Raw genomic sequence first — 54417 nt, forward strand, 5'->3', positions numbered from 1 at the left:
CTCCACAAGCACCCACACGAATTGCTTGATTCAGTTGTTAAAGAGCGGTTGGTTAAGATCTTTCGTCTCAACCGAGGTGCGCATTCTACAGCACCCTTTTCAAATTGCAACCTAAAAAGTTTCTGATTTTACTAGCCAAATCAACTACTTACGCTGGAACAAACATCGATATGCTCGTTAGCGGGAGGCGAATAGTACAGCATTGAAATACGTGGTCAACCCCCTCTTCCAAAAATTCTGCTTTTCTTCATCAAGCGAGCGGCAATCGAGATCTCAGAGACCCATTTGATCTGTCATGCGCCAACAGACGCACCATTGCAGTGCGATTCACTGGCGCAAAGCCGTTTCCTCGACTAGGGTTTCTACCGAATCGAGTGACCCTGATACCCCAGCGGGCGCGTGATCAAGGAGGATAAATGACGTCTATTCACAAAACCGAGAAAACCTATCGCACCTGGTCCACACCCATCCTCCTTGAACTCAAGGAGAGAGAGCACCAGCTGGACGCTGACGCCCGCCAGGCACTTCATAACATCCTGACAGAGCGAAGGCTGATAAACACCGGCAACCCTTCTGGCGTCGATCGCCGTCGCTCCAGTTCCTGATGACTTCCCTGCCAGCAACCGCTCAGCAGACCGGCCTCTTCATCGGATACTTCAAATGCTCCCTTGCGGTAGTGGCTAGTAGCCGCTATCCATTAAGGTGAATTCAGAAGGAGTACGCGAGGATGATTCCAAGATTCGTTGTGGTTCCCGCCATTCCCACGGAAACGGGGTCAACGCGCAACGGAACGCGCTTCTACTGCAAAACCGCCCCCATAGGGTTCAACCTCTATGACAATGAAGAAAAGCGCAGGCTGCCCACAACCTTTCCGACACGGACAGAAGCCGAGGAAGAATGTTTGCAGCTCAATAACGAATGTCTTCAATGTACGCTGTCTGAGCGCTCCCCCCGCGTCAACGTGCCCTGAGCACGCGCAAGACTGAATGAGGGCAAAACAATGCTCATTTATTGAAGCAGACAAAAGTCCGAAAACAGAAGGAACTGGCACTACGCCATTAATGTCGTAGTGGCAGCACCTGGAGATTCGGATGACCCGCCCTCGATATTTTCAAATCACGTATGGCTTCAAGAAGACTCGGCATATTTTTATTCAACCCGACTCCCATATGTCTGAGGCAGACGCTTGGTACTACGCCTGCCTGCATTCGGGGATCGGGCTTTCGTATGGGGACAATCACGATCAACAAGACTTTGATGCGCTACGAAGCCACGCACAGGAAAATGGCTTGAGGCAGGTGAGTTGGGAGGAGTTACCGTAAATGACCGTGTGCGGCCGCTGAGGTGCCGCCGTCCACGCCCTCTGTTGCCGTTGCAAATGCAGTGCTCGCCTCTTTCACCAACTTGCGCCATTCCACGCCGCTGATCAGCCCGGTACGTTCCATCTCGTCGGCGGCCTTGAGCAACTCGTCGTACTGTTCTTCAACATCCATGTGAATTTCCGGTTCTTTCAGAAGCTTGTACCAAGCCGCCAGGGCTTGCTTCTTTTGATCATCATTCATCGCCAAACTCCCAGGGACAGTTTTCACTTGGATGTTATCCAGCGAATGACCGTTCCTCAGTTCCGACATACGGCGCTTACAACCGAAACTCACATGCATTGAGTCTTACAAGCAGCTACGAACCGCCTTGCGCATCGCGCCCGACTTGGCCCATGGAGGGCCCTGATACAGCGAGACTCGACTGCCGTCCTTGTATTTCACGATGTCCAGAATCTCGTCAGCCGTAATAATGCTGGGCGCGTTGATCCGGTAGCCATTGGAAATACCGGTCTGAGTCGTCTTGGGGACTTCCTGCTGCCATAGTGGCAAAAGACACGCGGCGTATTCTTTGGGCGCCTTGTTACTGTACTTGCTGACGTTAGGCTCACCTGGAACCAGGGATGCCGGCAATGAACAACCCGCCAGCATCGCCATCGCTATTCCCCCAATCAACATCCGCATGACGCTTCCTTATCCTGAAAAACGGGAAATGTAGCGCGTAGCGAACCAGACATCCATCTATAGAATCAGCCCTCAGGGCGTTACGTTGTGATCGGGATAAGACCGTTTGTTCAAATACGTCATCCATCGCTCATACGCTTCATGCTGCCATTGAGTGACCCGCTCCCACTCCGGCCCACTTAACTGATGGGCCGAAATCAGCTTCATCATCTCCGCAGTTGCTGCGTCCAGGTCAACCATCAGCTCATGCGCATGGAATCTGAAATCGTCGGTGCTGGTCATTTGAAGTTGCCTCGCCCTAGCGAACATTCGCCACTTCAGTACGACATCACGCGGGTTCGTTCGCGCTCACTCTCCCGACAAGCGGCGCACCTTCCATCCCCTGAGCAGCAGGCGAGCAAACGCCCCGCCCGTTAATTGGGACTACTCTTTTGTAGCGGGGTATCAGCAGGAGGTCATCATGTGGCTCAACGAAAATGAAAACGAACTTCGGCGTGATCTGCAAGGAGTTGCGTCGGACCTGAGGTGGTCGGCAGTGGAGCTCTTGCGCATCGCAGAGCAGCTACGCCTGGCCGGCAATGATGTCGATGCGCAAGCAACTAAAAGGCTGTGCGAGTTATTTCAGGGTGATGAACAGCGACTGATGGGCTATGCCGATGAAGTGAAAGCCAAAATCATCAGCCGGGCGAAAGCCCAATAACGGGAGCGTTGTCATGAACACGCCTCTATTCGCGCTAGATGTCATGCTGGCAGCGACGGGTGGCTGCAGCATTGATTCATACGTTTATCGGGACCAGCCGCTGGTCGCCAAGCATGGTTACTAGCCAACATGGGGTGGCAAGCTAGCTGGAAGCGGGTTTATTACAAGTGTCCCGCCATTTATCCGCGAACCTGTTAATGGCTTGGCTTTTGAGTTCTGGAGAATCGAGGACGGGCTGGTTGTACGCTTCGTTGATCAACATGGCACCCAACTTGTCATGATCAGGATTGCCCGACTTCACGGCCAGCAGGCTTTCTTTCGTTTCGTTATTTTGCCGAGACTGCATGATCGATCCGGCCAATGTACGAAAAACATCGCAGACCTTTTGGTTGGTGTGGATTTCGCCTTGCGTCTGGGCTAGAACCTGACCAACACCAGCAAGGTAAACAGCAGATAACAATGCCAGAGCAGTGCAGCGACCTTTCAACATGCTTTCTTCCTTGAATTAAAAGCGGCCACCCTATCATCCAAATGTCACGTTTAAAATCTTCCAACTCCTGATTTCAAGACAAAAAAAGCCCCGGCATCCCAGGGCTTCAAACTCGCGCTCATTCTGATTTCTGGCTTGGCGTCGATCGAACCGCTCTTGCTCTGTAGGCAGGAAGCGCTGCCGCAAACGCCAGTGCCTCCTCTTTGCTGCCAAAAGCCCCGAGACGGTCGCCTTTGGTGCACACCCGCCAGGGGCCGTTGTTTACGCTGAGTACGTCATAACCGTTCATGTGCATTTTATTCAGCATCGGAACGCTCATAGTCACCTCCTTTTCGGCAGTGATAAGCCACGATTGACTCGGTTACCTTACACCCGCCCTTTGCCCAAGTGCCGACCAGACGTCGTGTCAGGTTTTCGACATTCCTTTGCACTTTCTACCGCTTCCCTCACTCCAACCCTTTGAAACAGAGGCATGGGCCTGAATATTGCATTTTCATGACTGTTTTATGACAAGCGGCGGTTTAGTAACACATGAAAGTACGGGCAACAGTCATTTGCGAGCAGGATCGGCATGTTCTCCTGGTGCGCAAACTCAGGTGTCGCTGGACCTTGCCCGGAGGAAAAGTCGAGCGCGGCGAAACCACTGCGGACGCCGCCATGCGCGAGCTCCAGGAAGAAACCGGGCTTGGAGTCGACGGCTTGTTGTACTTGATGGAACTGGAAACGAGCAGCACCCGCCACCATGTGTTCGAGGCATCGGTGCTCAACTCGGACGAAGCGCGGCCCCAAAATGAAATCTTCGATTGCATGTGGTTTCCGCTGGACTCAGTCCAGAACCTGAACACAAGCGACGCCACGCTCAAGATCGTCAAAGCCTTCCAGCGTCGCTTGTAAGTTTGCGCAGCCGCCTTAGCCCTGGTCGCCGCCGCCCACCGGCATGACCATGCCGGTGATGTACGATGCCTCGTCGCTGGCCAGAAACAGAATAGCGCCAGCCTGCTCATCCAGCGTGCCGTAGCGCTTCATCAAACTGCTGTCGAGCGTCTGGCCGACAAGTTGCTGATACCAGACTTTCTCTTCGGCGCTCTGCTCTGCGCTGTTTCGCGGGATGACCCGCGGCGGTGCTTCGGTGCCGCCCGGCGCGGTGGCATTGACCCGGACTCCGCGACCGGCGGTTTCAAACGCCAGGCAAGCAGTCAGCGCATTGACACCGCCCTTCGCCGCGCCATACGGCACACGATTGATGCTGCGGGTGGCGATGGACGAAACATTGACGATCGCGCCGCTGCCCTGTTCAAGCATGAACGGCAGCGCGGCGTGGCAGCACCACAAGGTCGGAAACAACGAACGACGGACTTCGGCTTCGATCTGCTGCTCTTCGTAGTGTTCGAAAGGCTTCGCCCAGATCGTGCCGCCCACGTTGTTGACCAGCACATCCAGACGCCCAAAGCGCTCGACGGCGGTGCGCATCACGCGGCTGCATTCGCTGTATTGCTCAAGGTCGGCGGTCAGGGCAAGCACCTGGCTGCCCTGCCCCAATTGTTGCTGCACCTCGAACACCAGGTCCGAGCGATCAACCAGAATCAATCGCGCACCCTCAGCGGCCATGCGCTCCGCCACCCGCCGACCAATGCCTTGCGCCGCGCCGGTGATCAGCGCGACTTTTTCGTGAAATCTGTTCATGTGGACCTCGTGACGAAGGATGCCATGCAGTGAAAACGTCCCAGACAAAACACTGACCTGTGGAATCAGTGATCACGCACGGCTGGACTCAAGCCGCGCTGGCAGCGAATTTCTCGTAATAGAAGTTCGCAGGCGCGACGCCTTGCTCGCGAATGAATTGACTGACCGCTTCGACCATCGGCGGCGGGCCGCACAGGTAGATGTCGACGTCGCCCTCATTCAAATGTCGTGGCTCGATGTGCTGGGTCACGTAGCCTTTGAGCGGATGCTGGCTGTCGGGGTTGGCGACGCAGGCACTGAAGCTGAAATTCGGGATGCGCGCGGCAAACGCTTCGAGCCGGTCCATTTCCACCAAGTCAAAATCGTTGGTCACGCCATAGATCAGATGCAGCGGATGCTCGCTGCCCTGCTCGGCTATTTTCTCCAGCATCGCGGTGAACGGCGCCAGACCGGTTCCACCCGCCAGCAGCAACAACGGCCGGCGAATGTCGCGCAGATAAAAGCTGCCCAACGGCCCGGCCAGACACATGCTATCGCCGGCCTTGGCCATGCCGGTGAGGAAGCTGCTCATCAAGCCGCCGGGCACGTTGCGGATCAGGAAACTCACTTCGCCGTCACGCTGCAACGAGCTGAAGGAGTAAGCGCGGGTCTGCTCGCTGCCGGGAACTCCCAGGTTCACATACTGACCCGGCAGAAACGCCAGTTTGCTCAGCGCTTCGCCCTTGATAGACAGCGCGATGGTGCTGTCGGACAACTGCCGCACGGCGCTGATGGTGGCGTCGTAACTGGCCTGATGGGTACGGCAAACCTGCGATGAAGTCGGCACGCGCACCACGCAATCGCTCTGGGCGCGCATCTGGCAGGTCAGGACAAAACCCTGCTGCGCTTCATCGGCGCTGAGCGCGTCTTCGATGTATTCCTCGCCCAAGTCATAACGACCGGCCTCGGCGAAACACTTGCAGGTGCCGCACGCGCCGTCGCGGCAATCGAGCGGAATATTGATGCCTTGACGGTACGCGGCATCGGCCACGGTTTCGCCCACGTTGGCGTCGATGAACCGGGTGACGCCGTCTTCGAAATTGAATGCAATGGAATAAGTCATGACGGCCGCCTCAGAGGTGGTAGACATCGATGACCTGGCGAACGTAATCGTTCTTCAGGATCACTTTCTTGGCCTTGATCAGCAGGTTTTCACCGCGCCCGTCAAGGGTGTAGAAACTGCTGCCGAAATAGCTGTCGACGGTCTTGTAGCGAAAGCTCAGGGTGTGCCAGTTGAAGCGCACCTTGCACAGGCCGTCGGCCTGCTCAAGCAGTTCGATGTTGCTGATGTTGTGCGACGTACGGGTGTCCGGAACACTGGCGCTGGAGCGCTCGGTCTTGATGCGGAAGATGCGGTCTTCCAGGCCGGTGCGGTTGCCGTACCAGATCAGCGAGATTTCCCGCTGCGGGTCTTCGGTCAACTCGTCGTTGTCGTCCCAGGAAGGCATCCAGAACGAGGCATCGGCGGCGTACAGCTCCAGCCAGTCGTCCCATTGCTTGTCGTCGAGGTAGCGTGCTTCGCGGTAGAGGAAATCGCGCACTGCATCATAAGTGAGGGTCATTGCACGGCCTCCACAGCAATCAATTCGGGCTGTTCGGCAGCCAGAGCCTTGAGCATGGTTTGCTGCCAGTACTTGTGTTGCAGCACGAACAAGCCTTCGTCTTCGGTGCGCACGCCGCTGAGCAAGGGATGCAGGTCGATTTCCCTGGCCGCCTCATCGGCGCCCTCGACCCAGTGTTCGGCACCGCGGGACATGTCATTCCACGTCGTGACGCTGCCCTGATAGCTGGTCTGGCACGAGCGAAACTCTTCCAGATCATCCGGGGTGGCCATGCCGCTGACGTTGAAGAAATCCTCGTACTGACGAATCCGGCTCGAACGGGCGTGGTCGCTTTCGCCTTTGGGGGCGATGCAATAGATGGTGATTTCCGTGCGGTCGACCGAGATCGGGCGGGCGATGCGGATCTGCGAGCTGAACTGGTCCATCAGGTAGACGTTCGGGTACAGGCACAGGTTGCGCGAATTCTCGATCATCCAGTCGGCACGGGCCTGGCCGAAGTCCCGGGACAGCTCGTCGCGGCGTTCGTAGAGCGGGCGATCCTCGGGGTTGGACCAGCGGGTCCAGAGCAGCATGTGGCCCTTGTCGAACGAGTAGAAACCCCCGCCCTGCTTGGCCCAGGTCCCGGCGCTCATGGTCGGGTTGCTGTCACCGGCTTCACGCTGTTTGCGCTGGTTCTGGGTAGCGGCGTAGTTCCAGTGCACGGAGCTGACATGGTAGCCGTCGGCGCCGTTTTCGGCGGTGAGTTTCCAGTTGCCTTCATAGATATAACTTGAGGAACCGCGCAGCACTTCGAGGCCATCGGCGGACTGGTCGACGATCATGTCGATGATCTTTGCCGACTCGCCCAGGTGCTCGACCAGCGGCACCACATCGGCGTTGAGGCTGCCGAACAGGAAGCCGCGGTACGACTCGAATCTCGCGACTTTGGTCAGGTCGTGGGAGCCTTCGCAGTTGAAGCTCGCCGGGTAACCCGCAGCCGCCGGGTCTTTGACCTTGAGCAGTTTGCCGGAGTTGTTGAAGGTCCAGCCGTGGAATGGGCAGGTGTAGGAGCTCTTGTTGCCGGTCTTGTGCCGGCACAGCGTCGCGCCGCGATGGCTGCAGGCGTTGATGAACGCGTTGAGCACACCTTCCTTGTTGCGCGCGATGAAGATCGACTGGCGCCCCATGGTGGTGGTGTAGAAATCGTTGATGTTGGGGATCTGGCTTTCGTGCGCCAGGTACAGCCAGTTGCCTTCGAAGATGTGTTTCATCTCCAGGTCGAACAGCCGTGGATCAGTGAACATCTCGCGCTTGCAGCGGTAGATGCCCTGTTCTTTGTCATCTTCAAGCAGGGAGTGAAGGTATTCGGGTCGCAGGGACATGGCCGCCGCCTCCATTGTTTTTATTCAGGCAGGGCCATGCTAGGACGGGGGGATGCGAGGGACTATCCGATGGGTGCAGACGTGTATCCGTTTACTGCAACGTGCGGTGAATCATTGATGCCCACCCATCAGGACCGACAGGAACCTGTGGCGAGGGAGCTTGCTCCCGCCGGGCTGCGAAGCAGCCCCAAAACCTGCGACCGCGATTATTCTGCAAAACCGGGGGTCACAGGTTTGCGACTGCTGCGCAGTGGAGCGGGAGCAAGCTCCCTCGCCACAAGTTGCATGTCGCCTGGGGTCAGTGCCGGCGCTTGAGGGTGTCGGACGGTAACTCGCCGAACTGTTTGCGGTAGTTGTCGGAGAACCGCCCCAGGTGCAGGAAGCCGTAATCCATAGCCACTTCCGTGACGTTTCGCACGTTGCAGGTCGGGTCGCTCAGGCACTGGTTGATGCGTTCGAGTTTCTTCTGCCGGATGTAGTTTTGCGGCGAAGTCCCGGCGTTGCGTTCGAACAAACCATACAGCGAACGCAGGCTCATCCGAGCCTGACGCGCCAGTTCTTCACTGTCGATGTCCTGCTTGAGGTTGCGCGCGATGTAATCGGCAATCCCCTCGAACGTCGTCGCCGGCGAGCCAAGGCTGCTGCGGATGACGTTGGTTTTCATCAGACTGAGCATCTTGCTGACGATGATCTGCGCGTAGTGTTCCTGAACCCGGGGAATCTGCTGGGTGGCCTCGGCTTCCTGGCAAATCATCGCCAGCAGGCCGACGAAACCTTCCAGCTCATCAAGCTGATAACGATTCTCCAGAAACCGCACGCCCTGCCCCGGATAGCGCCAGCGCTGCTCCTCGCACACCGACTCGAACAGCCGGGTAGGTACTTTGAGGATAAATTTTTCGCAATCGTCGGAGTACGTCAAGTCCACCGGGTCGTCGGGGTTGATCAGCAGCAATTCACCTGGCGCAAAGTAATGCTCCTGACCGTAACCGCGCCACAGGCAGTTGCCGCGCAGTAGCACTTGCAGGTGATAGATCGTTTCCAGTGCGCCCGAGGTCACCCGCACGCTGGCGCCGTAGCTGATGCGGCACAGGTCAAGGCTGGCGAATTTGCGATGATCGAGGCTGGCCAGAGGACGGCCGGCCCTGGGCATGAGGATGCAATGATTGCCGACATGCTGATTGACGTAACCCGACACCGCGTAAGGGTCGGCGTGGTCGAATACTCTGCTGCGCGGACTCAACAGTTGCGCCTGCATCATCGGGTTACTCTCGTTGTTGTTATTGATTGCGTCGGGTCATTCTAAGGCCATATTTGCAGCGGTGTGTCAGTGGGCTGACCTGTGGAAGGTTCTGGCCCTATCGCGAGCTGGCTCGCTCCCACAGTTGACCGCGTTCGCCCTGATGTAACTTGGTCAATGTGGGAGCGAACCTGTTCGCGATAGGGCCATCAGTCTCAACATCAACGTTGACGGACACCCCGCATTCGCAAGCAGGCTCGTTCCCACAAAGATTCGACGATCGAGGCAATCAATCCTCGAGCGCGCGAACCCGTTCGTGGCGCTGCTGCTCGTCAGGTTGCGCGGAGGTCTGCAAGGTAAAATCGAAGTCAATCTCGGCAAACCGGCCGCTGACACCATGGGCCGCCGCGCGCTGCGGGTCGTCGCTGAAGGTGATGTGGGCGATCAGCTCGTCGCGGGTGGCGTAGGCAAAATCGTCATGCAGGTACTGATCGCCATCGAGGTTGATCTGGGTGGTCAGGTGACGATGGTCCGGCGCGGAGATAAAGAAGTGAATGTGCGCCGGACGCTGGCCATGACGGCCCAGTTGATCGAGCAATTGCTGGGTCGGACCGTCCGGCGGGCAACCGTAGCCCGACGGCACGATGCTGCGGAAACGGTAGCGGCCCTCGGCATCGGTGACGATGCGGCGGCGCAGGTTGAATTCCGATTGCGTGGTATCGAAGTAGGAATAAGTGCCGCCCGTGTTGGCGTGCCAGACATCCACCACTGCGCCGGCCAAAGGTTCGCCAGCGGTGTTGCGTACCTGGCCCTGCATGAACAGAACCACGCCCGGATCGACGCCATCGTCCAGTCGTGCCTCAGCCTCGGACAACGGCGCGCCCGCCACATACAACGGGCCTTCGATGGTCCGCGGCGTACCGCCCGCCTTCCCCGCCTGCTCGTCTTCGGCATCCATCAGCAAGTCCAGGTAGTGTTCCAGGCCGAGGCCGGCCACCAGCAAACCGGCCTCCTGGCGCGCGCCCAGCACGTTGAGGTAATTGACCGCTTTCCAGAACTCTTCCGGGGTCACGGCGAGGTCTTCGATGATGTTTACCGAATCACGCAAAATACGGTAAACCAAGGCTTTGACCCGCGGGTCGCCAGCGTCGTTGAGCAAGCCGCTGGCGTCTTCGAGAAACTTCTGGGCACTGGCAGTGTGGGAAATCTTGACGTTCATTTTTTGGGGTTCCTCATCTTGTAATTATGGGCGTAGCGAACTGAACAGGCTGGGTTCAGCGGTCATCCTCGCGAATGGAAGAAGGATGCCGGCACATTGCATCGACCTCGATCGCCATGTACGGAAACAGCGGCAATTGCATCAGCAGGTCGTGCAGTTCCTGAACGCTGTCGACGTCGAAAACGCTGTAATTGGCATAGTGCCCGGCGATGCGCCACAGGTGACGCCATTTGCCTTGCTCTTGCAGGCGCTGGGCCAGGGCTTTTTCATCGGACTTGAGCTGGGTGGCGAGATCCGGGTTGATGTCGACCGGTAGATTCACGGTCATTTTTACGTGAAATAGCATGATGCTCTCCTCAGGCTTGATGAACGGAAGTGGATGTTTTGTCGCGCCGGAAAAACGCCAGGCGTTCCTCATCCAGGCTCAGGCCAAGGCCTGGTGTTTGCGGCACGTGCAGCGCAAAGTCGCGATAGACCAGCGGCTCGCTGAGCACGTCTTCCGTCAGCAGCAACGGGCCGAACAGCTCGGTGTCCCAAGCCAGTTTATTCAGGGTGATAAAGGCATGGGCCGAGGCCAGCGTGCCGATCCCTCCTTCAAGCATAGTGCCGCCGTACAGACCGATACCGGCAGCTTCGGCGATGGCGGCAGTCCGCAGCACGGCCCGTGGCCCCCCGTTCTTGGCGATTTTCAGGGCGAACACCGAAGCGGCCCCTTCGCGCGCCAGATTGAAAGCGTCTTCCACGCACTCGATGGATTCATCGGCCATGATCGGCGCCGGGCTCATGGCGTTCAGTCGCACCATGCCGGCGCGGTTGTTGCGTGAGATCGGCTGTTCGATCAGGTCGATGCCGTTGCTGCCCAGTATCCGGCAGGCGCGCAGCGCGACCGCCTCGTCCCAGGCCTGATTGACATCGACCCGCACGCTGGCGCGATCGCCCAGGGCTTTCTTGATGGCAATAACGTGGGCCAAGTCACGATTGACTTCTCCGGCACCGATTTTCAGTTTGAAGATCCGGTGGCGCCGCAGGTCGAGCATTTTTTCCGCTTCGGCGATGTCCTTGTCGGTGTCGCCGCTGGCCAGGGTCCAGGCCACCGGCAGCGCATCACGAACGCGACCGCCCAGCAACTCACTGACCGGCAGGCCAAGGCGTTTGCCCTGGGCGTCGAGCAAGGCGGTTTCGATACCTGATTTGGCAAACGTGTTACCTCGAATGCTGCGCTCCAGGCGCAACATCGCCGCATTGATGTTGCCGCTGTTCTCACCGATCAGCAGTGGCGCGAAGTGTTTGTCGATATTGGTCTTGATGCTGTCCGGGCTTTCATTGCCATAGGCCAGGCCACCGATGGTGGTGGACTCACCAATGCCTTCGATGCCATCGGCGCAGCGCACGCGGATGATCACCAGAGTCTGGTTCTGCATGGTGTGCATGGCCAGTTTGTGCGGGCGAATGGTCGGCAGATCGACGATGATCGTCTCGATCGATTCAATGGCAGTTGCACGCATGTCGATACCCGTCAGGTTCTTTAAGTTCTGAAATGGATTCTCATACGGCTTTTTGCCGACGGCCAATATAGAATTGGTCTGGATCGATACCTTAAAGGTATTCAGCCGCTCAATGCCTGGAGGCACCATGGAATTGCGTCACCTGCGGTATTTTCAGGTGTTGGCTCAAACCCTCAATTTCACCCGCGCCGCCGAACTGCTGCACATTGCCCAGCCCCCGTTGAGCCGACAGATCCAGCAACTGGAAGATGAACTCGGGGTGTTATTGCTCGAGCGTGGCCGTCCGCTGAAGCTGACCGACGCCGGGCGCTTCTTCCATGAACACTCCACCGCCTTGCTCGAACAGCTGGCCAAGGTCTGCGACAACACCAAGCGCATCGGCCTGGGGGAAAAGACCTGGCTGGGCATCGGTTTTGCGCCATCGACGCTGTATGGCGTGCTGCCGGAACTGATTCGTCGCTTGCGCAGTGGCGAGCCTCTGGAGCTTGAGCTCGGGCTTTCGGAAATGACCACGCTGCAACAGGTGCAGGCGCTCAAGGCCGGGCGCATAGACATCGGTTTCGGGCGGATCCGCATCGACGACCCGGCGATCATCCAGACGGTATTGACCGAAGACCGGCTGGTCGCCGCCCTGCCTGCCGGCCACCCGCTGCTGGCCGGGCCGATCAGTCTGCGCCAACTGGCGAAAGAGCCTTTTGTGCTGTACCCCGGCAATCCACGCCCCAGCTACGCCGACCACGTTATTGCGCTGTTCGAATCCTACGGCGTGAGCATCCACGTGGCGCAATGGACCAACGAACTGCAAACAGCAATCGGTCTGGTAGGGGCCGGTATCGGGGTCACACTGGTGCCCGCGTCGGTGCAGTTGCTGCACCGCGACGACATTGGTTTCACCCCGTTGCTGGAAGACAACGCGACGTCACCGATCATTCTCAGTCGGCGCGTGGGCGATGTGACGCCGGGGTTGAATCATTGCTTGAAGATAATTGATGAACTGCTGCCCCGCTAACCGGCAAAGGCCCGGCGCCCGGCACGCAGTTCGGTGCGTAATTCGCCAATAAGGTCGGAGATCGCGCGAACGGTGGTCAGCCTGGCCGGCGTTACACAGGGAATCAGCAAATCGATGCGCCCGGTGGCCCGGTCGTACACCTTGATTCGCAACAATCCATTGGGATTCACTGTGCACTCGCAGGAAAGCGGCTTAAAACCGGACTCTACAATGTTGCAAAGGACTGAAATAGAAACCATGACTGACGCCTCCTTGGCGGCTCATCGGATTCGACCCGCTGAGCATAGATCCATTTTCGCCCGTCTGCGCCCGCCGGCCTCACATTAAGTGTTAGCTGTTTCTCATTTTGTTGAAGTTCTAATGAGAATCCCCGTCCCACAACCAATTCCAGATTCCCGGCAACTTCACTGCCTCTGAACCGCTTCTGACAGTGCGCGCCAAAGCCGCCCGTTGCAGCGCCGCCCTGTCGTCGTAAAACGGCTTCTGCGCCACCGTCACCCCCGTGGCACGGGCGCTGTCGAGGAGGATTTGCAGGTATTCGCGGGCATGCCGGGCGGTGTAGCGATTAAGGTCGTGGAAGGTCACCACCACCGGAATCACACCGTCCACCGTCGGCAATTCGCCCAGTGCAATGCGTTCACGCACTTCGGACAGTTGCCGCAACATGTTGGCCCGTCGCCGCGGGCTGGCGTTGAAGCCCCAGATCTTGCCGTCGTTGGCGCTCAGGTCGGTCAGCAACAGGTGCAGGCCATGTCGCTGATAGGCGGCGAACACACGTGTGTCGTAGTTCCAGAACGGCGGACGCACCAGGGTGGGCGGTGCGCCGGTGATTGCGGCAATGTCGGCACTGCCCTTGCTCAATGATTGCTCCAGCTCTTGCGGACTCAGCGAGCGGTGATTGGTGTGCGAATGGGTCGCCGTGTGGAAACCCAGCACATGCCCTTCAGCCTGCTCCCGGTGCATGACCCCGCGCCCGATGTCGCTGTCGCCGGCCCGTGGCGCGCCGGTCTGCACGAAGAACACCGCTTTGATCCCCGGTTGCACCGGGTTCTGCGCGAGGCTGTCGAGCACCGTCATGCTCGGGTTCCAGAAACTTGATGCGCTGGGGCCGTCGTCGAAGGTCAGCACAAAGCGGATCGGTGGCTGCGCGCGCAGACGCTGTTCGGTCTGCGGGGTCAGCTCGATCGGTGAAGCGATGCAGCCAGCGAGCCCGACAGCGATGGCTAGCGTAGTGAGAGCCTTGAACAACTGTTTCATGGTTTGCCTTGGGCCAGACCGTAATGGTCATCACGTTAAAACGGCAAAAACCCTTCGCCCATTGATCCCTTGTCAGCCCGCAGGTCGCTGCAGGCCGAGGTTGGATCAGGGTACACAGTGTTTGGTTCCAGCGCTCACCCTCGTGGCTTACCGCGCCAACGACTGCTGGAACCATCGCCAGAGCTACATTCGTCAGGAATTGGCCGTTCAACCACAGCATCCTCGCGAAGGACGGTACCCGTGCTCCTACACTAAAAGCTCAAGCCTGAGGATTAACCGATGTGCGGACGACTCTCGCAGTACCGTGGCATTCACGACTTTGTCGCGGTGCTGAGCATTCCCGACGCGCTGATCAACCATGTCGGTGATGAACCGCTGGCCCGCTACAACGCCGCGCCCACCACTCAACTCGCCCTGCTGCACCTTGAGCCTGACGGGTTGCACGCCGATTCGGTGCGCTGGGGATGGCGGCCGCACTGGGCGAAGGACCGGTCGGCGCCAATCAATGCCCGGGTCGAGAAAGTCGCTCATGGCCCGTTCTTCCGGGCGATCTGGCCGCACCGTGCGATTGTGCCGATCGACAACTGGTTCGAATGGGTGGATGCCGGCGACACGACGCGGCAGCCGTGGCTGATTCGTCGACGGGATCGGGCGCCGATCTACTGCGCGGCGATCGGCCAGTTCCCCCACGGTGGCAGCGAGCCGCGCGGCGACGACGGTTTCGTCATCATCACGGCGGACAGCGCTGGCGGCATGCTCGACATTCATGACCGACGGCCAGTGGTGTTGTCTGTGCAACTGGCACATGAATGGCTGGACCCGGCTACGCCTAAAGAGCGTGCCGAGCAGATGGTGCTCATGCAAGGTGAAGTCAGTGAAGTGTTCGAGTGGTACAGAGTCGATAAGGCAGTGGGAAATGTCAGGAACCAGAGTGCAATGTTGATTGATAAGCTGACTTGAATTGGATCCATTTCCGGTTTCTGAATAGCCGAACGGCATAAACGTTACACGGACTGTTTCATCCAAGAAACACTAAAAGGAATGCGGCAAAACGATGCATTAACCGCTTGTCTGACAATTGAATTGTTGTACATACATTTAGTAGTGCTACAGATAGCATGCGCGCCGCATTTCCCCTGGCAGTACCTAATTGACCAAAGAGTCAATAAACAAGGAAATCCCTAAATCCAACGAGCCTGCAGAGAACTAAGTTGCGCGAAGATCTTGTCATTAATCAAGTCGGCGGTCTGGAGTGCGTGTACCTGTCGCTGACAGAACGCTATCAACTTGACTGCTTTATCGGGCAATACATAAAGACCCGAAACCTGCGTTCCATCCCTAATATCAACGACATCCTGCGCTCAACCCTCGCAGCCTACTCCGGCAAGCCGCCAGTCATGGTCAACGAATTGAATGCCTGGATCGACAAGACGTTGGGCTACCGGGCCTCCCACCCGGATTTTCCGTCACTGGACGATATTTGAAGTGAGGCGCTGCTGAGTTCAGCACAAGACTGAACGAACCGAACATTGTTGCACTCTGAAGAAGAGGCCCATCGAGGCCTCTTTTTTTCAGCTCTTATCCGCACAAGGATTGCACCCCAGACTTTGCGAATTGCCCGTTCGATGCCTGAATCAAAGCCGTGGCGAATTTAAGGAGGAATACATGAGCGAACTCGTTCCCTATGCCGTGCATTATTTGCTCGATGGCGTTCGTCAGCACTTTTTCAAACTGGCTGAACAGTTCTCCGATGTTGACGCAATTCGTTCAGCCTCGGCGCATGCCTTTCCGCAATCCGACGGAAAGATCGCCGCCCACGCCTCCCCCGAAACGGCGCGCTTGAGCGCTCAACAACTGGGTATCACGCAGATACGTTGGAATGAGGCGATCTGACGGCCTTACCCGCCCCGCTTGATCGCGAATGACTGTTCAATCAAGCAAAGCACTTCAGACACACCTGCTTCCGTGGCGAGGGCGCTTGCTCGACTGAAGGTCAGCGGTGGGGGATGCGGACCCGTCAGGGCTTCAGCGGACGCTCTTGGTCACGATCTGACAGTTCTTTACCATCGTCGGGGTGCTTCCAGTCCGGTGTCGAACGCCTCTGTCGCTCAAGCTCTTCTTGAGTCGGTTCATCCTCATCTTCATCCAGATCAGGACGTTTTGGTTCATTGGCCATACGCGCCTCGCTTCCTGAAGGAATTCCCTTTAAGCGTAGAACAGTTTCCGAAGCGCGACTCAAAGCCACCAGCGCAGCAAAAAGAAAAACCCCATGCTCAAAAGCATGCTGAGCAAGGTATTGCGGGTGTACAGCACCAATCCCACTGCCACCAGCGAACTGATCAGGTACGGGTTGTCCCACTGCAGATTCAGCTGTTTGTCCGGCATGAACACAATCGGTCCGCAGATCGCGGTCAGCATCCCCGGCACGGCAAAACCGAGGAACTGCCGGGCATTGCTGCTCAAGCGCAGCGGCAGTCGTGGTTCGAGGAATACGTAGCGGTTCAGGAAGACGAGCACGCCCATCCCGATAATTACAGCCCAGACCATCATGTGCGCCCCCCATGGAATTTGTTGCAGATGAAGCCTGCAGTCATGCCCGCCAACCCCGACAGCACCAGCGCCGAGCCCCATTGCCAGTAGCTGAACAACACGGAACAAAACAGCGAAACCGCGACGCAGACCACCGTCGGAACGTTGCGTACCACCGGGGTGATCAGGGCAATGAAGGTCGCAGCGATGGAGAAGTCCAGCCCCAAGTGTTCGAGGCCGGGAATGCTGCTGCCGAGGACGATGCCGGCCAGCGTGAACAGGTTCCAGGCGATGTAAAACGTCAGGCCAACGCCCAGGGCGTACCAGCGATTGAACTGCTGTTTGTCATGCTGGCTGGTCAGTGCGAACAGCTCGTCAGTGAGCAAAAACCCCAGCCCCACGCGCCAGCGACCCGGCAGCGGTGAAATCACCGAACGCATACTCATTCCGTACAGCAAATGCTGGGAGGTCAGTAACAGCGTGGTCAGCAAAATCGAAAAGATCCCGGCACCGCCCTTGAGCATGCCGATGGCGACCAATTGCGCGGCACCGGCAAACACGATGCTCGACAACCCTTGACCTTGCAGCGGCGTGAGATTGGCCTCGATGGCCATGGACCCGGCCAGCAGACCCCAGGGCGCGGTCGCCAGGGACAACGGCATGATCGCTACAGCGCCGCGAAGAAAGGCACTGCGCGGCATGAGTGAGTTCGACATAAAGCTCTACAACCAGGGGAAGACGCCAGACTGTGCCAGCAGTTGCGTTCGATGGCTTGAACAATCTTGCGCACTTGCGGGCAGCACTTGCCGAATAGCTCTGGGCAGCAGCAAGGAACAGAACCCGAGTACCATGGAGCCATTCGCCTAACGCGTCAGGGAGTCGACATGCTTTACCGGATCGCCGCCGATGGGCTGGTGCTGTTTCATTTGCTGTTCATTCTGTTCGTGCTGTTCGGCGGGCTGCTGGTGCTCAAATGGCGACCGCTGATCTGGTGGCACCTGCCCGCTGCTGTGTGGGGCGTGAGTGTGGAAGTCTTCCACCTGATGTGTCCCCTGACTCAATGGGAAAACGTCATGCGCCAGGCCGCTGGGCAAACCGGTTACGGCGGTGGCTTCATCGAACACTACGTGTGGCCGGTCATTTACCCCGCAGGGCTGACACCGGCGATTCAACTGGCGCTGGGCAGCGTGGTGCTGGTGATCAACGTCATGGTCTATCTTCGGCTGATCAGGTTGTGGAAGTTACGCCGGGCAGCCTGAAATACCCGCCGAGAATCGAAAATGCTGTCGATTGAAGACCTGACGTTGCTTCAAGCCATCCGCGAAACCGGCAGCCTGTCGCGGACCTGGGCAAAGCGCCTTCTACCGTGTCCTGCGGTCCAGGGCAGTGACCGCTTCGTTTCAAGTCAGTTGGCGATGACGCTCATGTTCCGCCCACTGGCCTTGGCCACGTACAACGCTTTGTCCGCAGCGGTGACCAGGTCGTCGGGCTGATCCTGCGAGGCCGGGTTGTAGGCGCAAACCCCCACGCTGACCGTCACCATACCCTCAGGGCATTCGCTGTGTACGATGCCGGCCTGCTGCACCCCGCGACGAATTTTTTCGGCGACCAGAAACGCCCCCACATAGTCGGTGCCGGGCAGCACCACCGTGAACTCCTCGCCGCCATAGCGGGCGGCCAGATCGCCGGGGCGTTTGATGTTGTCCTTGATAATCGCGCTGATTTTGCGCAGACAGTCATCACCCGCCACGTGCCCATAACGATCATTGAAGCTCTTGAAGTGATCGACATCGATCATCAGCATGGCGAGGTGGGTCACCGTGCGCCGGGCCCGGCCCATTTCCGCGAGGATGAACAGATCGAACTGACGCCGGTTGGAGAGCCCGGTGAGTGCGTCTTCGAGCGCCAGCAGTTCAAGGCTGCGGTTGACCTCGATGAGCTTTTCCCGGGCATCAAGCAGCACGCTCTGAAAATGATTCTGCTGCTTCATGAAGCGAATGAGGCGATAGCCGAGCCCTCCCAGAAACACCAAAAGCAACAGCACGATGCCAGCGCTGAGGATGGACTCCTCGCGCCAGCCGGCCAGGACGTCTCGCTTGTCCAGGCCGGCAAAGACGATCAGCGGATAACCATCAACCCGCCGAAACCCCACCACTCGCTCCACACCATCAACATATGACTTGACGGTGGCCGTGCCGGAATTGCCCTTGGGCAACAGCTGCATGAACAGCGGCCCCTTGGCGACGCTGGTGCCGACGTCGGCTTCGTTGAATGGCCGGCGAACGACGATGCTGCCATCGTCGGCGATCAGGTTGATCACGCCGTTTTGGCCCATGTCGATGCTGTCGTACAGCGCGAGAAAATGGTCGAGGTAGATCGTTGCCAGCGCCACACCGGCGAAACTGCCATCTGGATGATTGATCCTGCGTGACACGGTCATGATCCATTCGCGGGTCGATCGACTCTTGATCGACGGTCCGATATGAGGTCCCCGGTCAGTATGTTCACGATGGTAGATGAAGTATTCACGGTCGGAATTGTTCGCACCGGGTATATCCGCACCGTTGGAATTGGCGATCCACCCCCCTTTTTCGTCAAATACGAACAAACCATGGAGCTGGGTCAGCTCACTGCGTTGGGCGGCGAGCAACCGTCTGAATCTGGGCAGCTGCGCTGAGGCCACGCCCTCGTTTTCGACGCGGTCCACCAAGGCAAACAGCAGCGTATCGGCCTGTTTGATTGACGACTGCGCTTGCGACGTCAGGGTCTGGGCAAGGTTGGACATTGCCACTTCTTTGTCATGCAAATGGTACTGGCGCGAGTTCCAGGCTTCCCAGATCACAATGGCCGTCAAGGACAGGCACACCGCCACGAGCAGGACAACCGCGTAGCGGACCCTGCGCTGGGACTCGATTTGCTCGGCCCCCCAAGGCGCGACGGGCCGGCTGTGTTCAATTCGGTCGTTGATGGACGGATGTCCCATGACGCTCCCTGACTCGTTATGACATGGCGACTTTTCCCGTTCGCCCTTTTAGCGCCATCCAGTCGTGCCTGACACTCGGACCGCTATACCCCACCAGAAACAAGATAGGCGATTTGCTCGCGTTGTGACGGGTTTGTGTGGGGTGAGGATGCGACCCCACGGGATTTACGTCGGTGTCTGCTTCACTGCTTCAAGCCAGGCGGGGTTCAGTTGTGTCTGTTCGGTGTCGAGGCCCAGCGCTTCCATCCGCGCCTTGTGTTGCTCCACTTCCCGGCTCAATTGCCCATGGTCGCTGGAGTTGCCGTCCAGTTCGTGCATCTGGCTCAAGCCCAGATGGTAGAAACGCAGCAGTTTCATGGCCGTCGGATCACCCGCCTCCACCGCCGCCGTCACTTGATGCATCACATTGGTTATGCTCATCAGGCTGCGCTTGAGCTGCCAGCCGTACACCGCCGGCGCCATCCAGGCCTGAGACCAGAACATGCCGCGCATCAGCGCCACCATCAGCAGCACCGCGACAAACACGCCGCCGACGTTAAATCGCAGATTGTCGCCCCCCGGCTCGCCAAACAACGCCACCGCCGCAGTGGACAGCACCATCGCCAGCGCCAGAAATATCAGCGCAATAATGACCGTGCTGCGCCGCGTCTGCTTTCGAAAGAGTTCGGCGTTCATCGGCTGGATTTCGAACATCGTGACGGGGTTCCTTGCATCAATGGTAAAAGGCTCGGTGAGCGAAAAGACTGCGGGGCATTATCGCCCCTGTGCAGGATTTAGCTATGCTGGGCGCCTCTTCATCTTTTCATCGTCAAACGGGGAACATGGCGATACAGCGCAGTTCGTGCCATCTTCTTTCTTGGATACACACTATTCGGATGCCATTTGCCTGATTGAACGGCATCGTTTTAAGGATCATTGAATGACCCAACGACAAGTAATCAACGCCTCCGTCAGCCCTAAAGGCAGCCTGGAAACCCTTTCTCAACGTGAAGTACAGCAACTGAGCGAAGCCGGATCCGGCAGCACCTACACCTTATTCCGCCAGTGCGCCCTGGCCATCCTCAATACCGGCGCCCATGTTGATAACGCCAAGACCATCCTTGAAGCCTACAAAGATTTCGAAATCCGCATCCACCAGCAGGACCGCGGCGTCCGCCTGGAACTGCTGAATGCCCCCGCTGACGCCTTCGTCGACGGCGAAATGATCGCCAGCACCCGGGAAATGCTGTTCAGCGCCCTGCGTGACATCGTCTACACCGAAAACGAGCTCGACGCCCAGCGCATCGACCTGAGCACCTCCCAGGGCATCAGCGACTACGTCTTCCACCTGCTGCGCAACGCCCGCACCCTGCGCCCCGGTGTCGAGCCGAAGATCGTGGTGTGCTGGGGTGGCCACTCGATCAACACCGAAGAATACAAATACACCAAGAAAGTCGGCCATGAACTGGGCCTGCGCAGCCTCGACATCTGCACCGGTTGCGGCCCCGGCGTGATGAAAGGCCCGATGAAAGGCGCGACCATCGCCCACGCCAAGCAACGCATCCACGGTGGCCGCTACCTCGGTTTGACCGAGCCCGGCATTATCGCCGCCGAAGCGCCGAACCCGATCGTCAACGAACTGGTGATCCTGCCGGACATCGAGAAACGCCTGGAAGCCTTCGTGCGCGTGGGCCACGGCATCATCATTTTCCCGGGCGGCGCCGGCACAGCCGAAGAGTTCCTGTACCTGCTCGGCATCCTCATGCACCCGGACAACGCAGGCCTGCCCTTCCCCGTGGTGCTCACCGGGCCGAAACATGCGGCGCCGTATCTGGAGCAACTCGACGCGTTTGTCGGCGCAACGCTGGGTGACGCCGCGAAACAACACTACGAAATCATCATCGACGACCCGGCCGAAGTCGCGCGCCAGATGACCCAAGGCCTCAAAGCAGTCAAACAGTTCCGCCGCGAGCGCAATGACGCGTTCCATTTCAACTGGCTGCTGAAAATCGACGAAGGCTTCCAGCGCCCGTTCGACCCGACCCACGAAAACATGGCCAACCTCAAACTCAGCCGCGACCTGCCACCCCACGAACTGGCGGCCAACCTGCGCCGCGCGTTCTCCGGCATCGTCGCCGGCAACGTCAAGGACAAGGGCATCCGACTGATCGAAGAACACGGCCCTTACCAGATCCGTGGCGATGCGGCGGTCATGCATCCGCTTGATCAATTGCTCAAGGCCTTCGTTGCGCAGCACCGGATGAAACTGCCGGGTGGCGCGGCTTATATTCCGTGCTATCAGGTGGTTGCATAACAAAGCTTATGTGAGCTGTAACATCGCGAGTCGGCCTTGTGAGAGCAAGGTTGCTCGCGATGAGGCCGGTACATCCAACTGTGCTGTTGCCTGTACGACCGCTATCGCGAGCAGGCTCGCTCCTACAGGTTGAACGGGTAAATCCGGGGAATCTGTTCGGCCCGAAGGCCGCCAAGATCAGCCGCCCTGATTGCCACACGCCGCAAACTTGCTGTAATCCAATACCTTCTGCGTACCGCTCGAATCCAGATACGTCACCCGCGCATTCACAATCCCGCAATTTGCCCCGCCGTCTTCTACAGTGGAAATCACCGTCTTGATATCCCCATTTAAACGGCCGGAGGTATCTTCCATGTGTCGTAAAACCGGGACTATTAAGGCGTAAGGTGTCACACAGGGCAGCCGATACCCGCCCCTGAAAAAAACCGACTTGTATGCCCCTGTATCAAAGTCATCTCCAGATACAGTGAGATACAAAGGCCGGCAGGCAGGTGCGGCGTGGCTCCCTAGAATGCGCGACGTGCGAATAACAAGAGGTTTGAGCAATGGAACACGTGAACCACATCCTGATCGTCGATGACGATCGCGAGATCCGTGAACTGGTCGGTAATTACCTGAAAAAGAACGGCCTGCGCACCACCGTGGTTGCCGATGGCCGGCAGATGCGCAGCTTTCTTGAAACCAACACCGTAGACCTGATCGTGCTCGACATCATGATGCCCGGCGATGACGGCCTGCTGCTGTGCCGCGAGCTGCGCTCAGGCAAACACAAGGCCACGCCGATCCTGATGCTCACCGCCCGCAACGACGAAACCGACCGCATCCTCGGCCTGGAAATGGGCGCGGACGATTACCTGACCAAACCGTTCTCCGCCCGCGAACTGCTGGCGCGGATCAACGCCGTACTGCGCCGCACCCGGATGCTGCCGCCCAACCTGCTCATCACCGAAAGCGGCCGGTTGCTGGGCTTCGGCCGCTGGCGCCTGGACACCACCGCCCGCCACTTGCTGGACGAAGACGACACGATGGTTGCACTCAGTGGCGCCGAGTACCGCTTGCTCCGGGTATTCCTCGATCACCCGCAGCGCGTGCTCAGTCGCGACCAGTTGCTCAACCTCACCCAGGGCCGCGACGCCGACCTGTTCGACCGCTCCATCGACTTGCTGGTGAGCCGCCTGCGCCAACGGCTGATGGATGACTCCCGGGAGTCGACCTACATCAAAACCGTGCGCAGCGAAGGCTACGTGTTCTCCTATCCCGTGGAATTGCTCGGCGCCGAATCATGAAACGCTACCTGCATTGGCCACGGACGCTGTCGGTGCGCAATATGCCTTGGCGTTTACTCGCATCCAAGGTGCACAACAGCATTTCCAGGCACACCTGAAACTCGCCGACGGCAGCCCGCTGACCATCGACGTCCGGCCATCGGTGATGCCGTTGTCCTCGTGGCTGCCGATGGTGCTGCTGGTGCTGCTGGTGCAACTGACCCTCTTATTGATCTGCACCTGGCTGGCGGTCAGGGTCGCCATCCGCCCCCTCACCCGCCTCGCCCAGGCAGTGGACACCCTGGATCCGAACACCCACGCGGTGCATCTGGACGAAAAAGGCCCGACCGAAGTCGCCCATGCCGCCAAGGCGTTCAACGCCATGCGAAGGCGGCGGCCTGTGCGCCGAGCTCACCCTCGCGGCACAACCCTTGTCGCAGCTTGGGGCAAGGGTTTTGTATCCGTCTGTATAAGAACCCCGAACGGATACGTATAAGCCGATTTCAGCGCGTTCAAGCACACATCACCGATACACCCGGGCGTTTAACTGTGTTCACCGGATAGCAGCAGCTACCGACCCACACACATTCAAGCGCACGGAGAATCACCCATGTTCAACTTCTCGAAAGTCTCGTCCCTGGTACTCGGTCTGGCATTAGTTGGCGGCCTCGGCCTGTCGAACCTGGCGTCGGCCAATACCGTCAGCGCTGCGTCCCACAGCCAGATCCAGCAACTGTTGGTGGAAGGTGGCTCGGACCGGTTGCAACAGAATCGCGTCGCAGAATATGGCTCTGAAAACCTGCAAAACAACCGTGTTGCTGAAGGTGGCTCCGATCGCCTGATCGAGAACCGCGTTGCCGAAGGCGGCGCTGATCGCCTGCAAGAGCTTCGTGAGCGTGTGGCTGAAGGTGGCGCGGATCGCCTGCAAGAACTGCGCGAACGTGTCGCGTCGATCAGCCCGAAGAATGCCGTACAAGGGGGGGTTGTCGTCGCGGAGAATCGCCCTGAGTTCGGCTCCAAATATCAGCGTTACTGATCAAACTCTGCAAACCGCCAGAGATCAAATGTGGAAGCGAGCCGGCCCCAGGCGGCGTGGTGGTGATGGCGCGCTGGCAACAGGCGCTGGATGAAATGAGACGCGACGGACGTCTCGAACGACTCAGGCAGCGTTGGCCCAGCGACACCACCCCCCGCTGACAGTGGATCAACGCGCTCGATATCAACTATGCGCAAGGGTGTTTTCTCATCGCGACGCTCCAGCACTACAGTGGCCACATCTTCTCCCCACTCTACTGGAGCAACATCATGAAAAGCATCATTGGTCTTGGTTTCGCCCTGTCGGTTCTTGGCGCTACATCCGCCATCGCCGCCCCACATGCCACCTCGCAAGTCGTTGCGGCAGCCAAAGTCAGCCAACCGGCAACATTGAACGTGAACACTGTCGGCGTTGATCACAAAGACAGTCAGGCCAGCAAACTCTACGTCGCGGAAAACCGCCCTGAGTTTGGTTCGAAGTATCAGCGCTATTGATTAACGGCTTTGGGCCGTTTGAAACAGGAAACCCCGGGTAGATCCGATCTACCCGGGGTTTCTCGTATCCGGGCAGACGTGTAACCGAATCACAGTAGATCGTAGGCTCCAGCGGCGCAGGCGCTGCCAAAGTCTACGATCATGTTCGCGCTTCAGGCCGCCAGCTGGCCGCTGGCAATCGCCGCCGACGCGGCCAGCATCGCCCGCAACAACACCGCACACCCTGCCGCCAGATCATCCGGCGCGGCATTTTCGATTTCGTTGTGGCTGATGCCGCCTTCGCACGGCACGAAGATCATCCCGGCCGGGCCGAGTTCAGCGAGGAAGATCGCGTCGTGCCCTGCTCCGCTGACGATGTCCATGTGCGACAGCCCCAGACCCTGCGCAGCCCCGCGTACTGCTTCGACGCAACCCTTGTCGAAGTAGAGCGGCGGGAAGTCGGCGGTGGGTGTCAGTTCGAAGGTCAGGCCGTGCTCCTCGCAGGTGGTTTCGATGACTTCACGGACTTCGGCGATCATCGAGTCCAGGCGCGCCGGTTCCAGATGACGGAAATCCAGGGTCATGCGCACTTCGCCGGGGATGACATTGCGTGAGCCGGGATAGGCTTGCAGGCATCCGACGGTGCCGCAGGCGTGAGGTTGATGGCCGAGAGCGGCGCGGTTCACTGCGCCGACAATCACGGCAGCGCCGACCAAGGCGTCCTTGCGCAGGTGCATTGGCGTCGGGCCGGCGTGGGCTTCGACGCCGCGCAGTTTCAGGTCGAACCATTTCTGGCCGAGGGCGCCCATGACGATGCCGATGGTTTTGTGTTCGTCTTCGAGGATCGGGCCTTGCTCGATGTGCGCCTCGAAATAGGCACCGACGGCGTGGCCGCTGACCGTGCGTGGGCCGGCGTAACCAATGGCATTCAACGCTTCGCCAACGGTGACGCCATCGGCATCGACCTTGGCCAGGGTTTCTTCGAGGGTGAATTTTTCCGCGAACACGCCGGAGCCCATCATGCACGGGGCGAAGCGCGAGCCTTCTTCGTTGGTCCAGACCACCACTTCCAGCGGCGCCTCGGTTTCAACGCCGAGGTCGTTGAGGGTACGCAGCACCTCGACGCCGGCCAGCACACCGAAGCAGCCATCGAACTTGCCGCCCGTGGGTTGAGTGTCGATGTGGCTGCCGGTCATCACCGGGGGCAGGTTCGGGTTGCGGCCGGGGCGGCGGGCGAAGATGTTGCCGACGGCGTCGACGCTGACGGTGCAACCGGCCTCCTCGCACCAGTTGACGAAAATGTCCCGGGCCTGGCGGTCGAGGTCGGTCAGGGCGAGGCGACAGACGCCACCCTTGACCGTGGCGCCGAGTTTGGCCAGGTCCATGAGCGACTGCCACAAGCGGTCGCGGTTGATGTGCTGATGGGTGGACTGCAGAACGTCTACAGCAGCGTTCATGGTGATCTCCTCAGGCAGTTCTTATGAATATTTTTTTGGTGTTTTTGAGGCCGTCTTCGCGAGCAAGCTTCGCTCCTGCAAGGAATACGCGAACCTGTAGGAGCGAGGCTTGCCCGCGAAGAGGCCAGTGCTCACGCCGCAGATTTCGCGATTGACGCGCTAGGCCGCATCGAGCACAACCCGTAATAAATCAGCCCCCCCAGCGCCGAGCCGGTAAACCAGCCATAACTGTAAAACCAGCTGAACGCATCGCTGCCCAGGGACAGCAGCGTCAACGCCACCGGCACGCCAAACGCGATAAACCCGAACCAGTTCCACGCCGGGTACACGTCATCGCGATACAGACCGGCCAAGTCCAGTTGCTGTTTCTTGATCAGAAAATAGTCCACCACCATGATCCCGGCGATCGGGCCCAACAGGCTCGAATAGCCCAGTAACCAGTTGGAGTACACCGTCTCCAGGCTCAGGTCCGAAACGATCAATCCAAGCTTCTTCAACAGCTCATGGGCCATCAGCGCCAGGCCGACCAGGCCAGTGAGGATCACCGCCTTCGTGCGGTTGATGAGCTTGGGCGCGACGTTCTGGAAATCGTTGGTCGGCGACACGATGTTGGCCGCCGTGTTGGTGGACAACGTGGCAATGATGATCAGCGCCATGGCTACCGCGACCCAGACCGGGCTCTGAATGTGACCGATCAGGGTGACCGGATCGGAGACGCTGACGCCCACCAGTTTGACCGAGGCCGCCGTCATTACCACGCCCAGCGAGGCGAACAGGAACATGGTCAGGGGCAGTCCGATGATTTGCCCGACGATCTGGTCCTTCTGGCTTTTCGCATAACGACTGAAGTCCGGAATGTTCAGGGACAACGTGGCCCAGAACCCGACCATCGCGGTCAGCCCGGCGGCAAAGTAACTGACCACGCTGGCGCCTTCCGGGCGCTTGGGCGGGATCGCCATAAGTTCGGTCATCGACACGTTCGGCATGGCCCACACCAGCAGGCCTGCACCCACCAGCACCAACAGCGGTGCGGAGAGGGTTTCCAGCCATTTGATCGAGTCCGCACCGCGAATCACCACCCACAGGTTCAAGGCCCAGAACACCATGAAGCCAATCACCTCGCCGGTGCCGCCGAGGGCTTTCCAGCCATCGAACACCGAGCCGAGAAACAGGTGAATGGCCAGTCCGCCAAACATGGTCTGAATGCCGAACCAGCCGCACGCCACCAGCGCCCGAATCAGGCAAGGAACGTTGGAGCCGAGGATGCCGAAGGACGAACGCAGCAGCACCGGAAATGGAATGCCGTACTTGGTACCGGGGAAGGCGTTCAGGGTCAGCGGGATCAATACGATGATATTGGCGAACAGAATCGCCAGCAGTGCTTCGCCGACGCTCAGACCGAAATAAGCGGTGAGTACGCCGCCGAGGGTGTAGGTCGGCACGCAAATCGCCATGCCAACCCACAGGGCGGTAATGTGCCATTTGTTCCAGGTTCGTTCACGCACCTTGGTCGGCGCCATGTCGTGGTTGTAACGGGGACTGTCGAGGACGTCGCTGCCGGCTTCGAGCTCAAACAAGCCGTCGCGCTCGGTCACTTGCGATCTGATCTGTTGCATGGCCGCTCCACTGTTCTTTGAATTATTTTTTGCTCATCAGGGGCTGTTGGCATCAATAAGCGTGCCGGGCACCCCGTTTGCGCATCGGGCAGTTCCACAAAAAATTCGCAACCAACTGATGTTTATCAGTTTTTATATACCGTTCAAATAGTCCCTCGGTTACTTGCCTGTTCACTCAGGCCGAATGCCGGGCAAGTTGTCCGAACCGTCAGGGCTCAATCTGGTGCATGGGTCTTTTTTTTTCAAAGTTGCGCATCAACCATAGACCATCCTCAAGCAGCTGATTTCACATAAGAAATCTCGTTCATTTTGAGAACCTGTCAAGTGCGTCAAAATGGTTCAGGACCACACCATTTTGGTGATTTCACAATTTAATTGTTATTTATCAATATGTTAAAACAGATATAAGCTTATAAAAAATATTCTTGCTCATTCCATAAACTCAGACTAGTTTCTATTCCTGACAGCGTTGACAGGAATACACCTGTTTGCGCCGGCTTCATATAAAACATTTAGAACCGACATAAGTCGGTCATTGCCTGCGAGGAACTCGGAATGTCTCTGTTGATCCGTGGCGCCACCGTTATTACCCATGATGAAAGTTATCGCGCCGACGTCTATTGCGCCGACGGCGTGATAAAAGCCATCGGCGACAATCTTGATGTTCCGGCCGGCGCCGAAGTGCTCGACGGCAGCGGCCAATACCTGATGCCCGGCGGCATCGACCCGCACACGCACATGCAACTGCCCTTCATGGGCACCGTGGCCAGCGAAGACTTTTTCAGTGGCACTGCGGCAGGCCTTGCCGGTGGCACCACGTCGATTATCGACTTCGTGATTCCCAACCCACAGCAATCCTTGATGGAGGCGTTTCATCAGTGGCGCGGCTGGGCCGAGAAGTCGGCGTCGGATTACGGTTTCCATGTCGCCATTACCTGGTGGAGCGAACAGGTGCGCGAGGAAATGGCGGAGCTGGTCAGCCAGCATGGGGTCAACAGCTTCAAGCATTTCATGGCGTACAAGAACGCGATCATGGCCGCCGACGACACCCTGGTAGCGAGTTTCGAGCGCTGCCTGGAGTTGGGCGCGGTTCCGAGCGTGCACGCGGAAAACGGTGAGCTGGTCTATCACCTGCAACGCAAGTTGATGGCCCAAGGCATCACCGGTCCCGAAGCGCATCCATTGTCGCGACCTTCTCAAGTGGAAGGCGAAGCCGCGAGCAGGGCGATCCGCATTGCTGAAACCCTGGGCACGCCGCTGTACCTGGTGCATGTCTCGACCAAGGAAGCGCTGGACGAAATCACCTACGCCCGCAGCAAGGGCCAGCAGGTCTACGGCGAAGTGTTGGCCGGGCATCTGCTGCTGGACGACAGCGTCTACCAACACCCGGACTGGCAGACCGCCGCCGGTTACGTGATGAGCCCGCCCTTCCGTCCTCGCGGCCACCAGGAAGCGCTTTGGCACGGTTTGCAATCAGGCAACCTGCACACCACCGCCACCGACCACTGCTGCTTCTGTGCCGAACAAAAAGCCGCCGGGCGAGATGACTTCAGCAAAATCCCCAATGGCACTGCCGGTATCGAAGACCGCATGGCTGTGCTCTGGGATGAGGGGGTCAACACCGGCCGTTTGTCGATGCAGCACTTCGTGGCGCTGACCTCCACCAACACCGCGAAGATCTTCAACCTCTACCCGCGTAAAGGTGCGATCCGCGTGGGCGCTGATGCGGACCTGGTGCTGTGGGATCCGGAGGGCACGCGGACCATTTCGGCGAAGACTCACCACCAGCAGGTCGACTTCAACATCTTCGAAGGCAAGACCGTGCGCGGTGTGCCGAGCCATACCGTGAGCCAGGGCCGGGTGGTGTGGGCCGATGGTGATCTGCGCGCTGAGCGTGGTGCCGGGCGGTATGTCGAACGGCCGGCGTATCCGGCGGTGTTTGACTTGCTGAGCAAGCGGGCTGAGCAGAATAAGCCGACTGCCGTGAAACGCTGAAAATCGAGGCCTTCGGCCTTCGCGGGCAAGCCTCGCTCCTACAGTGGCACGCAATCCAAAAAACAGGAGCGAGGCTAGCCCGCGAAGAGGCCGGCCGCGACAACACAAAACCAATGCCCATCAGAGGCAGTACCTCAATAACCGTGAGGCCAACACCGTGATCAAGTCCCTGAACCACCTCCCGCATCCCTATGAGAATGCGGCCGCCCTCGCCGGCCACTTCACCGACCTGGCACCGCCACTCAACGACCGTCAGGCGCATCTGGAAGCTTCGCGCTGCCTGTATTGCTACGACGCGCCGTGCGTGAATGCCTGCCCGAGCGAGATCGATATCCCGTCATTCATCCGCAATATCCATCAGGACAACGTCCAGGGCGCCGCGCAGAAAATCCTCTCCGCGAACATCCTCGGCGGCAGCTGCGCACGGGTGTGCCCGACGGAAATCCTCTGCCAGCAAGCCTGCGTGCGCAACAACGACCACGAGTGCGCACCGGTATTGATCGGCCTGTTGCAACGTTACGCCGTCGACAACGCGCACTTCAGCGAACACCCCTTCCAGCGCGCCGCCACCACCGGCAAACGCATCGCTGTGGTCGGTGCCGGCCCGGCCGGGTTGTCCTGCGCTCACCGCAGTGCGATGCATGGCCACGACGTGGTGATTTTCGAAGCACGGGAAAAGGCTGGCGGCCTCAACGAATACGGGATCGCCAAGTACAAACTGGTGGATGACTATGCGCAGAAGGAGCTTGAGTTCCTGCTGCAGATTGGCGGCATCGAAATCCGTCACGGCCAGAAACTCGGCGAAAACCTGACCCTCAGCGAACTGCATCAGCAATTCGACGCGGTGTTCCTTGGCCTCGGCCTGGCCGCCAGCAAGCAACTCGGTTTGCCTCACGAAGACGCCCCCGGCCTGCTCGCTGCCACCGATTACATCCGCGAACTGCGTCAGGCCGATGACCTGAGCCAATTGCCGCTGGCTGATCATTGCATCGTCCTCGGCGCCGGCAATACAGCCATCGACATGGCCGTGCAAATGGCCCGCCTCGGCGCTCACGACGTGAATCTGGTGTACCGCCGTGGTGTCGAGGAAATGGGCGCCACCGGTCACGAACAGGACATCGCCAAGGCCAATCAGGTGCGCTTATTGACGTGGGCGCAACCCGAAGAAGTGCTGCTCGATGACCAAGGCAACGTGCGCGGCATGCGCTTCGCCCGCACGCACCTGGTGGACGGTCGTCTGCAAACCACCGGCGAAACCTTCGAGCTGGCCGCCGACGCGATCTTCAAAGCCATCGGTCAGGCCTTCGATGCCAGCGCCCTCGCCGATCCGCTGGCACGCGAACTCAGACGCCAGGGTGATCGAATCCAGGTCGATGAACAGCTGCGTACCAGCATTCCCGGCGTGTATGCCGGTGGCGACTGCACCAGCCTCGATCAGGACCTCACCGTGCAAGCCGTGCAGCATGGCAAACGGGCGGCCGAGGCCATCAACGCTCAACTGATGCTCAACGTGGAGGCTGCGTAAATGGCCGATCTTTCGATTGTCTTCGCCGGCATCAAATCGCCGAATCCGTTCTGGCTGGCCTCCGCGCCGCCGACCGACAAGGCCTACAACGTGGTTCGTGCCTTCGAGGCTGGCTGGGGCGGCGTGGTCTGGAAAACCCTGGGTGAAGACCCGGCAGCGGTGAACGTGTCGTCGCGTTACTCCGCGCTCTTCGGTGCCAACCGTGAAGTGGTGGGCTTCAACAATATCGAGCTGATCACCGACCGCTCGCTGGAGATCAACCTGCGGGAAATCACCCAGGTCAAAAAGGACTGGCCGGACCGCGCGCTGATCGTGTCGCTGATGGTGCCCTGCGTCGAAGAGTCGTGGAAGTTCATCCTGCCGCTGGTGGAAGCCACCGGCGCCGACGGCATCGAATTGAACTTCGGTTGTCCCCACGGCATGCCGGAACGCGGCATGGGCGCGGCGGTCGGCCAGGTGCCGGAGTACGTCGAGCAGGTCACCCGTTGGTGCAAGACCTATTGCTCGCTGCCGGTGATCGTCAAGCTCACGCCGAACATCACCGACATCCGCGTCGCCGCCCGTGCAGCCCATCGCGGCGGGGCCGATGCGGTGTCGCTGATCAACACCATCAACTCGATCACCAGCGTCAATCTGGAGCGCATGGTCGCCAATCCCGCCGTGGGCAGCCAAAGCACCCACGGTGGTTATTGCGGTTCGGCAGTGAAGCCGATTGCGCTGAACATGGTCGCCGAAATCGCTCGTGATCCGCAGACTCAGGGTTTGCCGATCTCCGGCATTGGCGGCATTGGCAGCTGGCGTGATGCCGCGGAATTCATCGCCCTGGGCAGCGGCTCGGTCCAGGTGTGCACCGCGGCGATGCTGCATGGCTTCCGGATTGTCGAGGAGATGAAGGACGGTCTGTCACGCTGGATGGACAGTCAGGGTTACGCCAGCATCCCGGAGTTTTCCGGTCGCGCAGTGGGCAATACCACGGACTGGAAGTACCTGGACATCAACTATCAAGTGATTGCGAAGATTGATCAGGACGCGTGCATTGGCTGCGGACGCTGCCACATTGCTTGCGAAGATACCTCGCACCAGGCGGTAGCCAGTTTGAAGCAAGCGGACGGAACGCATAAGTATGAAGTGATTGATGATGAGTGCGTCGGCTGCAACCTGTGCCAGATCACCTGCCCGGTGGAGGATTGCATCGAGATGGTGCCGATGGAGAACGGCAAGCCGTTTCTGGATTGGAATCATGACCCACGAAATCCCTACCATGTTGCCGTTTGAGATCTGCGTCGCCTGAGCCTTCGCCTGCGTCTTCGCGGGCAAGCCTCGCTCCTACAGGTTTTGTGTCGATCCACGATTAATTAATCGACGCTGGCCCTGTAGGCGCGAGGCTTGCCCGCGAAGAGGCTGTCAGCTGCACCGCAAACCTCAAGGCTCCAACCCGATCCCGCGCAAAATCACACTCGTCACCGTCTGCACCGCCCGTTCGAACTGCATGTCCGACAGCGGCTGATGGTCGTTGAGGATATTCACCTGATGATCAAAGTCCGCGTAATGCTGGGTCGACGCCCAGATCATGTACAGCAGGCTTGAAGGCTCCACCGGCAGGATGCGTTTGTCGTCCACCCACTGGCGGATTTTCGCTTCTTTCATCTTGGCCCAGTCGTACAGGCTCGCGTCCAGCGCCACGCCCAGGGTGGGGGCGCCGTGGATGATTTCATTGGCCCAGACTTTTGACCCATAAGGCCGGCTGCGCGAGTGGTTCATCTTGGCGCGGATGTAGCTGCTGAGCACTACGCGCGGATCATCGAACATCTCGAAGCACAGCGCGTCCTGCTTCCACACTTCCAGCAAACCCAACAGCACGGCGCTGTACAGCTCGCTTTTGGTGCTGAAGTAGTAATGCAGGTTGGAGCGCGGCAGTTGCACTTCGGCGGCAATGTCGGCCATGGCGGTGCCGCCGAAGCCTTTTTCGGCGAAGACCTTTTCGGCCCCCAGCAAAATCTTCTCGACGTTACTGCGACGAATCTCGATCTTGTGATTGCCCATGAGGGCTCCCTGACAACAGCGTTGGCCAAGACTAGCATCCGCTCTAGCTCGCGGCGACAAGGGAAAAACGAAACTTCACTCGCAGGTAAACCGGCGCTCCTTTCGACCGGCCTCCGAGGCAGCAGCGGTGTCTCCTCGGCTCCTTGCCCCCGACAATCGTGAGCCGAACCGGATCCCACAGGGATTCGAGCACACCGGCGCAAGTCATCGTATAACTTCTGATTGACAATCCCTGAAAGCCCCGCAAATAATCGCCCCAATGTTGTACGACGACGTATGACAAAAAATAAAAACAACAAGAAACAAGGGAGCGTCACTGTGAGCAAACTCGTCCGCAATTCCTTCGCCAGCACCCCTCGCCCGACCTTTGTATGCCGCACCACCCTGAGCCTGATCGGTTGCAGCGGCCTGGCCTTCGCCTTGCCGATGACCAGCTATGCAGAAGGTTTCGTTGATGACGCCAAAGCCACGTTGAACCTGCGTAACGCCTACATCAATCGCAATTACACCAACCCGGCCTATCCCCAGGGCAAGGCTGAGGAATGGACGCAAAACTTCATCCTCGACGCCAGGTCCGGATTCACCCCGGGCCCGGTCGGTTTCGGTGTGGATGTGCTGGGCTTGTACTCGCAAAAACTCGACGGCGGCAAAGGCACAGGCGGCACCCAGCTGCTGCCGATCCACGACGACGGCCGCCCGGCCGACAATTTCGGCCGCATGGGCGTGGCCCTCAAAGGCAAAATCTCCAAAACCGAAGTGAAGGTCGGGGAATGGATGCCGGTGCTGCCGATCCTGCGCTCCGACGACGGCCGCTCGCTGCCGCAAACCTTCCGTGGCGGCCAGGTGACGTCCACCGAGATCAGCGGCCTGACGCTCTACGGCGGCCAGTTCCGCCAGAACAGCCCGCGCAACGATGCGAGCATGGAAGACATGTCCATGAACACCAAGGCCGCGTTCACCTCGGACCGCTTCAACTTCGGCGGCGGCGAATACGCGTTCAACGACAAGCGCACCCAGGTCGGCGTCTGGTACTCGGAACTCAGCGACATTTACCAGCAGCAATATTTCAACCTGAGCCACAGCCAGCCCATCGGCGACTGGACCCTGGGCGCCAACCTCGGTTACTTCATCGGCAAGGAAGACGGCAGCGCTTTCGCTGGCGACCTCGACAACAAAACCGCATTCGCCATGCTCTCGGCCAAATATGGCGGCAACACCTTCTACGTCGGCCTGCAAAAACTCAGCGGCGACGATGTCTGGATGCGGGTCAACGGCACCAGCGGCGGCACCCTGGCCAACGACAGCTACAACTCCAGCTACGACAACGCCAAGGAAAAATCCTGGCAGTTGCGTCACGACTATAACTTCGTCGCCCTCGGCGTCCCTGGCCTGACGATGATGAACCGCTACATCAGCGGCGATAACGTGCACACCGGGACGATCACCGATGGCAAGGAGTGGGGCCGCGAGTCGGAACTGGCCTACACCGTGCAAAGCGGCCCGCTGAAGAACCTCAACGTCAAATGGCGCAACGCGACCATCCGCAAGAGCTTCAGCACCAACGAATTCGATGAAAACCGCATTTTCATCAGCTACCCGATTTCGTTGCTGTAAGGCAGACATCCCTTGCGGGCTCACATCAATCCTGTGGTCAGAAGATCCTCTTATCACAGGGATGTGTGAAATGACCCTCCGTCATTTTCAACCAAAGTCGCGTTGACAAGACTCGGAAAGCCTTACGATACTTCAACAAAGTCATACGACAACCTACAACAATAATAGCGCCCCAAGGGACTCCCATGACCACCACTTCCACAGCCCCTTTCAATCGCCTGTTGCTGACCGGTGCCGCCGGTGGCCTCGGTAAAGTGCTACGCGAAAGCCTGCGCCCTTATGCCAATGTCATTCGCCTGTCGGACATCGCCGACATGTCCCCCGCCACCGATGACCGCGAAGAAGTCGTCAAATGCGACCTGGCGGACAAGCAGGCCGTCCACCAGCTGGTCGAAGGGGTGGACGCGATCCTGCACTTTGGCGGCGTCTCGACGGAGCACTCGTTTGAAGAGATCCTCGGTGCCAACATCTGTGGCGTCTTCCACATCTACGAAGCCGCACGCCGCCATGGCGTGAAACGGGTGATTTTCGCCAGTTCCAACCACGTCATCGGTTTCTACAAGCAGGGCGAAATCATCGACGCCCACTGCCCTCGCCGCCCGGACAGCTATTACGGCTTGTCCAAGTCCTACGGCGAAGACATGGCCAGTTTCTATTTCGATCGCTACGGCATCGAGACCGTCAGCATCCGCATCGGCTCCTCGTTCCCGGAACCGCAGAACCGCCGAATGATGAGCACCTGGCTGAGTTTCGGCGACCTGACCCACTTGCTCGAACGCGCGCTGTACGCGCCGAACGTCGGGCACACCGTGGTGTACGGCATGTCCGACAACAAGAACGTCTGGTGGGACAACCGTTTCGCGACCGCCTTGGGCTATGCACCGCAGGACAGCTCTGAAGTGTTCCGCGAAAAAGTCGAAGCGCAGCCGATGCCTGCGGCGGACGACCCGGGCATGGTTTACCAGGGCGGCGCGTTTGTGGCGTCCGGCCCGTTCGGTGACTGAAGCCGCTGACTTCACTTGATCCCCACAACAAAAATCCAAGGGAATGAGTTGCCATGCAAGCCGAATTGATTGTTGATGCCCGTAACGCGGTAGGAGAAAGCCCGGTCTGGGTCCCTGAGGAAAACGCCCTGTACTGGGTGGATATTCCTGCCGGTGGATTGCAGCGCTGGAGCGCCGACAGCGGTCATGTCAATGCCTGGAAAGCCCCGCAAATGCTCGCCTGCATCGCCCGTCACCGCAATGGCGGTTGGGTGGCCGGGATGGAAAGCGGCTTCTTCCATTTGCAGCCGCACAACGACGGCAGCCTCGACAGCGAACTGCTGGCCCACGTCGATCACGCCCGCGTCGACATGCGCCTGAACGACGGTCGCTGTGATCGTCAGGGCCGTTTCTGGGCCGGCAGCATGGTGCTGAACATGGGCGCCAACGCCGCCGATGGCACGTTGTATCGCTACAGCGCCGGGCAACGCGGACCGCTCGAAGCGCAACTCGGCGGGTTCATTGTGCCCAACGGCCTGGGCTTCAGCCCGGACGGCCGGACGATGTACCTGTCTGATTCCCATCCCCTGGTCCAGCAGATCTGGGCCTTCGATTACGACATCGACAGCGGCACGCCATCCAATCGGCGGTTGTTCGTCGACATGAATCAGTTCCCCGGACGCCCCGACGGCGCTGCGGTCGATGCCGAAGGCGGCTACTGGATCTGCGCTAACGACGCCGGGCTGATTCACCGCTTCACCCCGGACGGTCGACTGGACCGCTCCCTCGCCGTACCCGTGAAAAAAACCACCATGTGCGCCTTCGGTGGCAGTCGACTGGACACGCTGTTCGTGACCTCGATCCGCCCCGGTGACGACGATGACCCGCACTCACTGGCCGGCGGCGTGTTTGCGCTCAATCCCGGCGTCAAAGGTTTACCGGAACCGCTGTTCAACGATCTGCTTTAACCGCTTCTGCTACACCCTTGCGCCTTGAATACAAAAAAAATAACAAACTGGAGACACCCCCATGGACTTCAAACGCACCTTGCTCGCCGCTGCACTCCCTTTGGCCTTCACCCTCAGCAGTGCCGCTCAGGCGCTGGAAATCAAGTTCGCCGACATCCACCCCACTGGTTATCCGACCGTGGTGGCCGAGGAGCAACTGGGTAAAACTCTGGTGGCCGACAGCAACGGCGCCCTGACCTTCAAGATGTTCGCCGGCGGTGTGCTCGGCTCGGAAAAAGAAGTGGTTGAACAAGCCCAGGTCGGCGCCATTCAGATGGCGCGGGTCAGCCTCGGTATCGTCGGGCCGGTGGTGCCGGACGTGAATGTGTTCAACATGCCGTTCGTGTTCCGCGACCAGGCGCACATGCGCAAGGTCATTGACGGTGAAGTCGGCGACGAGATCCTGGCCAAAATCACCGATTCCGAGTTTGGCCTGGTTGCCCTGGCGTGGATGGATGGCGGTACTCGCAACATCTACACCAAAAAACCGGTCAACAACCCCGAAGATCTCAAAGGCATGAAGATCCGCGTAATGGGCAACCCCATGTTCATCGAAACCATCAACGCCATGGGCGGTAACGGGATCGCGATGGACACTGGCGAAATCTTCAGTGCCTTGCAGACCGGTGTGATCGATGGCGCAGAAAACAACCCGCCAACGCTGCTTGAGCACAACCACTATCAAAACGCCAAGTTCTACAGCCTGACCGGCCACCTGATCCTGCCCGAGCCTATCGTGATGTCGAAAATCACCTGGGAAAAACTCACCCCCGAGCAGCAGACGCTGGTGAAGAAAGCCGCCAAAGCCGCACAGGCGCAAGAACGCATCTTGTGGGACGCGAAGACGGCCAGCAGTGAAGAAAAACTCAAGGCCGCCGGGGTCAAGTTCATCACCGTCGACAAGAAACCTTTCTATGAGGCAACCGCCTCGATCCGCGAAAAATACGGCGCACCCTATGCCGACCTGATCAAGCGCATCGAAGCCGTTCAGTAACCCTCCTTGACCTCATGAAAGGCCCGGCGCCATTGACGTGGGTATAAGTCAGTGCGCGCCCGGTTACGGTGAAACCCGATGAAGAATCTACTGCTACGCATCAACGACAAAATTTACATGACCTGCATCTGGGTAGCCGGTCTGTCGGTCCTGACCATTTCCCTGATCATTCCCTGGGGCGTCTTTGCCCGTTACGTCCTCGGCACCGGCTCAAGCTGGCCGGAGCCCACCGCCATCTTGCTGATGATGGTCTTCACCTTCATCGGCGCCGCTGCCAGCTACCGCGCCGGCGCGCACATGGCCGTGGCCATGCTCACCGACCGCATGCCCCCCGGAGTGCGCAATGCGATGGCGATTGTCTCGCAACTGCTGATGGCGACTATTTGCCTGTTCATGACTATCTGGGGCACCAAGCTCTGCCTGTCGACCTGGAACCAGTTCATGAGCGCCATGCCGACGCTGCGCGTGGGCATCACCTACATGCCGATCCCGATTGGCGGGTTGCTGACGCTGATCTTTGTCCTGGAAAAACTCTTGCTCGGTGACCAGAGCAACCGTCGGGTCGTGCGTTTCGACCTGGTTGAAGAAAGCGAAGGGGCTGCCTGAATGGACGCGTTGATTCTGTTGGGCAGTTTTATTGCACTGATCCTGATCGGCATGCCGGTCGCTTACGCACTGGGGCTTTCTGCCCTGATCGGTGCGTGGTGGATCGACATCCCGTTCCAGGCGCTGATGATTCAGGTCGCCGGCGGCGTGAACAAATTCTCGTTGCTGGCGATTCCGTTCTTCGTACTGGCCGGCGCGATCATGGCTGAGGGCGGCATGTCCCGCAGGCTGGTGGCCTTTGCCGGTGTGCTGGTCGGGTTTGTCCGTGGCGGCTTGTCGCTGGTCAACATCATGGCGTCGACCTTCTTCGGCGCAATCTCCGGCTCTTCGGTGGCGGACACCGCCTCGGTCGGCTCGGTGCTGATTCCTGAGATGGAACGCCGCGGCTACCCGCGGGAGTTTGCCACGGCCGTCACGGTCAGCGGCTCGGTGCAAGCGCTACTGACCCCGCCCAGCCACAACTCGGTGCTCTACTCACTGGCCGCTGGCGGCACGGTGTCGATTGCGTCGCTGTTCATGGCCGGCGTCGTCCCCGGGCTGCTGATGAGCGCGTGCCTGATGGTGCTGTGCCTGATCTTCGCGAAAAAGCGCAACTACCCCAAGGGCGAAGTCATCCCCTTGAAGCAGGCGCTGAAAATCTGCGGCGAAGCCATGTGGGGCCTGATGGCGATGGTCATCATCCTCGGCGGGATTCTCTCGGGTATTTTCACCGCTACCGAATCGGCGGCAATTGCGGTGCTGTGGTCGTTCTTCGTGACCATGTTCATCTACCGCGACTACAAGTGGAGTGAACTGCCGAAGCTGATGCACCGCACCGTGCGGACGATTTCGATCGTGATGATCCTGATCGGCTTCGCGGCGAGCTTCGGCTACATCATGACGCTGATGCAGATTCCGTCGAAGATCACCACGATGTTCCTGACCCTGTCGGACAACCGTTACGTGATTCTGATGTGCATCAACGTCATGCTGCTGTTGCTCGGCACCGTGATGGACATGGCGCCGCTGATCCTGATCCTGACGCCGATCCTGATGCCGGTGATTCTGGGCATTGGCGTTGACCCGGTGCAGTTCGGCATGATCATGCTGGTGAACCTGGGGATCGGATTGATCACGCCGCCGGTGGGCGCGGTATTGTTTGTGGGGTCGGCCGTGGGCAAAGTCAGTATCGAAAAAACCGTGAAGGCACTGCTGCCGTTCTATGCCGTGCTGTTCCTGGTGCTTTTGGCCGTGACCTACATTCCGGCGCTGTCGCTGTGGTTGCCAAATTTGGTGTTGTAAAACCTTTTCTGCAGGCGCCAGGCTTGCCGGCGAAAGCGTCCCTGAGTGGGCCTTCGCCGGCAAGCCTGGCGCCTACAAACAGCCTGTTCACCCCTTACCGAAAAACCTGAATATCGCGGGTCAACATGACGCCAGAAATTCTCGAACTCAAAGACGAACTCACCCACCTCACCCTCGCCCCCGAACTCGGCGGCAGCGTTGTCAACTGGACCGTTCGCAGTACCGGGCAACCGCTGCTGCGCCACAACGACGCCCATGCGCTGAATACCGGCCTGCCGGGCAAGCTGGGCTGCTATCCCCTGGTCCCCTGGTCTAACCGCATCGCCGAAGGAGGTTTTGACTGCCCCGAAGGCTGGCTCGCCTTGACGCCCAACAGCCTCACCGATCCGTTACCGATTCACGGCAGCGCCTGGCAACAACCGTGGCAGGTGATGTCGCAGACCCATGACGAAGTCGTCCTGCAACTCAACAGCATTGCCCCCTTCGCCTATCGCGCCCGGCAGCGGTTTCATCTGAAAGAGGGCCGATTGAGTATCGATCTGCACGTCACCCACTTGGCCAAACACCCCGCGTGGCATGGGCTAGGCCTGCACCCGTACTTTCCGCGCACCGCCGGCACGCGACTAAAGGCTCAAGCGGAAAAAGTCTGGTTATGCGATCAATCGAAACTGCCGACCGAACGGATGGACGTGCCCGACGAGTGGGACTTTCATCAGCTTAAAACCCTACCGGACACGCTGGTCGACAACGGTTTCTGCGAATGGGACGGTCATTGCCTGATCCAGCAACCCGAGCTCGGTTATGAACTGGAATGCCAGGCCACCGGCAGCGATAACTACCTGCTCTACTGCCCGGTGGGCCTGGGTTTTTTCTGCATCGAACCGGTCAGCCATCCGGTCAACGCCCACCACTTGCCGGGTCGGCCGGGGCTGCGTCTGCTGGAGCAAGGTCAATCCACCGAACTGGGTTTCAGCCTGCACTATCGCCCGCTTGATCAGCCCAACATCTGACTGAGCACTGCACGCAACTTGCCGGGTTTCACCGGCTTGTTCAGCAGCGGCGCGTCGAGTCGCTGCAACGAGCGCCGACATTGGTCGGTGCGGTCGGCGGTGATGATCACCGCTGGAATCGTCCGGTTGAAATGCTCGCGCAAGTGCCGCACCACATCACAGCCCACCACCCCGTGATCGAGGTGGTAGTCCGCCAGGATCAGTTCCGGCGCCCGCCCCTGCAAGGCCGCCAGCGCTGAGTGTTCATCCGTGGCAATGACCACCTCACAGCCCCACTGCCCGAGCAACGCGCTCATGCTCTCCAGAATGCTCACTTCGTTGTCCAGCACCAGCAGGCGCCGGCCCGGCAACGGGTTACCCGTACCCGGCTGCGGCGCGGCCAGACTGATCGGTAGCGGAATCTCATGGGAAATCGGCACGTCAATGCTGAACATCGAACCGCGTCCCGGGCGCGAATGTACGCCGATTTTATAGCCGAGGATCTTGGCGATACGCTCGACAATCGCCAGTCCGAGCCCCACGCCCTTACGGTCAGCGGCGCGCCCGACGTCCAGTTGATTGAATTCGAGGAAGATCGAGTCCAGCCGGTCCGCCGCGATCCCCCGCCCGGTGTCCCACACTTCCAGGCGCAGCATGTTGCCGCGCCGTCTGGCCCCCAGCAGAATGCAGCCCTCATCGGTATATCGGCAGGCGTTGCTGAGAAAGTTGCGCAGGATGCGGGTCATCAAGCGCAAGTCGGTGTGAATGGCGTAGTCGCCCATGTGCACCCGCAGGTTCAACCCGGCTGCCTCGGCCACCGACTGGAACTCCGAGACCAGCGGCGCGAGCAATTCGTCGAGGCGGTACAACGCGACGTCCGGCTTGACGGCGGCCTGATCGAGCCGGGAAATGTCGAGCAAATCGGTGAGCAAATCTTCAGCGCCTTCCAGGGCCTGGTGCGTGCGCTCCACCAGCACCTGCTCGACATCCGGCAATTTGCGCTCGCGTAACGTCGAGATCAGCAAACGCGCGGCGTTGAGCGGTTGCAGCAAGTCATGGCTGGCGGCAGCGAGGTATTTGTCCTTGCTGCGGTTGGCGGCTTCGGCGGCGTCCCGGGCGTCGCGCAACGCTTCTGCGATCTGTTTACGCTGGGTGATCTGCTGTTGCAGGTTGCGATTGGCTTCGAGCAGTTCGTCGGTGCGCGCGGTCACCCGCTGCTCCAATTCGTCATTGAGTTGTTGCAGGCGCTGCTGGGCGATTTTGCGTTCGGTGATGTCGGCGACAAAGCCCTCTACCAGCCCTTCCTGATCGGGTTTGAGCAACAGGTTCATCAACACGTCGAGGCTGCTGCCGTCCTTGCGCCGCAATTGGGTTTCATAACCGTGCAGGCTGCCTTGGTGGCGGAGGATTTCGCCGATGTTCTCCAGCTCCCGGGCACCGCCGACAAACAGGTTGCTCGCCAGGTCCGCCAGCGAAAACAACACTTCTTGCGGGTCCTGATAGCCGAGCATTCGTGCCAGCGCCGGGTTGGCGGCGCGCATGCCTTGCAGCAGGCTGGCCTGGAAGATCCCGTGCACGGCGTTTTCGAACAGCCACTTGTAGCGGTTGCGCTCGGCTTCCAACTCGTCCAGCCGTGCGGCGAGTTCCGGGTAATGGCTCTTGCGCGCCGAGTGGCTGCCTAATCCCAGTAGCCCGGCGAGCGCGCGTTGCTGCTCGTCAGAGGGCTTCGCCATAGACGACCTCGACATCACGCTGACTGGATTCGCGCGGGTTGGTGAGGATGCAGGGGTCGTGCATGGCGTGTTGCGACAGGAACGGAATGTCCGCGGTGCTGACCCCGTGCAACCCCAGGGTTTCATGGAAGCCGATCGCGTGTTTCAGGGCGATCAGGTGCTCGACCAGCCGTCCGCTGATCTGCCGGTGATTGAGGCCACGGCAATCGATGCCGAGGGTCTCGGCGATCACCTTGAAGCGATCCGGCGCCGAGCTGTAGTTGAACGCCACCACGTGTTCCACCAATACCGCGTTACACAAGCCGTGGGGCAAATCGAGGAAGCCGCCGAGGCTGTGGGACATCGCGTGCACCGCGCCCAGAATCGCATTGGAGAACGCCAGTCCGGCCTGCATGCTGCCCAGCATGATTTTTTCGCGCAGGGCGATGTCGCCCGGGTTGGCGATCATCTGCACCAGGTTGCCGTTGATCAACCGCATCGCTTCCAGGGCGTGCGGGTCGGTCAGTGGCCCGTGGCCGGTGGAGACGAACGCTTCGATGGCATGCACCAGCGCATCAATGCCGGTACAGGCCGACAGGAACGGGTCCATGCTCAGGGTGGTTTCCGGGTCGATCAGCGACACGTCCGGCACCACGGCCTTGCTGACGATGGAGAACTTCATGCGTTCTTGCTGGTTGGAAATGATCACGAATTGCGAGACATCGGCCGAGGTGCCGGCGGTGGTCGGAATCAGGATCAACGGCGGGCTGGGCACACGAATGGTGTCGACGCCTTCGAATTCAAGGATGTTGCGCCCATGGGCGACGACGATGCCGATGCCTTTGCCGCAATCCATCGGGCTGCCACCGCCGACCGCGACGATTACATCGCAGTGGTTTTCCTTGTACAACTCGGCGCCGAGCATGACTTCCTCGACCCGCGGGTTGGGTGACACGTCGCTATAGAGAAAGTAATCGATGCCCTGGGCTTGCAGGCTGGCTTCGACATCGGCCACCCAACCGGCGGCAATCACACCGGGGTCGCTGACCACCAGCACCTTGCGCGCACCAAAGGTTTTGGCGCAGTTGCCGACGTTATGCCGGCAACCGGCACCGAAGATGATTTCAGGCGAAACGAATTTACGCAGCTGGCTGAGACTCTGGCTCATTGGAAAGCCTGTTTTTATTGTTTTGAAGGTAGAACCACACTAACCCATCCCGACGCGAATGCAATCAGACCAATGGGTAGCAAGCAGGCCGATATTGTATTCACCGCAAATCCCCTGTGGGAGCGAGCCTGCTCGCGAAAGCGGTGGGTCAGGCAATGTAGATGTTGAATGTGCAGGCCTCGTCGCGAGCAGGCTCACGCCTACAGGGAATTTGTGTCGTCCTTGGTTTATCCGCGATAGATCAGCCGCGATGCTTTCTCGTTACGCAACGTAAGGTGCTCCATGCCCTGCCCCGGCGCGTCCGCTTCGTCGCGGGCCTTGAGGATCACCCCGTGGTGCGCCGACTTGCTGCACACCGGGTCAGCGTTTTCGGCATCACCGGTCAGCATGAACGCCTGGCAGCGACACCCACCCAAATCCTTGTGCTTCTCATCGCAGGAGCGGCACGGCTCTTTCATCCAGTCATCGCCACGAAAGCGATTGAAGCCGAAGGATTCGGTCCAGATGTGCGAGACGCTATGCTCGCGCACGTTGGGAAACTCCACCGGTAACTGGCGGGCGCTGTGACAAGGCAGTGCCGTGCCGTCCGGGGTGATGTCGAGAAACAGGTTGGCCCAGCCGTTCATGCAGGTCTTGGGGCGCTCTTCGTAGTAATCCGGGGTGACAAAGATCAGCTTGCAGGGATGCCCTTGGGCCTCGAGCCGCTCGCGGTATTCGTTGGTGATGCGCTCGGCACGCTGCAATTGCTCGCGGGTCGGCAACAGGCCGACGCGGTTGAGCTCGGCCCAGCCGTAGAACTGACAGGTGGCCAGCTCGACGAAGTCCGCTTCCAGTTCCAGGCACAGGTCGATGATCTGCGCGATCTGGTCGATGTTGTGCCGGTGGGTGACGAAATTCAGCACCATCGGGTAACCCTGGGCCTTGACTGCTCGGGCCATGGCGAGCTTCTGGGCGAAGGCCTTGCGCGAGCCGGCGAGCATGTTGTTGACCTGCTCGTCGGCGGCCTGAAAGCTGATCTGGATGTGGTCCAGCCCGGCGACCTTGAAGTCGCGGACTTTCTGCTCGGTCAGGCCGATGCCCGAGGTGATGAGGTTGGTGTAATAACCCATGTCCCGCGCCGCTTTGATCAGCTCGGCCAAGTCCTGTCGCACCAATGGTTCACCGCCAGAAAAACCCAGTTGCGCCGCGCCCATCTCCCGGGCTTCGCGGAACACCCGAATCCATTCTTCGGTACTCAATTCCTCGCCTTGCTGGGCGAAATCCAGCGGGTTGGAGCAATACGGGCATTGCAACGGGCAGCGATAGGTCAGCTCGGCCAATAACCACAAGGGCGGACCGGGTGGCTGTTCGATCAGGTTCACAGGGCGATCCCCCGGTGCCAGACATTCTGCTTGGTGACGGTGTGATACGGCGGCCGACCCAGCTCATAGGCCATGCTCATCGCGTCGAGCATGCTCCACAGCACGTCGAGCTTGAACTGCAGAATCTCCAACATGCGTTGCTGGCCTTCGACCGTGGCGTAGTGCCCCAGGGTGATGCGCAAACCATGCTCGACATCGCGCCGCGCCTGGCTCAGGCGCGTGCGGAAATAGTCGTAACCGGCCGGGTCGATCCACGGGTAATGGGTGGGCCAGGCGTCGAGTCGGGACTGATGGATCTGCGGCGCGAACAGTTCGGTGAGCGAACTGCTGGCCGCTTCCTGCCAACAGGCGCGACGGGCGAAATTGACGTAGGCGTCCACCGCGAAGCGCACGCCAGGCAGCACCAATTCCTGAGAAAGGATTTGTTCACGGTCCAACCCCACCGCTTCACCCAGACGCAGCCAGGCTTCAATGCCGCCTTCGCTGCCGGGGACGCCATCGTGGTCGAGGATGCGTTGCAGCCATTCACGGCGCACGTCGCGGTCCGGGCAGTTGGCGAGGATCGCGGCATCCTTGAGCGGGATGTTCACCTGGTAGTAGAAGCGATTGGCGACCCAGCCCTGAATCTGCTCGCGGGTAGCACGGCCGGCGTACATGGCTTGATGGAACGGGTGGTGGATGTGGTAATAGGCGCCTTTGGCGCGCAGGGCTTGCTCGAACTCGGCGGGGGACATGGGTTGCTCAGTCATTGCGGTTCTCCGGATTTCTCGGTGTTACGGCTGACACCTTCGCGGGCAAGCCTCGCTCCTACAAGGTTTCGCCGACTGCAGAAGTGGCGCACGACACAAAACTTGCAGGAGCGAGGCTCGCCCGCGAAGAGGCCATGAGCTACAGCTCAATACTCATGCCATCAAAAGCCACCTCAATCCCCCGCCGCGCCAGCAACGCGCGCTCAGCCGAGTCTTCATCGAGGATCGGATTGGTGTTGTTAATGTGGATCAGCACTTTGCGTTGACGGGTAAACCCTTCCAGCACTTCAAGCATCCCGCCAGCACCGCTTTGCGGTAGATGCCCCATTTCACTGCCCAGGCTCTGGCCGACTTCACACACGCGCATCTCGTCGTCGCGCCACAGGGTGCCGTCCAGCAGCAGGCAATCGGCGCGCCGCATCCAGCTCAGCACTTCGTCGTCGATTTGCCCAAGGCCCGGGGCGTAGAACACGCTGGCGCCGCTGCGCCGGTCTTCGATAAACAAACCGATGGTGTCGCCCGGTTGCGGATGGCCGCGATTGGGCGAGTACGGCGGCGCGTTGCTCACCAGGGGAATCGCGCGAAATTGCAGGTGTTCGCAGGCTTTGATGCGGAATGGTTCACGGTCCAGCCCGACCGGTTGCCAGTGCAACCCGCCGTTCCAGTGCTCAAGCATGGTGAATAAGGGAAAACCACTGCTCAGGTCTTGATGCACGCGTTCCGTGCACCAGACCGAATGCGGGCAGCCTTCGCGAAGGCTCAACAGACCGGTGCAATGGTCGATCTGGCTGTCCAGCAGCACGACTGCGGCGATCGCCGTATCGCGCAAGCGACGGGCCGGTTGTAGCGCCGGGAAACCTTCAAGCTGCGCGCGAATGTCCGGTGACGCATTGCACAGCACCCACTCCACACCGTTGTCGCTCAGGGCAATCGACGACTGCGTGCGCCGTTGCGCCCGCAGGCTGCCATTGCGCATCCCGGCGCATTGGCGGCAGTTGCAGTTCCATTGCGGAAAACCGCCACCAGCGGCGGAACCGAGAACGCGGATGTGCATGGGAGGCTCCAGAAGGCAGGCCCGGCCAACGCGACGGCTGGCCGGGTGGACAATCAACGGTTGGCGAAATACATCGTCACTTCAAAACCAATGCGCAGATCGGTAAACGCGGGTTTATTCCACATGGGTCAATCCTCTTCTTGTGCCGGGACATTCCGGTAAAGCCATTAATGCACGGGGCGCTAGACGACCGAATGCTACTTTCGAACGAGGTGGCGGCGTGCGTTGGTAGGGGGTCGTCAAGCACTCAAAAACCAATGTGGGAGCGAGCCTGCTCGCGAAGAGGCCAGCACATTCAACATGATGTTGACTGTCAGGCCGCCTTCGCGAGCAGGCTCGCTCCCACAGGGGATTGCGGTGTGCCTAGGGGATCAGAAAAAGCCCATCGGGTTGATGTCGTAGCTCACCAGCAGGTTTTTGGTCTGCTGATAATGGTCGAGCATCATCTTGTGGTTTTCACGGCCGACACCGGACTTCTTGTAGCCACCGAACGCCGCATGCGCCGGGTACAGGTGGTAGCAGTTGGTCCAGACCCGCCCGGCCTTGATCGCCCGGCCCATGCGGTAGGCGCGGTTGATGTCGCGGGTCCACAGGCCGGCGCCGAGACCGAACTCGCTGTCGTTGGCAATCGCCAGAGCTTCGGCTTCGTCCTTGAAGGTGGTGATACCCACCACCGGGCCAAAGATTTCTTCCTGGAACACGCGCATTTTGTTGTGGCCCTTGAGCAGGGTCGGCTGGATGTAATAGCCGCTGGACAAGTCGCCCTCCAGACGCTCGGCCGCGCCGCCGGTGAGCAGTTCGGCACCCTCCTCCTGGGCAATTTTCAGGTACGAGAGGATCTTGTCGTATTGCTGCTCGGACGCCTGGGCGCCGACCATGGTTTCGGTGTCCAGCGGGTTGCCGCGCTTGATCTTGACGATCTTCGTCATCACCACTTTCATGAAGTCGTCGTAGATCGACTCCTGCACCAGGGCCCGGGACGGACAGGTGCAGACCTCACCCTGGTTGAAGAACGCCAGCACCAGGCCTTCAGCGGCCTTCTCGATGAACTGCGGCTCGGCTTGCATGATGTCTTCGAAGAAGATGTTCGGCGACTTGCCGCCCAGCTCGACGGTGCTCGGAATGATGTTCTCGGCCGCGCATTTCATGATGTGCGCGCCAATCGGCGTGGAACCGGTGAAGGCAATCTTGGCGATGCGCTTGCTGGTGGCCAGCGCCTCACCCGCTTCACGGCCGAAGCCCTGGACGATGTTCAAAACGCCGGGTGGCAGCAAGTCGGCGATCAGCTCGGCGAAGACCATGATCGACAGCGGCGTCTGTTCGGCGGGTTTGAGCACCACGCAGTTGCCGGCAGCCAGGGCCGGGGCGAGTTTCCAGGCGGCCATCAGCAGCGGGAAGTTCCACGGGATGATCTGCCCGACCACGCCCAGCGGCTCGTGGAAGTGATAGGCGGTGGTCAGCTCATTGATCTCGGCGGCGCCGCCCTCTTGGGCGCGGATGCAGCCGGCGAAATAACGGAAATGGTCGGCGGCCAGCGGCACATCGGCGTTCAGGGTCTCGCGCACGGCCTTGCCGTTGTCCCAGGTTTCGGTGACAGCGAGGATTTCCAGGTTCTGTTCGATACGGTCGGCAATTTTCAGCAGCACCAACGAGCGATCCTGGGCCGAGGTCTTGCCCCAGGCATCCGCCGCCGCATGGGCAGCGTCGAGGGCTTTTTCGATGTCGGCGGCGTTGGAACGCGGGAATTCGGCGATGACTTCACCGGTGACCGGCGAGGTGTTGGTGAAGTACTCGCCATTGACCGGGGCAACGAACTCGCCGCCGATGAAATTGCCGTAGCGCGCTTTGAAGGAAACGACGGCGCCGGGTGTTCCGGGTTGTGCGTAGATCATGGTGGGCCTCTGTCTGGGTCGATGCCTGTCGGGCAAACAGGCGATGAACCGATAGTAGAGAGCCCCGCGTGCCAGACGAATGCGCCGTTGGCAGGGGGACTCTCGTTATTTGGTCGTAGAAAACGCCTCGGTTCTTGATCGTTCCCACGCTCCGCGTGGGAATGCCTCAACGGACGCTCCGCGTTCGGCTCTTGGGACGCAGAGCGTCCCGGGCTGCATTCCCACGCAGAGCGTGAGAACGATCAATGCGGTGGATTCAGGGTTAGTGTTTGGCGACGAGGTCTTTGGGCAGCTTGAAGGTCCAGAGCATCCCGCCCTGGTTGAAGTCCTTGATGCGCTTGGCTACTTCGCCGCCCCACAACGGCACGGCGCCACCCCAGCCGGACAGCACCGAAACGTATTGTTCGCCGTCCATTTCCCAGGTCACAGGCGAGCCGAGGACGCCGGAGCCGGTCTGGAATTCCCAGACTTTCTCGCCGGTCTTGGCGTTGAACGCCTGGAGGAAACCTTCCGGCGTACCGGTGAACACCAGGTTGCCCTTGGTGGTCAGCACCCCGCCCCACAGCGGCGCGAAGTTCTTGTGGCGCCAGACTTCCTTGCCGGTCTTCGGATCGATGGCACGCAGCACACCGATGTAGTCTTCATTCAACGGCTTGATGGTGAAGCCTGCACCGAGGAACGCCGCGCCTTTCTTGTAGGCGATGCCTTCGTTCCAGATGTCCATGCCCCACTCGTTGGACGGCACGTAGAACAGTCCGGTGTCCTTGTTGTAGGCCATCGGCATCCAGTTTTTCGCGCCGAGGAACGCCGGGGCGACGAACACCGAACTGCCTTTGGCTTCGGTGCCCGGTGCGCCAGGGCGGCTGGCTTCGTTGTAGATCGGCCGGCCCTCTTTATCCAGGCCAGTGGCCCAGGTGATCTTGTCCACGAACGGGAAGCCGCGAATGAATTTGCCGTTGGTGCGGTCCAGCACGTAGAAGAAACCGTTACGGTCAGCGGTGGCGGCGGCTTTGATTTCTTTGCCGCCTTCGGTGTAGTTGAACGACACCAGCTCGTTCACGCCGTCATAGTCCCAACCGTCGTGCGGCGTGCTCTGGAAGTGCCATTTGATGGTGCCGTCGTCCGGGTTGAGCGCCAGGCGCGACGACGAGTAGAGGTTGTCGCCAGGACGCAGGTGCGAGTTCCATGGCGCCGGGTTGCCGGTGCCGAACAGCAGCAGATTGGTTTCCGGGTCGTAGTAACCGCCGAGCCAAGGCGCCGCGCCGCCGGTTTTCCAGAGATCGCCGGGCCAGGTCTTGCCGGCTTCACCGCCGGAGATACCGTTCTCTACCGCTTTGCCGTCCTTGTAGGTGTAACCCATGTGGCCTTCGACGGTAGGTCGGGTCCACAGCAGATCGCCGTTTTTCGGGTCGTAGGCTTCGATCTTGCCGACCACGCCGAATTCGCCACCGGCCACGCCCGTGATCAGTTTGCCGTTGATGACCAGCGGCGCGGCGCTGATCGAATAACCTTCTTTGTGGTCGGCAACTTTCTTGCTCCAGACCACTTTGCCGGTGTCCTTGTTCAGGGCCACAAGCTTGGCGTCGAGGGTGCCGAAGAACACCAGGTCGCCGTACAGCGCGACGCCACGGTTGATTACGTCACAGCAAGGACGGATGTCATCGGGCAGGCGCGCATCGTATTGCCAGAGTTTCTTGCCGGTGCGTGCATCCACGGCGAACACCCGCGAGTAGGAACCGGTCATGTACATCACGCCGTCCTTGATCATCGGCTGTGCTTGCTGACCGCGCTGTTTTTCCCCGCCAAAGGAGAACGCCCAGACCGGGCGCAAGTCCTTCACGTTACTGACGTTGAGGGTGTCCAGCGGGCTGTAGCGCTGACCCTGGACGCCCAGACCGTTGGTGACGATCTGCTCCGGGTTCTTGGGGTCCTGGAGAATGTCCTGGTCGGTGACGCCGGCCAATGCCTGGCCGGACAACAGCATGGCACTGAGCAACAGGCTCAAGACGAAGGGTTGGCGACGTGCGGGTTGGGTCATGACGGCTGCCTCTGCGGTTTTTGTTATACCCGGGAAATTTTCCCGGTCTGGTGCAGATTCTTGGGCGCCGCCGCCCTCGCAACAATTGCCCGCAGTGTGGAGATTGCTAGTTCCTTAGTAGCGGGTCGGAGCAAATGAACACCGGTTATGTAGGTCGACACCTGCCCCTGTGGGAGCGAGCCTGCTCGCGAAGGCGCCGTGTCAGGCAACATTATTGTCAATCGGCACACTGCTTTCGCGAGCAGGCTCGCTCCCACAAAAAAGTGTGTGGGTCATTTGTTTGCGGTGGAATCGACTCGGGTCATCTGCGCGCGCTCATAGCGCGGATACAGATGACTGACACTGCGAATCAGCTCATAGCGACTCAGGCTGATGCCAGCAAACCGCTCGGGAATGGGGCTGCGGATCATCTCGCTCATGTCACTGCCATTGGCGGCGCCGTCGCGCATGAGCTGATCGAGCCAGGTGAGGTAGTCGCGCATTTGCTCGAACGGTTTTGTGTCCGTGGCCACCGGTCCATGGCCGGGCACGATCAGCGTCCACGGCAGGCCTTGTAGCGTGGCGATGTCCGCCAGCCACACCGACAGCCCCGGACTGTTGGGCGTGGTCAGCGCCCTTTGATAAAACACCAGGTCCCCGGCAAACAGCACGCCGGTTCTCTGGTCGAGAATAGCCAGATCCGCACCGGTGTGCCCACCCAGGCTCAGCAGGCGCAGATCGTGATTCCCAAAATTCAATACGCCAGGCTCCAGCGTCCGGGTCGGCAGCAGCACTTCGGTGCCGCGCATCCAGTCCCCCACCAGTCGATACATATTTTCGGCCATGGCGTCACCCTGCCGATGCAACAGCTCGGTGGTGCCGGCCAACGCACCGATTGGCACGTCGCTGAAGGCCTGGTTGCCCAGCACATGGTCCGGGTGGTGATGGGTCAGCAACACCTCAATCACCGGTTTATCAGTGGTCGCGGCGATGGCTTTGCGCATCGCTTCGCCGTAGCGCCTGGACGGCCCGGTGTCGATCACCACCACCCCGCGGTCAGTGACGATGAACGCGGTATTGACGATGTTGCCGCCGTTGGCCTTGGCGAAATTGTCGGTGCTGCCTTCGAGCAGCCAGGTGTCTTCGGCGATTTGCCGGGGCTTGAGCACATAGTCGAGGTCCGCCAGGGCCGGCAGGCTCAGGCTCATGAACAACAGCAGCATCCAGCGCATCACGCGCTCCTTGGGGTCAGGGTATGGCCGCATCGAATTGATTGCCGCTGTTGTCGCGCAGCACCAGGCGCGTCTGCCCTGCCCCTTCGATGTCGAAGGCCAGGTTGGGGTTCTCGCTGACGGCGGGAAACAGCTCCAGTCGGGCCAGCAGCTGATCGTTCCCGTCGCGCAGTTCAGCATGGTTGATAAAGAATTCAGGAATGCCGCTGACCATGCCGTTGTCCATCGGATGCGCCACTTGCAAGCGCACCCGGCTGAACTCACCGCGCGGATAACGACCGCCCAGTACTTCGCCGATATGCTCTTCCCAGCCAGGCTCGGTGCGCACGACGCTGGGCGCAGTGCAACCACCGCCCGCCGCATCGATCAGTGTCGAGCCGACATGCCAGAGGCCGTCACGGGTCAGCACCGCCGCGCGCAACGGCGTGGCTTGCTCGATACGGATGCGGATCGACAGCCACGGCAATACGCGATCCAGCGGTTGGAAATCGACTATTTTCGGCAACGGATTGAGTTCCGCCCAAGCGAGGATTTTCACCACCTCGCCTTTAAACGCCCGGGCGTCGATTTCCAATGGCACTTGCCGGGCATCTTCGGCGAACGGCGGCGCCAGCAGCTTGACCCGGTCATCGAACACGAACGGTGCATTGCCGAGCATCTGCTTGTGGTAGAAGGCCCACATCACCGAAGGCACCGGGTCTTTGCCCGGCTCGATACCGGCAGCGTGCGCCGCCAGGGGCAACCAGCAGAGCAACAGGCAACTCGCTCGCCAGTTCACGGTTGGTACATCTCGGGCACGTCATAGCGCAGGCCGTAATGACCGTAAATGGTGTTGACCGCCCCTTCACGGATCAAGCCCTCCAGCGCCTCTTCCACGGCATAGGCCAGTTGCCGGTTGCTTTCATGCACCGCCATGCCGATCTCCCAGAGTTGCTTGCCCATGTTCGGGTAAGCGTTTTGCGCCAGCGCCACTTGTGGGTCGTTGGCTTGGTGAACTTGCCAGTCGATCTCGCCACGCATGGCCATCACCGCATCGACTTCACCGGCCTTCATCGCGGCGAAGGCTTGCGGTACACCGGGATAGTGGTGGGTTTTGCCGGCGAGCATGCCGTTAAACACCGAGGTCAGGTAGAACGACGGCACGCTGTCGACTTCGACGCCAATCGGATGGTGTTCGAACACGGCGACGCTGCCTACCTTGTCGAGACGGCGGCGATCATAGGCGACCTGCCATTGTTCGTTCTGGTACGGCCCGAACATCACCACATGGCCGTTTTCCAGCTCACCCAGTTCGTTGCGTTTCTGCGCGTAATCGCGGTCATACGGCACGCGCATCATCAGGTCGGCCAGTTGCAGATCATGCAGCTGACTGGCTCGCCAGATGTAGTCGCGCAGGTCGTCATCGAGCTTCTCGCCGGCGGGCGCCCAGATCAGCGTCAGGCGCACGCCCAGCGCTTTGGCCAAGGCTCCGGCGAGCTCGACATCCACCCCGCGAGGCTGGCCGGCGTCTTCAAAACTGTAGGGGGCGAAGTCCTTGTAGACCGCCACTTTCAACTCACCGGCAGCGATCATTTCGTCATAGGTACGGACCTGCGCCTGCACGATCTGGCAGCACAGCAACACAGCGCTGATCAACACAGCGAGCAGGCGCATGGGTTACTCCTCGACGCGAACAGTGTCCAGGTAGGTGCGCACAGCCCACAGAGCTTCCTGACTCAGGTAATCGGCCATTTTCGGCATGTAGACCCGACCATCGCGCACTGCTCCGTGGCGCACGCGTTCGACGAACCATTCATCACCCGCTTCACCGACGTCGAGCATGCGCAAATCGGGGGCGATGCCGCCAGACTTGGCTTCCAGGCCATGACAGGCGGCGCAGTTCTGGTTATAGGCCGAGGAGCCGATTTCCACGGCTTTCTCATGTTCCGGGGAGGCGCGATACGGATTCACCGCCGCCCAACCGTCGGCATCCACCTGCACGCCGGCGTCTTTGATCGGGGTCAGGCCTGGGGTGGCGATCGCCTGCGGTACCACGTTGCCGTGGGCCCAGACGGAGCCTGCACTGATAAAGCCGGCCAGCAGTCCGGCAACGAGCAAGGCGTTGCGTTTTGTTGTCATTGTTATGCCCTCAAGATTGCACGCAAAACCTCTTTGAAGAGGCTATGGCACCCATATTGGTACCGGCCTCGCGCAATCCCCATGCTGCTTTGGTGGTCGCCTTCTAGTCCCTTGGTAGTAGGGCTTGTGACGCACACCCAAATCAGGTGCCGTTCGGGAAGTCTTCCCGGTCACAGCGGGACTTTTTCCGTATCCGGCAACTGGCCGGGCGCACCACCCTGTGCAGGCCAAAACCTCCACTGGGAACCGCAACCATGACAATAAGATCGCTACCCGCCCTTTCCCCTCTGTCTATCGCCGTGCAGGCTTTTCTGCTGGTGGGCAGCCTGTCCCTGAGTGCTGCAAGTCACGCCGCAACCG

General features: G+C 59.7%; 60 protein-coding genes and 1 pseudogene (1 of these 61 only partly in view). 25 read left to right on the plus strand and 36 right to left on the minus strand.

Translation table 11 applies throughout. The features are described 5' to 3' along the window. Positions 1-416 precede the first annotated feature (416 nt). Together AC1ROI_RS29945 and AC1ROI_RS29950 are read left to right on the plus strand one after the other, a co-directional pair. Entirely contained in the window at positions 417-605 is a 189-nt protein-coding gene (locus AC1ROI_RS29945; protein WP_010455030.1) for a hypothetical protein, read from the plus strand. Positions 606-1091: 486 nt separating this feature from the next. After that, positions 1092-1322, plus strand: coding sequence for a DUF6555 family protein (locus AC1ROI_RS29950; RefSeq protein WP_010455031.1), 231 nt, complete (start codon positions 1092-1094; stop codon positions 1320-1322). On the opposite strand, the gene AC1ROI_RS29955 is transcribed toward AC1ROI_RS29950, so the two are convergent. The 3 genes from AC1ROI_RS29955 to AC1ROI_RS29965 all read right to left on the minus strand — a co-directional run bounded on the left by AC1ROI_RS29955 (position 1314) and on the right by AC1ROI_RS29965 (position 2285). Further along, the gene (locus AC1ROI_RS29955; protein WP_010455032.1) at positions 1314-1562 is read right to left on the minus strand and encodes a hypothetical protein; all 249 of its coding nucleotides are present in this window, start codon (positions 1560-1562) and stop codon (positions 1314-1316) included. The genes AC1ROI_RS29950 and AC1ROI_RS29955 overlap by 9 nt on opposite strands. Positions 1563-1667: 105 nt before the next feature. Then, the gene (locus AC1ROI_RS29960; protein WP_042932783.1) at positions 1668-2003 is read right to left on the minus strand and encodes a hypothetical protein; all 336 of its coding nucleotides are present in this window, start codon (positions 2001-2003) and stop codon (positions 1668-1670) included. A 72-nt stretch (positions 2004-2075) separates the two neighbouring features. Next, a complete protein-coding gene (locus tag AC1ROI_RS29965; RefSeq protein WP_042933086.1) occupies positions 2076-2285 on the minus strand; it encodes a hypothetical protein in 210 nt (69 codons plus the stop codon). Positions 2286-2463: 178 nt separating this feature from the next. Between AC1ROI_RS29965 and AC1ROI_RS29970 the strand changes: the two genes are divergently transcribed. Continuing rightward, positions 2464-2703, plus strand: a complete 240-nt coding sequence (locus AC1ROI_RS29970; protein ID WP_077749261.1) for a hypothetical protein — start codon at positions 2464-2466, stop codon at positions 2701-2703. 142 nt (positions 2704-2845) lie between these two features. On the opposite strand, the gene AC1ROI_RS29975 is transcribed toward AC1ROI_RS29970, so the two are convergent. Both AC1ROI_RS29975 and AC1ROI_RS29980 read right to left on the minus strand, forming a co-directional pair. Then, positions 2846-3193: a hypothetical protein gene (locus AC1ROI_RS29975; RefSeq protein WP_102595146.1), complete on the minus strand. Its 348-nt coding sequence runs from the start codon at positions 3191-3193 to the stop codon at positions 2846-2848. A 118-nt stretch (positions 3194-3311) separates the two neighbouring features. Further along, positions 3312-3512 (minus strand): hypothetical protein, encoded by a 201-nt coding sequence (locus AC1ROI_RS29980; RefSeq protein WP_010455040.1) that lies wholly within the window; start codon positions 3510-3512, stop codon positions 3312-3314. A gap of 212 nt (positions 3513-3724) precedes the next feature. On the opposite strand from AC1ROI_RS29980, the gene AC1ROI_RS29985 reads away from it, so the two are divergent. Further along, complete coding sequence (locus AC1ROI_RS29985) at positions 3725-4087, plus strand: NUDIX hydrolase (protein ID WP_102595147.1); 363 nt, start codon at positions 3725-3727, stop codon at positions 4085-4087. A gap of 15 nt (positions 4088-4102) precedes the next feature. Here AC1ROI_RS29985 and AC1ROI_RS29990 read toward each other — a convergent pair whose 3' ends face one another. The 8 genes from AC1ROI_RS29990 to AC1ROI_RS30025 form a co-directional block, all read right to left on the minus strand. After that, positions 4103-4876, minus strand: coding sequence for a 1,6-dihydroxycyclohexa-2,4-diene-1-carboxylate dehydrogenase (locus tag AC1ROI_RS29990; protein WP_010455044.1), 774 nt, complete (start codon positions 4874-4876; stop codon positions 4103-4105). Between the two features lie 88 nt (positions 4877-4964). Then, a complete protein-coding gene (gene benC, locus AC1ROI_RS29995) occupies positions 4965-5978 on the minus strand; it encodes a benzoate 1,2-dioxygenase electron transfer component BenC (protein ID WP_102595148.1) in 1014 nt (337 codons plus the stop codon). 10 nt (positions 5979-5988) lie between these two features. After that, complete coding sequence (gene benB / locus AC1ROI_RS30000) at positions 5989-6477, minus strand: benzoate 1,2-dioxygenase small subunit (protein WP_102595149.1); 489 nt, start codon at positions 6475-6477, stop codon at positions 5989-5991. Next, positions 6474-7838 (minus strand): benzoate 1,2-dioxygenase large subunit, encoded by a 1365-nt coding sequence (gene benA, locus AC1ROI_RS30005; protein WP_083376536.1) that lies wholly within the window; start codon positions 7836-7838, stop codon positions 6474-6476. The genes benB and benA overlap by 4 nt, the downstream gene beginning before the upstream one ends. A 298-nt stretch (positions 7839-8136) precedes the next feature. Beyond that, complete coding sequence (locus tag AC1ROI_RS30010; protein ID WP_102595150.1) at positions 8137-9096, minus strand: AraC family transcriptional regulator; 960 nt, start codon at positions 9094-9096, stop codon at positions 8137-8139. A gap of 268 nt (positions 9097-9364) precedes the next feature. Then, positions 9365-10294, minus strand: coding sequence for a catechol 1,2-dioxygenase (gene catA / locus AC1ROI_RS30015; RefSeq protein ID WP_077749268.1), 930 nt, complete (start codon positions 10292-10294; stop codon positions 9365-9367). Between the two features lie 55 nt (positions 10295-10349). Beyond that, entirely contained in the window at positions 10350-10640 is a 291-nt protein-coding gene (gene catC, locus AC1ROI_RS30020; protein WP_010455050.1) for a muconolactone Delta-isomerase, read from the minus strand. 10 nt (positions 10641-10650) lie between these two features. Next, complete coding sequence (locus AC1ROI_RS30025; RefSeq protein ID WP_172791158.1) at positions 10651-11799, minus strand: muconate cycloisomerase family protein; 1149 nt, start codon at positions 11797-11799, stop codon at positions 10651-10653. Between the two features lie 127 nt (positions 11800-11926). On the opposite strand from AC1ROI_RS30025, the gene AC1ROI_RS30030 reads away from it, so the two are divergent. Continuing rightward, positions 11927-12808 (plus strand): LysR family transcriptional regulator, encoded by an 882-nt coding sequence (locus tag AC1ROI_RS30030; RefSeq protein ID WP_010455054.1) that lies wholly within the window; start codon positions 11927-11929, stop codon positions 12806-12808. Here AC1ROI_RS30030 and AC1ROI_RS30035 read toward each other — a convergent pair. Both AC1ROI_RS30035 and AC1ROI_RS30040 read right to left on the minus strand, forming a co-directional pair. Further along, positions 12805-13047 carry a DUF1652 domain-containing protein gene (locus AC1ROI_RS30035; protein WP_010455056.1) on the minus strand — a complete coding sequence of 81 codons (243 nt, stop codon included), beginning with the start codon at positions 13045-13047 and terminating at the stop codon, positions 12805-12807. The genes AC1ROI_RS30030 and AC1ROI_RS30035 overlap by 4 nt on opposite strands. Positions 13048-13165: 118 nt before the next feature. Continuing rightward, positions 13166-14065, minus strand: coding sequence for a polysaccharide deacetylase family protein (locus AC1ROI_RS30040; RefSeq protein WP_010455058.1), 900 nt, complete (start codon positions 14063-14065; stop codon positions 13166-13168). A 279-nt stretch (positions 14066-14344) separates the two neighbouring features. Here AC1ROI_RS30040 and AC1ROI_RS30045 point away from each other — a divergent pair, with 279 nt between their 5' ends. The 3 genes from AC1ROI_RS30045 (at position 14345) to AC1ROI_RS30055 (ending at position 15958) form a co-directional block, all read left to right on the plus strand. After that, entirely contained in the window at positions 14345-15025 is a 681-nt protein-coding gene (locus AC1ROI_RS30045) for an SOS response-associated peptidase (RefSeq protein WP_102595151.1), read from the plus strand. Between the two features lie 251 nt (positions 15026-15276). Next, a complete protein-coding gene (locus tag AC1ROI_RS30050; protein WP_077749271.1) occupies positions 15277-15549 on the plus strand; it encodes a hypothetical protein in 273 nt (90 codons plus the stop codon). A gap of 181 nt (positions 15550-15730) precedes the next feature. Next, entirely contained in the window at positions 15731-15958 is a 228-nt protein-coding gene (locus AC1ROI_RS30055) for a DUF6555 family protein (RefSeq protein WP_077749272.1), read from the plus strand. A gap of 124 nt (positions 15959-16082) precedes the next feature. Here the strand turns inward: AC1ROI_RS30055 and AC1ROI_RS30060 are convergent, their stop codons facing one another. The 3 genes from AC1ROI_RS30060 to AC1ROI_RS30070 are packed head-to-tail and all read right to left on the minus strand — an operon-like array spanning position 16083 to position 17310. Continuing rightward, entirely contained in the window at positions 16083-16241 is a 159-nt protein-coding gene (locus AC1ROI_RS30060) for a hypothetical protein (protein WP_167362281.1), read from the minus strand. 59 nt (positions 16242-16300) lie between these two features. Then, positions 16301-16612, minus strand: a complete 312-nt coding sequence (locus AC1ROI_RS30065; RefSeq protein ID WP_010455066.1) for an AzlD domain-containing protein — start codon at positions 16610-16612, stop codon at positions 16301-16303. Next, on the minus strand, positions 16612-17310 hold the full coding sequence (locus tag AC1ROI_RS30070) for an AzlC family ABC transporter permease (RefSeq protein ID WP_042932778.1): 699 nt from the start codon (positions 17308-17310) through the stop codon (positions 16612-16614). Before AC1ROI_RS30070 ends, AC1ROI_RS30065 begins: the two co-directional genes overlap by 1 nt. A 168-nt stretch (positions 17311-17478) precedes the next feature. Here AC1ROI_RS30070 and AC1ROI_RS30075 point away from each other — a divergent pair, with 168 nt between their 5' ends. Then, the gene (locus AC1ROI_RS30075) at positions 17479-17853 is read left to right on the plus strand and encodes a DUF2784 domain-containing protein (protein WP_010455070.1); all 375 of its coding nucleotides are present in this window, start codon (positions 17479-17481) and stop codon (positions 17851-17853) included. A gap of 146 nt (positions 17854-17999) precedes the next feature. On the opposite strand, the gene AC1ROI_RS30080 is transcribed toward AC1ROI_RS30075, so the two are convergent. Together AC1ROI_RS30080 and AC1ROI_RS30085 are read right to left on the minus strand one after the other, a co-directional pair. Beyond that, positions 18000-19577 carry a sensor domain-containing diguanylate cyclase gene (locus AC1ROI_RS30080; protein WP_083376529.1) on the minus strand — a complete coding sequence of 526 codons (1578 nt, stop codon included), beginning with the start codon at positions 19575-19577 and terminating at the stop codon, positions 18000-18002. A gap of 165 nt (positions 19578-19742) precedes the next feature. Beyond that, a complete protein-coding gene (locus AC1ROI_RS30085; protein WP_077749275.1) occupies positions 19743-20270 on the minus strand; it encodes a DUF3087 domain-containing protein in 528 nt (175 codons plus the stop codon). A 226-nt stretch (positions 20271-20496) separates the two neighbouring features. Between AC1ROI_RS30085 and ppnN the strand changes: the two genes are divergently transcribed. Continuing rightward, positions 20497-21870, plus strand: coding sequence for a nucleotide 5'-monophosphate nucleosidase PpnN (ppnN, locus tag AC1ROI_RS30090; RefSeq protein WP_102595152.1), 1374 nt, complete (start codon positions 20497-20499; stop codon positions 21868-21870). 177 nt (positions 21871-22047) lie between these two features. On the opposite strand, the gene AC1ROI_RS30095 is transcribed toward ppnN, so the two are convergent. Continuing rightward, positions 22048-22224: a DUF2790 domain-containing protein gene (locus AC1ROI_RS30095; protein WP_083377299.1), complete on the minus strand. Its 177-nt coding sequence runs from the start codon at positions 22222-22224 to the stop codon at positions 22048-22050. A 191-nt stretch (positions 22225-22415) separates the two neighbouring features. Between AC1ROI_RS30095 and AC1ROI_RS30100 the strand changes: the two genes are divergently transcribed. From AC1ROI_RS30100 to AC1ROI_RS30115, 4 genes and pseudogenes are all read left to right on the plus strand, one after another. Continuing rightward, on the plus strand, positions 22416-23156 hold the full coding sequence (locus tag AC1ROI_RS30100; RefSeq protein ID WP_077749277.1) for a response regulator: 741 nt from the start codon (positions 22416-22418) through the stop codon (positions 23154-23156). Between the two features lie 22 nt (positions 23157-23178). Beyond that, a pseudogene (locus AC1ROI_RS30105) lies at positions 23179-23529 on the plus strand (HAMP domain-containing protein); the annotation flags it as partial. 216 nt (positions 23530-23745) lie between these two features. Then, entirely contained in the window at positions 23746-24171 is a 426-nt protein-coding gene (locus AC1ROI_RS30110; RefSeq protein ID WP_077749279.1) for a hypothetical protein, read from the plus strand. A 269-nt stretch (positions 24172-24440) separates the two neighbouring features. After that, a complete protein-coding gene (locus tag AC1ROI_RS30115; RefSeq protein ID WP_010455083.1) occupies positions 24441-24665 on the plus strand; it encodes a hypothetical protein in 225 nt (74 codons plus the stop codon). A 152-nt stretch (positions 24666-24817) separates the two neighbouring features. On the opposite strand, the gene AC1ROI_RS30120 is transcribed toward AC1ROI_RS30115, so the two are convergent. Next, positions 24818-26101, minus strand: coding sequence for a Zn-dependent hydrolase (locus tag AC1ROI_RS30120; RefSeq protein WP_077749280.1), 1284 nt, complete (start codon positions 26099-26101; stop codon positions 24818-24820). A gap of 131 nt (positions 26102-26232) precedes the next feature. Further along, the gene (locus AC1ROI_RS30125; RefSeq protein ID WP_102595153.1) at positions 26233-27717 is read right to left on the minus strand and encodes an NCS1 family nucleobase:cation symporter-1; all 1485 of its coding nucleotides are present in this window, start codon (positions 27715-27717) and stop codon (positions 26233-26235) included. Between the two features lie 555 nt (positions 27718-28272). On the opposite strand from AC1ROI_RS30125, the gene hydA reads away from it, so the two are divergent. From hydA to preA, 3 genes are all read left to right on the plus strand, one after another. Further along, positions 28273-29712 carry a dihydropyrimidinase gene (hydA, locus tag AC1ROI_RS30130; RefSeq protein ID WP_102595154.1) on the plus strand — a complete coding sequence of 480 codons (1440 nt, stop codon included), beginning with the start codon at positions 28273-28275 and terminating at the stop codon, positions 29710-29712. A 157-nt stretch (positions 29713-29869) separates the two neighbouring features. After that, entirely contained in the window at positions 29870-31237 is a 1368-nt protein-coding gene (locus AC1ROI_RS30135; protein WP_010455093.1) for an NAD(P)-dependent oxidoreductase, read from the plus strand. Beyond that, positions 31238-32512 carry an NAD-dependent dihydropyrimidine dehydrogenase subunit PreA gene (preA, locus tag AC1ROI_RS30140; RefSeq protein WP_010455094.1) on the plus strand — a complete coding sequence of 425 codons (1275 nt, stop codon included), beginning with the start codon at positions 31238-31240 and terminating at the stop codon, positions 32510-32512. It abuts the gene before it with no gap. Between the two features lie 147 nt (positions 32513-32659). On the opposite strand, the gene AC1ROI_RS30145 is transcribed toward preA, so the two are convergent. Then, positions 32660-33280 carry a TetR/AcrR family transcriptional regulator gene (locus tag AC1ROI_RS30145; RefSeq protein ID WP_010455096.1) on the minus strand — a complete coding sequence of 207 codons (621 nt, stop codon included), beginning with the start codon at positions 33278-33280 and terminating at the stop codon, positions 32660-32662. A 318-nt stretch (positions 33281-33598) separates the two neighbouring features. Between AC1ROI_RS30145 and AC1ROI_RS30150 the strand changes: the two genes are divergently transcribed. The 7 genes from AC1ROI_RS30150 (at position 33599) to AC1ROI_RS30180 (ending at position 40775) form a co-directional block, all read left to right on the plus strand. Next, positions 33599-34894 (plus strand): OprD family porin, encoded by a 1296-nt coding sequence (locus AC1ROI_RS30150; RefSeq protein WP_010455098.1) that lies wholly within the window; start codon positions 33599-33601, stop codon positions 34892-34894. Between the two features lie 185 nt (positions 34895-35079). Then, complete coding sequence (locus AC1ROI_RS30155; RefSeq protein WP_010455099.1) at positions 35080-35898, plus strand: NAD-dependent epimerase/dehydratase family protein; 819 nt, start codon at positions 35080-35082, stop codon at positions 35896-35898. A gap of 53 nt (positions 35899-35951) precedes the next feature. After that, on the plus strand, positions 35952-36845 hold the full coding sequence (locus tag AC1ROI_RS30160; RefSeq protein ID WP_102595155.1) for an SMP-30/gluconolactonase/LRE family protein: 894 nt from the start codon (positions 35952-35954) through the stop codon (positions 36843-36845). Between the two features lie 61 nt (positions 36846-36906). Further along, entirely contained in the window at positions 36907-37878 is a 972-nt protein-coding gene (locus AC1ROI_RS30165; RefSeq protein ID WP_010455104.1) for a TRAP transporter substrate-binding protein, read from the plus strand. A 78-nt stretch (positions 37879-37956) separates the two neighbouring features. After that, on the plus strand, positions 37957-38484 hold the full coding sequence (locus AC1ROI_RS30170; protein WP_010455106.1) for a TRAP transporter small permease: 528 nt from the start codon (positions 37957-37959) through the stop codon (positions 38482-38484). Further along, entirely contained in the window at positions 38485-39765 is a 1281-nt protein-coding gene (locus AC1ROI_RS30175; RefSeq protein ID WP_010455107.1) for a TRAP transporter large permease, read from the plus strand. Between the two features lie 125 nt (positions 39766-39890). After that, a complete protein-coding gene (locus AC1ROI_RS30180) occupies positions 39891-40775 on the plus strand; it encodes an aldose 1-epimerase (RefSeq protein ID WP_102594345.1) in 885 nt (294 codons plus the stop codon). Here AC1ROI_RS30180 and AC1ROI_RS30185 read toward each other — a convergent pair. The 12 genes from AC1ROI_RS30185 to pedF form a co-directional block, all read right to left on the minus strand. Continuing rightward, positions 40760-42487: a hybrid sensor histidine kinase/response regulator gene (locus AC1ROI_RS30185; protein ID WP_010455112.1), complete on the minus strand. Its 1728-nt coding sequence runs from the start codon at positions 42485-42487 to the stop codon at positions 40760-40762. The genes AC1ROI_RS30180 and AC1ROI_RS30185 overlap by 16 nt on opposite strands. Further along, positions 42471-43634, minus strand: coding sequence for an alcohol dehydrogenase-like regulatory protein ErcA (gene ercA / locus AC1ROI_RS30190; protein WP_010455114.1), 1164 nt, complete (start codon positions 43632-43634; stop codon positions 42471-42473). Before ercA ends, AC1ROI_RS30185 begins: the two co-directional genes overlap by 17 nt. 227 nt (positions 43635-43861) lie before the next feature. Beyond that, positions 43862-44995, minus strand: a complete 1134-nt coding sequence (gene pqqE / locus AC1ROI_RS30195; RefSeq protein ID WP_010455116.1) for a pyrroloquinoline quinone biosynthesis protein PqqE — start codon at positions 44993-44995, stop codon at positions 43862-43864. Further along, positions 44992-45744, minus strand: coding sequence for a pyrroloquinoline-quinone synthase PqqC (gene pqqC / locus AC1ROI_RS30200; protein ID WP_010455119.1), 753 nt, complete (start codon positions 45742-45744; stop codon positions 44992-44994). The genes pqqE and pqqC overlap by 4 nt, the downstream gene beginning before the upstream one ends. Before the next feature lie 139 nt (positions 45745-45883). Beyond that, the gene (pqqB, locus tag AC1ROI_RS30205) at positions 45884-46798 is read right to left on the minus strand and encodes a pyrroloquinoline quinone biosynthesis protein PqqB (RefSeq protein WP_010455121.1); all 915 of its coding nucleotides are present in this window, start codon (positions 46796-46798) and stop codon (positions 45884-45886) included. A 53-nt stretch (positions 46799-46851) separates the two neighbouring features. Continuing rightward, positions 46852-46923, minus strand: a complete 72-nt coding sequence (pqqA, locus tag AC1ROI_RS30210; protein WP_010455123.1) for a pyrroloquinoline quinone precursor peptide PqqA — start codon at positions 46921-46923, stop codon at positions 46852-46854. A 246-nt stretch (positions 46924-47169) separates the two neighbouring features. Beyond that, complete coding sequence (exaC, locus tag AC1ROI_RS30215; RefSeq protein ID WP_077749287.1) at positions 47170-48690, minus strand: acetaldehyde dehydrogenase ExaC; 1521 nt, start codon at positions 48688-48690, stop codon at positions 47170-47172. A 262-nt stretch (positions 48691-48952) separates the two neighbouring features. Further along, entirely contained in the window at positions 48953-50728 is a 1776-nt protein-coding gene (locus tag AC1ROI_RS30220) for a PQQ-dependent methanol/ethanol family dehydrogenase (RefSeq protein WP_102594346.1), read from the minus strand. A 272-nt stretch (positions 50729-51000) separates the two neighbouring features. Further along, positions 51001-51939 (minus strand): quinoprotein relay system zinc metallohydrolase 1, encoded by a 939-nt coding sequence (locus AC1ROI_RS30225; protein ID WP_077749289.1) that lies wholly within the window; start codon positions 51937-51939, stop codon positions 51001-51003. A gap of 16 nt (positions 51940-51955) precedes the next feature. After that, the gene (locus AC1ROI_RS30230; protein ID WP_010455133.1) at positions 51956-52717 is read right to left on the minus strand and encodes a quinoprotein dehydrogenase-associated SoxYZ-like carrier; all 762 of its coding nucleotides are present in this window, start codon (positions 52715-52717) and stop codon (positions 51956-51958) included. Continuing rightward, positions 52714-53592 (minus strand): substrate-binding periplasmic protein, encoded by an 879-nt coding sequence (locus AC1ROI_RS30235; protein ID WP_083376517.1) that lies wholly within the window; start codon positions 53590-53592, stop codon positions 52714-52716. The genes AC1ROI_RS30230 and AC1ROI_RS30235 overlap by 4 nt, the downstream gene beginning before the upstream one ends. Before the next feature lie 3 nt (positions 53593-53595). Beyond that, positions 53596-54057: a cytochrome c-550 PedF gene (pedF, locus tag AC1ROI_RS30240; protein WP_010455137.1), complete on the minus strand. Its 462-nt coding sequence runs from the start codon at positions 54055-54057 to the stop codon at positions 53596-53598. Positions 54058-54311: 254 nt separating this feature from the next. On the opposite strand from pedF, the gene exaA reads away from it, so the two are divergent. Then, positions 54312-54417, plus strand: partial view of a quinoprotein ethanol dehydrogenase gene (exaA, locus tag AC1ROI_RS30245; RefSeq protein ID WP_042932777.1) — the start only. Its footprint extends 1787 nt past the window's final position; 106 of the gene's 1893 nt are visible here — the first part of the coding sequence; it begins with the start codon at positions 54312-54314; its stop codon lies beyond the right edge, outside the window.

It is taken from the genome of Pseudomonas sp. GW823-FHT02C02, from assembly GCF_058797635.1.

What these genes read in the sequence shown, in the direction of transcription:
- AC1ROI_RS29945 (WP_010455030.1), top strand. Translation starts at nt 417, where the DNA reads ATGACGTCTATTCACAAAACCGAGAAAACCTATCGCACCTGGTCCACA.
- AC1ROI_RS29950 (WP_010455031.1), top strand. Translation starts at nt 1,092, where the DNA reads ATGACCCGCCCTCGATATTTTCAAATCACGTATGGCTTCAAGAAGACT.
- AC1ROI_RS29955 (WP_010455032.1), bottom strand. Translation starts at nt 1,562, where the DNA reads ATGAATGATGATCAAAAGAAGCAAGCCCTGGCGGCTTGGTACAAGCTT.
- AC1ROI_RS29960 (WP_042932783.1), bottom strand. Translation starts at nt 2,003, where the DNA reads ATGCGGATGTTGATTGGGGGAATAGCGATGGCGATGCTGGCGGGTTGT.
- AC1ROI_RS29965 (WP_042933086.1), bottom strand. Translation starts at nt 2,285, where the DNA reads ATGACCAGCACCGACGATTTCAGATTCCATGCGCATGAGCTGATGGTT.
- AC1ROI_RS29970 (WP_077749261.1), top strand. Translation starts at nt 2,464, where the DNA reads ATGTGGCTCAACGAAAATGAAAACGAACTTCGGCGTGATCTGCAAGGA.
- AC1ROI_RS29975 (WP_102595146.1), bottom strand. Translation starts at nt 3,193, where the DNA reads ATGTTGAAAGGTCGCTGCACTGCTCTGGCATTGTTATCTGCTGTTTAC.
- AC1ROI_RS29980 (WP_010455040.1), bottom strand. Translation starts at nt 3,512, where the DNA reads ATGAGCGTTCCGATGCTGAATAAAATGCACATGAACGGTTATGACGTA.
- AC1ROI_RS29985 (WP_102595147.1), top strand. Translation starts at nt 3,725, where the DNA reads ATGAAAGTACGGGCAACAGTCATTTGCGAGCAGGATCGGCATGTTCTC.
- AC1ROI_RS29990 (WP_010455044.1), bottom strand. Translation starts at nt 4,876, where the DNA reads ATGAACAGATTTCACGAAAAAGTCGCGCTGATCACCGGCGCGGCGCAA.
- benC (WP_102595148.1), bottom strand. Translation starts at nt 5,978, where the DNA reads ATGACTTATTCCATTGCATTCAATTTCGAAGACGGCGTCACCCGGTTC.
- benB (WP_102595149.1), bottom strand. Translation starts at nt 6,477, where the DNA reads ATGACCCTCACTTATGATGCAGTGCGCGATTTCCTCTACCGCGAAGCA.
- benA (WP_083376536.1), bottom strand. Translation starts at nt 7,838, where the DNA reads ATGTCCCTGCGACCCGAATACCTTCACTCCCTGCTTGAAGATGACAAA.
- AC1ROI_RS30010 (WP_102595150.1), bottom strand. Translation starts at nt 9,096, where the DNA reads ATGATGCAGGCGCAACTGTTGAGTCCGCGCAGCAGAGTATTCGACCAC.
- catA (WP_077749268.1), bottom strand. Translation starts at nt 10,294, where the DNA reads ATGAACGTCAAGATTTCCCACACTGCCAGTGCCCAGAAGTTTCTCGAA.
- catC (WP_010455050.1), bottom strand. Translation starts at nt 10,640, where the DNA reads ATGCTATTTCACGTAAAAATGACCGTGAATCTACCGGTCGACATCAAC.
- AC1ROI_RS30025 (WP_172791158.1), bottom strand. Translation starts at nt 11,799, where the DNA reads ATGCGTGCAACTGCCATTGAATCGATCGAGACGATCATCGTCGATCTG.
- AC1ROI_RS30030 (WP_010455054.1), top strand. Translation starts at nt 11,927, where the DNA reads ATGGAATTGCGTCACCTGCGGTATTTTCAGGTGTTGGCTCAAACCCTC.
- AC1ROI_RS30035 (WP_010455056.1), bottom strand. Translation starts at nt 13,047, where the DNA reads ATGGTTTCTATTTCAGTCCTTTGCAACATTGTAGAGTCCGGTTTTAAG.
- AC1ROI_RS30040 (WP_010455058.1), bottom strand. Translation starts at nt 14,065, where the DNA reads ATGAAACAGTTGTTCAAGGCTCTCACTACGCTAGCCATCGCTGTCGGG.
- AC1ROI_RS30045 (WP_102595151.1), top strand. Translation starts at nt 14,345, where the DNA reads ATGTGCGGACGACTCTCGCAGTACCGTGGCATTCACGACTTTGTCGCG.
- AC1ROI_RS30055 (WP_077749272.1), top strand. Translation starts at nt 15,731, where the DNA reads ATGAGCGAACTCGTTCCCTATGCCGTGCATTATTTGCTCGATGGCGTT.
- AC1ROI_RS30060 (WP_167362281.1), bottom strand. Translation starts at nt 16,241, where the DNA reads ATGGCCAATGAACCAAAACGTCCTGATCTGGATGAAGATGAGGATGAA.
- AC1ROI_RS30065 (WP_010455066.1), bottom strand. Translation starts at nt 16,612, where the DNA reads ATGGTCTGGGCTGTAATTATCGGGATGGGCGTGCTCGTCTTCCTGAAC.
- AC1ROI_RS30070 (WP_042932778.1), bottom strand. Translation starts at nt 17,310, where the DNA reads ATGTCGAACTCACTCATGCCGCGCAGTGCCTTTCTTCGCGGCGCTGTA.
- AC1ROI_RS30075 (WP_010455070.1), top strand. Translation starts at nt 17,479, where the DNA reads ATGCTTTACCGGATCGCCGCCGATGGGCTGGTGCTGTTTCATTTGCTG.
- AC1ROI_RS30080 (WP_083376529.1), bottom strand. Translation starts at nt 19,577, where the DNA reads ATGGGACATCCGTCCATCAACGACCGAATTGAACACAGCCGGCCCGTC.
- AC1ROI_RS30085 (WP_077749275.1), bottom strand. Translation starts at nt 20,270, where the DNA reads ATGTTCGAAATCCAGCCGATGAACGCCGAACTCTTTCGAAAGCAGACG.
- ppnN (WP_102595152.1), top strand. Translation starts at nt 20,497, where the DNA reads ATGACCCAACGACAAGTAATCAACGCCTCCGTCAGCCCTAAAGGCAGC.
- AC1ROI_RS30095 (WP_083377299.1), bottom strand. Translation starts at nt 22,224, where the DNA reads ATGGAAGATACCTCCGGCCGTTTAAATGGGGATATCAAGACGGTGATT.
- AC1ROI_RS30100 (WP_077749277.1), top strand. Translation starts at nt 22,416, where the DNA reads ATGGAACACGTGAACCACATCCTGATCGTCGATGACGATCGCGAGATC.
- AC1ROI_RS30110 (WP_077749279.1), top strand. Translation starts at nt 23,746, where the DNA reads ATGTTCAACTTCTCGAAAGTCTCGTCCCTGGTACTCGGTCTGGCATTA.
- AC1ROI_RS30115 (WP_010455083.1), top strand. Translation starts at nt 24,441, where the DNA reads ATGAAAAGCATCATTGGTCTTGGTTTCGCCCTGTCGGTTCTTGGCGCT.
- AC1ROI_RS30120 (WP_077749280.1), bottom strand. Translation starts at nt 26,101, where the DNA reads ATGAACGCTGCTGTAGACGTTCTGCAGTCCACCCATCAGCACATCAAC.
- AC1ROI_RS30125 (WP_102595153.1), bottom strand. Translation starts at nt 27,717, where the DNA reads ATGCAACAGATCAGATCGCAAGTGACCGAGCGCGACGGCTTGTTTGAG.
- hydA (WP_102595154.1), top strand. Translation starts at nt 28,273, where the DNA reads ATGTCTCTGTTGATCCGTGGCGCCACCGTTATTACCCATGATGAAAGT.
- preA (WP_010455094.1), top strand. Translation starts at nt 31,238, where the DNA reads ATGGCCGATCTTTCGATTGTCTTCGCCGGCATCAAATCGCCGAATCCG.
- AC1ROI_RS30145 (WP_010455096.1), bottom strand. Translation starts at nt 33,280, where the DNA reads ATGGGCAATCACAAGATCGAGATTCGTCGCAGTAACGTCGAGAAGATT.
- AC1ROI_RS30155 (WP_010455099.1), top strand. Translation starts at nt 35,080, where the DNA reads ATGACCACCACTTCCACAGCCCCTTTCAATCGCCTGTTGCTGACCGGT.
- AC1ROI_RS30160 (WP_102595155.1), top strand. Translation starts at nt 35,952, where the DNA reads ATGCAAGCCGAATTGATTGTTGATGCCCGTAACGCGGTAGGAGAAAGC.
- AC1ROI_RS30165 (WP_010455104.1), top strand. Translation starts at nt 36,907, where the DNA reads ATGGACTTCAAACGCACCTTGCTCGCCGCTGCACTCCCTTTGGCCTTC.
- AC1ROI_RS30170 (WP_010455106.1), top strand. Translation starts at nt 37,957, where the DNA reads ATGAAGAATCTACTGCTACGCATCAACGACAAAATTTACATGACCTGC.
- AC1ROI_RS30175 (WP_010455107.1), top strand. Translation starts at nt 38,485, where the DNA reads ATGGACGCGTTGATTCTGTTGGGCAGTTTTATTGCACTGATCCTGATC.
- AC1ROI_RS30180 (WP_102594345.1), top strand. Translation starts at nt 39,891, where the DNA reads ATGACGCCAGAAATTCTCGAACTCAAAGACGAACTCACCCACCTCACC.
- AC1ROI_RS30185 (WP_010455112.1), bottom strand. Translation starts at nt 42,487, where the DNA reads ATGGCGAAGCCCTCTGACGAGCAGCAACGCGCGCTCGCCGGGCTACTG.
- ercA (WP_010455114.1), bottom strand. Translation starts at nt 43,634, where the DNA reads ATGAGCCAGAGTCTCAGCCAGCTGCGTAAATTCGTTTCGCCTGAAATC.
- pqqC (WP_010455119.1), bottom strand. Translation starts at nt 45,744, where the DNA reads ATGACTGAGCAACCCATGTCCCCCGCCGAGTTCGAGCAAGCCCTGCGC.
- pqqB (WP_010455121.1), bottom strand. Translation starts at nt 46,798, where the DNA reads ATGCACATCCGCGTTCTCGGTTCCGCCGCTGGTGGCGGTTTTCCGCAA.
- exaC (WP_077749287.1), bottom strand. Translation starts at nt 48,690, where the DNA reads ATGATCTACGCACAACCCGGAACACCCGGCGCCGTCGTTTCCTTCAAA.
- AC1ROI_RS30220 (WP_102594346.1), bottom strand. Translation starts at nt 50,728, where the DNA reads ATGACCCAACCCGCACGTCGCCAACCCTTCGTCTTGAGCCTGTTGCTC.
- AC1ROI_RS30225 (WP_077749289.1), bottom strand. Translation starts at nt 51,939, where the DNA reads ATGCGCTGGATGCTGCTGTTGTTCATGAGCCTGAGCCTGCCGGCCCTG.
- AC1ROI_RS30235 (WP_083376517.1), bottom strand. Translation starts at nt 53,592, where the DNA reads ATGCGCCTGCTCGCTGTGTTGATCAGCGCTGTGTTGCTGTGCTGCCAG.
- pedF (WP_010455137.1), bottom strand. Translation starts at nt 54,057, where the DNA reads ATGACAACAAAACGCAACGCCTTGCTCGTTGCCGGACTGCTGGCCGGC.